Genomic DNA, 57,671 nt, shown 5'->3' with positions numbered 1-57,671 from the left:
TGCGGCAGCCAATCCCAAAAATAAGTATAATTGTTGCCCTGCATTGGCTCCCCAGCGTACTACGATTGTTTTCTTTCCGCTTTTTGCATCCTGATCGCGGTCACGGTAATTATTCACCATCAACAAGGTATCTATAATCAGTCCGCAAGCTAGAGAGGCGAGTGTCACATTCCAAGTCCAGTCACGGCACATCACATAGTAAGTGCAGCCTACCGGTACAAATCCGAAAAAGACAATGACAAGTATGTCTCCCCATCCGTGATAAGCTAGCGGATAAGGTCCTGCTGTATAAAGAAAAGCGAATAAAACACATAAAATTCCTACTGGAATCATTTCAATCCCTCCATAAGCTAATAGGCATAACCCTGCTAAACAAGCTGTTGCTGTGGTCAGGGCGATTCCCTTTCTCATGGCGTTCAGTGTGATCCATCCTTGCGCGCAGGCACGTTCAGGACCCAAACGGTCTTCACGGTCACTGCCTTTCAGATAATCAAAGTAATCATTAATGAAGTTGGCGTCTATCTGCATCAGAAAAGCGAAGGCAAAGCAAAGCAATGCTGGTGTCATTTGGAAGCCGCTGTCTGCATAGGCCAAGGCACATCCCAGTAAAACCGGAGTGGCGGCTCCTGCCAATGTTTTAGGGCGGGCGGCTAGAAGCCATGCTTTTATTGAGTTAACTTGAACAATTTCCATTTCTATTTATAATTAAGGTTGTGCAAAGATAAAACAATTAATTCTGTATCTTTGTCTCCAAATAGAAAGGATTATGAAGAAACAGTTTCTTTTTTTGCTTTTAGCGGTTATTCTTTTGTCTTCTTGCGCCACAGCTACTTTGTCCGAGTTTCCGGGGGTAGGGCGTGTGAAGCAATATGATTTTTATAGTTATGATATTCCACCCGCTTTTGACGGTTTTCGGATAGGGTTTGCTTCGGATTTTCATTATGAGAGTCGCTTTAAGAGGAGTGAATTGAACAGCGCGGTGCGGGCATTAAAGTCCATGCATGCCGATGTCTTGCTGTTGGGTGGAGATTATCGTGGCAAGAAAGGTGGAAATCTGGATACTTTGTTCACCGCCTTGAGCAGAGTTTATACGCCTTACGGAACATTCGCTGTGATGGGAAATCATGATTATGGCTATTGTTATTCCGAAGTGGTGGAGGCCATGCAAAAGAATCATGTGCGGTTGATGGAACATAAAAGCTATAAGCTGATGAAAGATGGTCAGTATATTATAGTGAGCGGTGTACGCAATCCGTTTGATTTAAAAAAGAATGGTGACTCTCCATCCCAGCATTTTCTGGCGGATGATTTTATTATATTGCTCACGCATACTCCCGATTATGCAGAAGATACCGATGTATCGAATGCCAATTTGGTGTTAGCGGGGCATACTCATGGTGGGCAGGTGAGCTTGTTTAAAAAATATTCTCCGGTAAAGCACTCTATTTATGGAAACCGTTTTCTGACTGGTTGGAAAGAGAATAGCAAAGGTACTCCGATTATTATAACCAATGGATTGGGTACTTCGCGCGTTGACGTCCGTTTATTTACTCCCAGCGAAGTTGTTCTGGTAGTCTTGCATCGTGTTGAAAAGCAGAAAGAATAGACTGTTTGTCCGTTAATAATGTACAGGGTGTCCATAATCGGACACCCTTTTTTATGTTTACTTGTTGATACTTAGTGGATTAATTCCATGGCATGTACTTTGCACTTTATAAAGTGAAGCGACTCAAGAAAAAAAACGGATCATGTTGCAACGTTTTGAGAGTCATTTGCGTCTTATAAATAAAGACACAAATAAACACGAATTATAAACATTAAAAATAAGACATTATGAAAACTACAATGCTCACTAAAGCCATGATGGCAGTTCTTTTTGCAATGACAAGTGTATTAACATTGAATGCGGCCAAGCCTGTGAAGATTACAAATGAAGAGGTGGAAAATGGTCGGGTGTCGGCTAAGGTCGTTTATGAACAGGAAGGTACTTTCCTGACTCCGGAGTATCGTTTTGAGTTCAGATACAACGATAAGGGACAAATCATAGAGAAGAAAAGTATGAAATGGAATGGCACGGATTGGATAAATTATTATTGTATGGAAGTTACGTACACAGACACAGAAGCGCATATTGATTATTCTTTGTGGAATAAAAATAAAAAAGCGTTTGTCCCTACGCAGAAATATGTATATACGTTAGATGAAGCTGGGAAGTTTTTGGCGTGGCACTCATATAAAAAGGATACGACAGGCTGGGAGTTGGACGGATTGATAAATAGTAAGGTACTGCTGGCAAAGCGTTAATGGAGTGCGTCCTTTGAATTTTAGATTAAATAATTGATGTGTTTTTCCCCGGGGAATTTGGATTGTATCCTCCCGGGGATTTTTATTTTTTCAGTCGTTCATATACTGCCGGATGCAGGAAATATCGTATATCTCGTCCTTCCGCCAGTGCCTGTCTGATAAAAGTAGAACTGACTTCCAATAACGGAGTATCGGCTAATTGCACGGAAGGAGGAAGGGTTGTTGGATCAATAGTGAAATTCGGACGGGGATAGATCATTACATGATGATTCTTTAAAATCTCCTCTGCTTTGTACCAACGGGGGAATAGAAGCCAGTTGTCCGCCCCAATGATAAGGGTGAATTCCCGGTTGGGATAGGCTTTGTGTAAAGCATCCAATGTGTGTATAGTATAGGAAGGACGAGGCAGGTGGAATTCGAAGTCGGAAGCCCGGAATTTGGGATAATCCGCAATGGCCAGTTTTACCAGTTCCAATCGCAGATTATCATCCCATAAATCCGTTTGTTGCTTTAATGGATTGTGAGGAGAGACGAGAAACCATATTTCATCCAGTCCATTATATTCACATAAATAATTGGCAAGTGCCAGATGGCCCATGTGGATAGGATTGAATGAGCCGCCGAAAATACCAGTCTTTATCTTACTCTTTTCCATTTATTGTAATTCCATACTTGTCCTACAGTGACAATACCCATTGCTATGGCAATAATGTATTGCTCCATTGCCATTGCAATGATGCCTACAGCCAAAGCTATAAAACCAATGAGGATACAAAGTATCGACATTCTTTGGGCCAGTTTTTTCGGATCTTTGATCATCGTCTTATTGTTCAATAAAGTTTCTAATAACTTTCAGTGCTTCCGCCTTTGCCTTCTCCAAATCGTCATTTACTATCACGGTATCGAATTTATCGGCGAACCCCAATTCGAATTCTGCTTTTGCGATTCGGCTTTCAATCACTTCGGGGGCATCAGTACCACGGCCTTGCAGGCGTTTACGGAGTTCTTCTACACTGGGTGGTTGAATGAAAACAGACAATGCGCGGCTGCCATAATATTTTTTGATATTACATCCGCCTACCACATCTACGTCAAAAATCACATTTTGTCCGGCTTCCAATTGTTTTTCCACTTGTGCTTTCAAGGTTCCGTAGAAACGGTTTTCGTATACTTCTTCGTATTCCAGAAACTCATTATTGGCAATGCGTTGTCTGAATTCCTCAGGAGATAGGAAGAAATATTCCACACCATGCCGTTCTTTTCCGCGAGGAGGGCGGCTGGTGGCAGAAATAGAGAAAGACAGGTTCAGGTTTTGTGTCAACAGATAGTTGATAATGGTTGATTTGCCTGAACCCGAGGGGGCTGAAAAAATGATAAGTTTTCCTGTTGCCATATCTTGATTCTTTGCTTATGAGAATGGTGTCCGGTATGTGAACCGGTTACATTACATTTAACACCTGTTCTTTGATTTGTTCCAGTTCGTCCTTCATCTGCACTACGATGTTTTGCATTTCGGCATGATTGGATTTGCTGCCAGTCGTATTGATTTCGCGTCCCATTTCCTGTGCTATGAAACCAAGTTTTTTTCCTTGTCCATGACCGCCTGCCATGGTTTCACGGAAATATCTCAAGTGATTGCTCAGTCGTTGTTTCTCTTCGTTAATATCTAATTTTTCAATGTAATAAATCAATTCTTGCTCCAGGCGGTTTTTATCATAATCCACACTGATGGTCTTTTCCAAAGCATCTGTAATGCGTTCACGTATCTTGGCTACACGCTCTGTTTCGTAGGGTTCGATGGACTTTAACAAACGCTCGATGTTGTCAATCTTTTCGTTGAATTTCTTTTCCAAGGCGGTTCCTTCCTGTTTGCGGAAATCTACCAAATGGTTGATGGCCTCTTCCACTACCCGGCGGACTACCTCCCATTCGTCTTCCGAAAGTTCTTGTACATCGGCTTTGGTCAGTACGTCAGGCATTCGTAGAAGGGTTGCAAACCAATCTTCGGGCATTGGTATATGGGTCATTTCGGAAATAGATTTTATCTGATTGTAGTAGTTTTCTACAAGGGCGGCGTTAATGGGAGTGGCTGTATCCGAAACGTCTTTCTCTATCCACAGGCTGAAATCAACTTTACCGCGTTCCAATGATTTGGAAATCATATTGCGGATTTCCATTTCTTTTTCACGGTATAAAGGAGCGATCCGTGTAGACAAGTCCATTGCTTTACTATTTAAAGACTTGATCTCTACGTTAATTTTTTTTTCTTCGAATATAGCGGTTGCTTTACCGTATCCGGTCATTGACTGTATCATAACTAATATGTTTTTTTGCAAAAGTAATCTTTTTATGGAAATGAAGTATAAATAAAAGTGTATATTTGCAGATTATATTATATAAGTAGAGCATTATGTCGTGTATTTTGCATATTGAAACTTCAACAGAGGCCTGCTCTGTTGCCGTCAGTGAGGATGGATTGGCGGTGTTCTCCAAAGAGGATTTGAAAGGACCTTCACACGCCGTGCAGCTGGGCGTATTTGTAGATGAGGCTTTATCTTTTGTCGACAGTCATGGTATGCCGTTGGATGCAGTGGCTGTGAGTTGCGGGCCCGGCTCGTACACAGGGCTGCGTATTGGTGTTTCTATGGCGAAGGGTATTTGCTATGGACGTAATTTGCCACTTATCGGTCTGCCGACATTGGAGGTGTTGTGTGTGCCGGTGTTGTTACATCATGATTTGCCTGAGGATGCCTTGCTCTGTCCTATGATAGACGCACGTCGCATGGAAGTCTATGCAGCTGTTTATGATCGCGCATTGGGCGTGAAAAGGGAAATAGCCGCCGATATTGTTGATGAGCATTCCTATTTGGAGTTCCTGAATGAACATCCGGTCTATTTTTTTGGTAACGGTGCAGCCAAATGCCGTGGGCAGATTACTCATCCCAATGCTCATTTTATTGATGACATCCGTCCGTTAGGTAAATGGATGTTCCCATTGGCAGAAAAGGAAATGGTAAGGCAGAACTTTAAGGATGTGGCTTATTTTGAGCCTTTCTATTTGAAAGAGTTTGTAGCTTCCAAACCCAAAAAGCTTTTGTAACAGCCGATGAACAAATCAGTGCATAAATCATAAATTTTAAATATATATGGAGTATAATACTCAACAACGAACTTTACCCCTTCCTGAATATGGCAGAAGTGTGCAGAACATGGTAGACCACGCCTTGACCATCGAGGACAGAGCTGAGCGCCAACGTTGTGCGAATACGATTATCAACATTATGGGCGGTATGTTTCCGCATTTGCGGGATGTGCCCGATTTCAAACATAAATTATGGGATCATTTGGCTATTATGGCCGATTTCAAGCTGGATATCGATTATCCGTATGAAATTGTGAAGAAAGAAAGCCTGGAGGTGAAACCCGATATGTTGCCTTATCCGCATAATGGAATCCGTTACCGTCATTATGGACGTATTTTGGAGAACATGATTAAAAAGGCAGTGGACTATCCGGAAGGTGAGGAGAAGAAGCAGCTGATCAGCCTGATTGCAAACCACATGAAGAAATGTTTCCTGAACTGGAACAAAGACGGGGTGGAGGATCAGAAAATCTTGGATGATCTTCGCGATTACTCTAAGGGAATGATTAATCTGACCCCTGAAGACCTGCATTTGAATGAACAACAACGTGTTTATGTTCCACGCAGGCCGCAACAGAACAACAATCAGCGCAGACCGCAACAAAACAACAACCAAAGAAAGAAATATTAATTCCTAAAAAATGATACCATGGCTTCGTTTGTAATTGAAGGAGGACATAAATTGCACGGCGAAATACACCCGCAAGGTGCTAAAAATGAAGTGTTACAGATTCTTTGTGCCACTCTGCTGACCTCGGAAGAAGTGACCGTAACTAATATTCCGGACATTCTGGATGTGAACAATCTGATTCAGTTGTTACGTGATATGGGTGTCAAGGTATCAAAAACAGGGATTGATTCGTATACATTTAAGGCTGACACTGTGGATTTGAACTACTTGGAGAGTGATGAATTCTTAAAGAAATGTTCCAGTCTGCGTGGATCAGTCATGTTGGTTGGTCCGTTGGTTGCCCGTTTTGGAAAGGCTTTGATTTCAAAACCGGGCGGTGACAAGATTGGCCGCCGGCGTTTGGACACTCACTTTATCGGTATTCAGAGACTGGGAGCCTGTTTTAATTATGATGAGGAACGAAGTGTTTTCAGTATTTGCGCAGAGCATTTGGAAGGTACTTATATGTTGCTGGATGAAGCTTCGGTTACCGGTACGGCTAATATTGTGATGGCTTCTGTCCTGGCGAAGGGCAAAACGACCATTTACAACGCAGCTTGTGAACCTTATCTGCAACAACTTTGTCGTATGTTGAACCGCATGGGGGCGAAGATTTCCGGTATTGCATCTAATTTGCTGACTATTGAAGGAGTGGAAAGTCTGCATGGCTGTACGCATCGGGTGTTGCCTGATATGATTGAAGTAGGTAGTTTTATCGGAATGGCAGCTATGACAGGAAGTGAGCTTACCATTAAGAATGTATCGCATGAAAATTTGGGCATTATTCCAGAAAGTTTCCGTCGTTTAGGTATCAGAGTGGAACAGCGGGGAGATGATCTGTTTATCCCCGAGCAGGAACATTATCAGATCGAATCGTTTATTGATGGCTCTATTATGACCATAGCAGATGCTCCCTGGCCGGGGCTGACTCCCGACTTGCTCAGTGTGGTACTGGTGGTGGCTACACAGGCGAAAGGCAGTGTACTGATTCATCAGAAGATGTTTGAAAGCCGCCTGTTCTTTGTGGACAAGCTCATAGATATGGGAGCACAGATTATATTATGTGACCCTCATCGTGCCGTTGTGATAGGGCATGACCGTAATTTCCAGCTTCGCGCCGGAAATATGATTTCACCCGATATCCGTGCCGGTATCGCTTTGCTGATAGCGGCAATGAGTGCCGACGGTATAAGCCGCATACACAATATAGAGCAGATAGACCGGGGATATCAGAATATAGACCAGCGTTTGAATGCGCTTGGCGCACGTATTACTAGAATTTAGAGAAATCAATCATGATTAAGAAAGATGAAGTTTTCAAGATTGGTATATTCAACAAACCGCATGGAGTAAAAGGAGAAATCTCATTCACTTTTACGGATGATATTTTTGACCGTGTGGAATGTGAGTATCTGGTCTGTTTGTTAGACGGTATATTCGTGCCTTTCTTTATTGAAGAGTATCGTTTTCGTTCAGATACCACTGCTTTAGTCAAACTGGAAGGGGTGGATACCTCGGAAAAGGCCCGTATGTTTACGAATGTAGAGGTCTATTTCCCGAAGAAATATGTCGGTGAGGAGGAAGATTCGGATGATATACCTACCTGGAACTATTTTATTGGCTTTAAGGTGGAAGATGTGAATCATGGTGAGTTGGGCGAGATTGTGGCGGTGGATGACAGTACGATGAATGTCCTTTTTGCCATTGAGAAGGATGGCGAGGAACTTTTGCTGCCTGCCCACGAGGAATTTATCATCAAATTGGATAAGAAAAAGCGTTTGCTGACGGTCGAAGTACCTGATGGCTTGATATAAATATAGAAGGTGCGCACAATGAAGAAAAAAGGAAGGAAAGCATTTTGGCATAATTTCAAGTTTAAGTATAAACTGACCATTACCAATGAAAATACGTTGGAGGAGATTGTGGGACTGCACGTTTCCAAACTCAATGGTGTGTCTGTATTGCTGTCTGCCGTAACGGTAATTTTCCTGATTTCGGCAACTATCATTGTTTTTACTCCTTTACGTAACTATTTGCCGGGATATATGAACAGTGAGGTACGTGCGCAGGTGGTGACCAATGCCTTGCGGGCCGATTCATTACAACAAGTGGTGACGAGGCAGAATATGTATATCATGAACATTCAGGATATATTTAGCGGGAAAGTAAAAGCTGATACAGTCCAATCTATCGACTCTCTGACCATTCTTCGTTCTGATTCTTTGATGGAACGTACCAGGCAGGAAGAAGAGTTTCGCAAGCAATATGAAGAATCGGAACGATATAATCTGACGGCTGTTGATGATAATAATGCCGCTTCCGGATTGATATTCTATCGTCCTACACGGGGCATGATGTCATCTAATTTTGACTTGGAGAACAGGCATTACGGTGTGGACATTGCCGCTAATCCAAATGAAAGTGTGTTGGCAACATTGGATGGGACAGTGATTTTGTCTACTTATACGGCAGAAACCGGTTATGTTATTCAGATACAGCATGGACAGGATTTTGTGTCGGTGTATAAACATTGTGGTTCGTTATTAAAGAAAGAAGGAGATCCGGTGAAAGGTGGTGAAGCTATTGCATTGGTAGGAAATACCGGTGAAAAAACTACCGGACCGCATCTGCATTTCGAATTATGGCATAAGGGACGTGCGATTGATCCCTCAAAATACATTGTATTTTAACAACATTATGAAAAAACAAATAGCGATATTAGGTTCTACCGGCTCTATCGGTACACAAGCTTTACAGGTAATAGAGGAACATCCAGATTTATATGAGGTCTATGCGTTGACAGCCAATAACAGGGTCGATTTATTGGTAGAACAAGCCCGTAAGTTCATGCCCGAGGCGGTAGTGATAGCCAATGAGGAAAAATACCTTCAATTGAAAGAGGCGCTGAGTGATCTGCCTGTCAAAGTATATGCAGGAGCGGATGCGCTTTCTCAAATTGTGGAATCACAACCTATTGACATTGTACTGGCTTCTATGGTAGGGTATGCCGGATTGCGTCCTACTATAAATGCGATAAAGGCAGGTAAAGCTATTGCTTTGGCTAATAAAGAAACACTGGTTGTAGCCGGGGAGTTGATTAATGCACTGGCAAATCAGTACCATATACCTGTACTTCCCGTGGATTCGGAGCATTCGGCTATCTTCCAGTGTCTGGAAATAAATAACCGGTTGGAGAAAGTGATCTTGACAGCTTCAGGAGGGCCGTTCCGCACTTATACCATGGAGCAGTTGCAAACAGTGACCAAAGCACAAGCTTTGAAGCATCCCAATTGGGAGATGGGAGCGAAGATAACCATTGATTCGGCTTCCATGATGAACAAAGGGTTTGAAGTGATTGAGGCTAAATGGTTATTCGGAATGCGTCCGGAGCAAATTGAAGTGGTAGTTCATCCACAATCTGTCATTCATTCTATGGTGCAGTTTGAGGATGGGGCCGTGAAAGCACAGTTGGGCATGCCCGATATGCGTTTGCCTATTCAATATGCTTTTTCGTATCCGGAGCGCGTGAAATCTTCTTTCGAGCGGTTGGATTTTGCCCGTATAACAGACCTGACTTTTGAACAGCCTGATACCAAACGTTTTCGTAATTTGGCATTGGCATACGAGGCTTTGTATCGGGCCGGAAATATGCCCTGTATAGTGAATGCAGCTAATGAAGTGGTGGTGGATGCTTTCCTGAAAGACAAAATATCTTTCCTGGGTATGAGTGATGTCATAGAACAGACTATGGGTAAAGTTGCTTATATCAAGGAACCGACTTATGAAGACTATGTGGATACTGATGCTGAGGCGCGTCGGGTAGCGTTGTCCCTTTTGTCATCTTAAATGGTAGTTGGCAGAGAATTATGTTAATTATAAATTATAAAATAGTAAATAGTTAGATGGAAACATTTTTGATTCGTGCTCTTCAATTGATAATGAGCCTTTCATTATTGGTCATTATTCATGAGGGAGGACATTTTCTTTTTTCACGTCTTTTTAAAGTAAGAGTAGAGAAGTTCTACATATTTTTTGATCCGTGGTTTTCTTTGTTCAAATTCAAACCGAAGAACAGTGATACGGAATATGGTATTGGCTGGGTGCCTTTGGGGGGATATGTGAAAATTTCGGGTATGATAGACGAGTCTATGGATACCGAGCAGATGAAACAGCCTGCTAAGCCATGGGAATTTCGTTCAAAACCGGCTTGGCAGCGTCTGCTTATCATGGTGGGTGGTGTCTTGATGAATTTCTTGCTGGCTATCTTCATCTATTCCATGATTTTATTCCATTGGGGAGATTCTTTTGTATCGCTGCAAGACATGACTCATGGTATGAAATTTAATGAGCGTGCCCGGGAAATAGGTTTCCGTGACGGTGATATTCTTCTTCGTGCAGATGAAAAACCATTGGAGCGTTTCGGGGTGGATATGCTTCGTGATATTGCTGAGGCACGTACAGTGACTGTATTGCGCGACGGAAAGGAAGCCGAAGTATATATGCCTGAGATCAGCTTGTTGGATATAGCAAAGGATGATCCGATGTTTGTTACGGCGTTAGTTCCTAATGTCGTTGACTCGGTGATACCGGGCGGTGGCTTGGATAAGGCCGGTATACAGAAGGGAGATAGTCTGGTCGCGGTCAATGGCGAGAGGTTGAACTCATGGAATGCATTGGTGGAAAAACTGGATAATATGCAGGCTGATGCGGAAGCTACAGGAGATAAAGATGCTTCTCTACAAATGGTATATTCGCGTAACGGACTGCGTGACACCGTGACGGTGCGTACAGACTCTTTGTTTAGAGTGGGTGCAACATTCTCTTCATTGGCTGATTATAAAGAAACAACCCGTGAATTTGGTTTCTTTGAATCTTTTCCTGCAGGGGTACAATTAGGAGTAAATACATTAAAAGGATATGTGAACGATATGAAATATGTGTTCACCAAAGAAGGAGCCAAGAGCGTAGGTGGTTTTGGAACGATAGGAAGTATTTTTCCGAAAGTATGGGATTGGCATCGCTTTTGGGAAATGACTGCTTTTCTGTCAATCATCTTGGCGTTTATGAATATTCTGCCTATTCCGGCATTGGATGGCGGACATGTATTATTCCTGCTTTATGAAATCATTGCCCGCCGTAAGCCGAGTGACAAGTTTATGGAATATGCGCAGATGGTAGGTATGTTTTTACTGTTTGCCTTGCTCATTTGGGCGAACTTTAATGATATCATGCGATTCTTGTTCTAGGTCTGCATGACAGAAAAGGACACGGCATTTTTATAACAATGCCGATAGGCACGGATTTCCGCAAAGATTGAATCAATCGTCTTTGCGGAAATCTGCGTTTTTTATATTGTTTCTCTCCCGTGGTGAAAAAAAGACATAAAAAAAGAGCGAAAGTTTTTATCAAACCCGCTCACATCCTGAAGAACCCCCCTCCATTATGGGGTTCTTTTCATCTTTCTCGTCTCAGTTGTGTTATCCTCTCTCTCTTGTACCTAAAAAAACAACTCTTTTAATACCTATAAAACTAATCTCCTGAAAACTTTCTTTTTCTAATTACCTTAAATCTTACTACTAATACCTTTCTAAATCAATCTTTCTTTACCTAAATCTAATACCTTAAATTAAAATCTTTACCTTAATACTTAATACCTAATTTTGTTCTTTTCTTTATTAACTTAATATTTGGTTTCACAACCACATTGCAAAGGTACGGCTTTTCTTGAAATTAGCAAGTAAATATATGCTGAAAAACATAAAAAAGGGTGAATTCATGATATATATCAAGAAAACACCCCTTTTTTATTTCTTTTAGCGTTATCGCACACGGATGATGCGTTGATTACTGCTGCCCCGAAATTCCAAGTAAGGAGAGTACAAATCCGGCTCAAATCGTCCGTCTACTATAACATCCACATAATCCAGTATCGGTTTTAACATTTCATCGTTTTGTATCTGTTCAAATGTATATCCAGTATAACACCAGATGTTTTGTCCGGTAGCTTCTTTGATCTGTTTGACCAGAGCCAGGAATTCTTGGGGATGATAAAGTGGATCTCCACCGGAAAAGGTGATTCCGTCCAATAATGGATTGGCATTTATTTCGCAGATCATTTTTTCTATTTTTTCCGGTGTGAGCGGAGTGCCTGCCGATGGATTCCAGGATTCGGGATTCTGGCAACCGCGACAATGGTGACGGCATCCGGCCAGATAGATGGAATAGCGGATGCCTTCACCGTCGACTATTGTTTCAGGATAGGTAAATAACAAGTTCATGCTGATTATCCATGCTTTACCCGGTCACGTTCTTCAGCACGCTTGGCTGAATTCCAAGTGCTGAGGTCGCCTGTCAAATACCCGGTAATGCGACGCATTCGCATTATATTCTCGCTCTGGCAAACAGGGCACTTGTCGTAAATGACTCCTTTGTAACCGCAAGCCTGACAAGTATCAACAGGATGGTTGATGGAACCGTATCCAATGCCTTCGTCATGCATTACTTTTACAATCTTGGCTATGGCTTTTACATTTTTCTGAGCTTCTCCGTCCAGTTCCACGTAAGTGATATGCCCTCCGCGGGTAATGGCGTGGAAAGGAGCTTCCCGTTTTATCTTCTCGGTGATGGTGATGGGCTCTTTTACATCTACGTGGAAAGAGTTTACATAATAGTCATTGTCCGTCACGCCGGGAATGATGCCGTATTTGCGGCGGTCCATACGGGTGAAGCGTCCGGAAAGTCCTTCGGCAGGAGTGGCAAGTACGGAGAAATTCAACTGATATTTCTGTTTGTATTCGTCTGCCACTTTATTCATTTCCGTAACGGCTTCGAATAATGTATCCCATGCTTTCTGGCTATGTGCGTGACCTTCTCCATAAAGAGCCATCATGGCATTGTGTCCGCCGATAAAGCCTATCCCTAATGTGCCTTGACGCAATACATCCCCCACCTGGTCGTTGGGCGAAAGTTTTCCTCCGCCTTTCCACACATCATTCCCCATCATGAAAGGGAACTGGCGTGCCAAGGCTGTACGTTGATACTGGTAGCGTGCATACAATTGTTCGGCAATCAGTTCGGACAAAGCATGTACACTTTCCATGAATATTTCTTTTGCTTTTCTTTCTATGGCCTCTTTCTTGCCTGACTCTTCCAGACTTTCTGCCTTGATGCGTGCTTCGATGGCCAGCCGGGGCATATTCATGGTGGTGAATGACAGGTTGCCACGTCCTAATGAACTTTTTTCACCTGCTATATTTTCGTATACGCGGGTACGGCATCCCATAGTTGCCAGTTCATAGCGGTAACGTTTAGGGTCCTTGATATCCCATTTCTCATTTTTGTTATAAGGAGTATCCAAAAACATAAAATTAGGGAATAAGGCTTTTGCGGTGGTACGGCAGGCTTTCAGAAACAAGTCGAAATTGGGAGTCTGGAATTCCATTTTGCCTTCCAGTGCCGCTTCGAAGTTTTCCATGGCTTTCTTATAGTCCTCTTCGGAATAAGATACTCCGTCTTTAACCTTGAATATCTGTATGGGGAAGACCGGTACTTCGCCACGGGTACCCAGGCCTTCGATGGTAGCTTTCAGCAGTTCCTCTATGACCATGCGGCCTTCGGGAGAAGTGTCTGTTCCATAATTGATGGAACTGAACACGACTTGGTTTCCCCCTCGCGAATGCATGGTGTTCAGGTTGTGGATGAATCCTTCCATGGCCTGATGTGTATCTTTGCGCGTCATGGCGTATGCTTTCTCTTCAATTTTCTTGAGAGCCTCTGTTCCGGGTTCTTTTCCCTCTACTTCTATATAAAACTCGGTTAAAGTTTTCAGATGTTTGCGAAATGTCTTCCGGACCCCTTCCGCCATAAAGAAGTCGAAGGCGGGAATAGCTTGTCCGCCGTGTTGCTCGTTCTGGTTTGTCTGGAATATGATGGTGGCCAGAGTGGCATAACTTTGAATGGACTGTGGAGTACGGATACTTCCGTTTTTAGTGCGGAAGCCGCGTTCGAACAAGTCATCCAGGTCATATTGGATACAAGTGGTAGTCTTGGTGGGATAGTAATCCAAATCATGTATATGTATGTCGCCCAACTGATGTGCTTCGGCATATTTTTTAGGCAACAGGTATTTATAGGTATAATCTTTAGTAACTTCCGAGGCAAAAGTCATCATCTGTCCGGCGGGAGTATGGCTGGACATGTTGGCATTACTCAGGTTGACATCATTTTTGTCGATGGCTACAATGCCGTCCATGATGTGCTTCATTTGCGTTTTACGGTCGCGTTCCGTATTCCGCCATTCGCGATAAATAATATATTTCTTGGCCACTTCGGGACGTACTTTCATCAGTTCCTTTTCTACCAGATCCTGAATCTCTTCCACACTGATGGTTGGAGATACGAAATTGCTGATAACCCGCATGGTAATTTCAGCAATCAGTTTGTCTTCATTGTCAATTCCGGAGGCATGGAATGCCTTGCCGATTGCATTTTTAATTTTACTGATGGAAAAGTCTTCCCGCTTTCCATCACGCTTAATAATACAAATCTCAGCGTAATTCATTGTTTGAAAAATTAATTGTTAATTTAAAAAACTTGGCTGTCCTTCCAGGCAGGTTTTCTGACTTATCTCTCCCTTAAAACGCCTTCCCGCAAATGGTTTTGTAGTGGCATATTGTTTCAGCTCTACGAGAATTACAGCAGCGGGTACTGTTGCTGATTTTCACGGCATTCCCTCTTGGAAGTGGTTAACTTCACCTTGTCGGACAGCTGCAAAGGTATAACATTTTGGGAAACTTTCTATTTAAAAAATGGATAAAAGTTTTCCAAAACGGATAACTTATTGAAGATGGGAAGGTTATAAAATGTACCACAATGCCATCATGTGGCAGACCGTTCCTCCTAATACGAACAGATGGAAAACAGAGTGCATATAGGGCAATTTGGGGAAGGAATAAAAGACAGCTCCGGTGATGTAAGACACTCCTTCACCGATTAACCAATAAATAAAAGCGGGAGGCACATGTTGGCAGAGCGGCTTGAAACCTACAAAAATGCTGCATCCCATGGCTATATAGCAAATTGTTTCCAGGTTGCTATGTTCTTTCAGGTTACAAAAACATAGAATGATCCCGGCGAGGGCGCATAGCCATACGAAACTAAGAATTCCCCATCCCCAATAATCTGCTTCCCGCAAGGCTATCAGCATGATGGGGGAATAGCTGCCTGCGATATGCAGATAAATCGAAGCATGATCGAATTTGCGCAACACTTCGCGGTGAGGAGATGGTTTGCTGGCATGATACCAAGTGGAGCTGATATAGGAAGACAGCATACCGAATAGGTAGAGCCACATGCCGCCTGTTGCCCACGGATTGCCACTTTTCATGGCAGTAAGCAACAGATAACCGCCGCCGGCGATACCTATCAGGATACCAACGCCATGTGACAGGGTATTGGCCCACTCTTCTCCTTTGGTATAGTGTATGGTCAATTTCTTATAAGTTTTTTGGAGTTAATCCCATGCTTTTTGCTTTCTTCAACATGTGTTCTAAAGCAGCATCATGCTCATTAGGGATGATTCCATCCAGTATGGCATCCTTGATAGAACTTTTCAGACTGCCTATTTCACGGCAGGGCTGCAGGTCGAATATCCGCATAATTTCTTCTCCGTCTACCGGAGGTTGGAAATTGCGTATCCGGTCTTTTTCTTCCAGGTCTTTCAGCTTCTGGCGTACCAGTTTGAAGTTATCCAGGAATTTTTGTTTTCGTGCTTCATTTTTTGAAGTGATGTCCGCTTCGCACAGCATCATCAAGTCGTCAATATCATCTCCGGCTTCAAAAAGCAGACGTCGCACGGCGGAATCGGTTACTACATCATCTGCGATAACAATGGGGCGCATGTGCAGGCTGACCAACTTTTGGACATATTTCATCTTCTCATTCATGGGCAGTTTCATCTTGCGGAAGAGATCCGGAACCATTTTCTCACCGATAAAGTTATGATTATGGAAAGTCCATCCTATACGTGGCTCCCAGCGTTTGGTACGTGGCTTGCCTATATCATGCAACAGCGTAGCCCAACGCAGCCATAGGTTGTCGGTATGTTTGGAAATATTGTCCACAACTTCCAGGGTATGATAGAAGTTGTCTTTATGGGCACGCCCGTTCCGGGTTTCCACTCCTTGCAGCGCCACCAGTTCGGGGAAAATCAAAGGCAGCAGTCCGCAGCGGTCCAGTTCTATAAAGCCTTTGGACGGTATGGGGGCGAGCAGGATCTTGTTCAACTCGTCGGCGATGCGCTCTTTGGAGATAATATGAATGCGTTCCTTGTTGCGTGACAGTGCTTCGAAAGTGGTGTCGTCAATATAGAAGTTCAGTTGTGTGGCAAACCGGACACAACGCATCATGCGGAGCGGATCGTCACTGAAAGTGATGTCCGGGTCCAGCGGTGTACGGATAGTTCTCTCTTTCAAATCGTCCAGCCCGTTAAAAGGATCTACCAGTTCACCGAAACGTGCTTTGTTCAGGCACACTGCCATGGCATTGATCGTGAAATCGCGCCGGTTTTGGTCATCCTCCAAGGTGCCGTCCTCTACTACAGGCTTGCGGCTGTCATGGCTGTACGACTCTTTACGGGCACCGACAAATTCCACTTCCGTGTCATGGTATTTAACTTGTGCCGTACCGAAGTTTTTAAAAACAGAAACGTGTGCCCCACGTCCCAGCTTCCTGCCGAAGGCCTGTGCCATTTCAATTCCGCTCCCTACTACGACTACATCTATATCCTTCGAGGGACGCTTCAGGAATATATCTCGTACATAACCTCCTACAACGTAACATTCCAATCCCAGTTCGTCTGCCGTTTCGGAGATTAACTTGAATATCTTATTATTAAAGTGTTCTTTTAGTTCCATATTCATCTTAAAGAGGGGCAAATTTACGATTTTTTGCGCAGGATAAGGAGAAATCACGCAATTAAATTGTATTTTTGCCTGCATATAAAACGATCAAGTACATGAAAAAGATAGGATTAGTAGCATTATTTGCCTTGTTGCTGGCCGGTTGTGATGATGGCGGCGAGAAGAAAGCGCAAGAAAATTTGCGTAAGGCCGAAGCGGCTTTAGAAAAAGAGAACTTTAATGAGGCCAAATTGCAGATAGACAGTATCCGCATCCTTTATCCGAAAGCGTTTGAAGCCAGAAAACAGGGAGTCAAGCTGATGCAGCAGGTGGATTTGAAAGAACAGCGGAAAAGTCTGATTTACCTGGATAGCATGATGGTGGTGAAACAAGCTCAGCTGGATTCCGTCAAGGGTAATTTTGTTCTTGAGAAAGATACTGCATATCAGGAGGTGGGTAACTATTTTTATCCCACCCAGACGGTAGAAAAGAATATAGGCCGTTCATTCTTGCGCGGACAGGTGAACGAGCAGGGGGAAATGTCCCTTACCTCTATTTATTGTGCTGGCGGTACGTTGCATCATACGGCGGTGAAAGTGAGTGTGGGGGATACCTTTGCCGAAACTCCCGCCTCGAAAGACAGCTATGAAACCACTGACTTGGGCCGTGCAATCGAGAAGGCCGATTACAAGATGGGGGAAGACGGCGGCGTTATCGCTTTTATTGTAGCGAACAAAGATAAGAATATCCAACTTCAGTTTATCGGAGACCGTACTTATAAAACGGCTATGCAACCCAATGACCGTAAGGCGATTGCAGAATTGACGGAGTTGGCGCGCATCCTGTCCGGCATGGAACAAATCCGTAAAGATAAGAAAGAAGCGAACTTGAAAATAGAGTTTGTAACCCGCAAAATGCAGGAACAGGAGGAAGAGAAGTAATGTGGATGGGAACACAAACAATGCGGATCCTGAAGAGAATCTCCCCAAAGTCCGCATTGTCCGTGTTCCTTGTTTCATGTACAGCCCTTACAATCGCTTCAAGGCCAGCTTGATCACTTTCTCTACCGGGGCGGCAGGCTCCTCTTTCAGTATGGCAGCCACTACCTTTTGTGATGCGGCTTGTGCGAATCCCAGCATGGTGAGTGCGGCGACAGCCTCGTCATGAATTTCCGTATTGCCCGGATTGGCAAACATTTCACTGTTCACCGTCTCCACGCCCGAAGTGGCGATCTTGTCCTTTAAGTCCACTATGATGCGTTGGGCAGTTTTCAGGCCGATGCCTTTTACCGTTTTCAATAACTTGTCATTACCGGAACTGATTACTCCGCACAGCTCGGAAGGGGATAAGGCCGACAGAATCATACGTGCCGTGTTGCCGCCGATGCCCGATACGGAAATCAGTAACAAAAACAACTCCCGTTCCTGTTTGGTCGAGAATCCGTAGAGTACGTAGGCATCTTCCCGGATCGCTTCATAAATATATAATTTCGTATTGCTCTGATTCTGAATGGCCGAATACGTATTCAATGAGATATTGATGCCATACCCCATCCCGTTACAATCTAAAACCACCGTTGCCGGAGTAATCTCCGCAATGTCTCCTTTAATATATTCTATCATGGTTGTTTCATTTGAAAATTTACAGTTCTTTGCAAAAATAGGACATCTATCTTTTAAATTATAAGTTCGGCAAGAATATTTTTAAATTATTAGGTCGTAGTGAACAAAAAAACGAGGCAAAATGTTTATTTTTGCAGCGAATTAACAGATAATAGTAAACTAAACCCAATAAAAGATGAAAAAAATAAGAGCGGCCGTGGTTGGATACGGTAACATTGGTCAGTATGTAGTGGAGGCTTTGGAAGCTGCTCCCGATTTTGAGATTGCAGGTATCGTCCGTCGTAGCGGTGCGGAAAACAAGCCTGCCGAGTTGGAAGCATACGCTGTGGTGAAAGATATAAAGGAATTGAAAGATGTGGATGTGGCTGTGCTGGCTACTCCGACCCGTAGCGTGGAAGAATATGCGAAAGAGATTCTGGCAATGGGTATCAATACGGTAGATAGTTTCGACATTCATACACAAATCACTTCTCTCCGCCGTTCATTGGATGAGTCGGCAAAGGCCGGTAAGGCTGTCGCTATTATTTCTGCCGGATGGGATCCGGGAAGCGATTCTGTAGTCCGTACACTGCTGGAAGCCATCGCTCCGAAGGGCATTACTTATACCAATTTCGGTCCGGGACGCAGCATGGGGCATTCCGTAGCAGTCCGTGCCATTGATGGAGTGAAGGATGCTTTGTCCATGACTATTCCTGTGGGAACCGGTATCCATCGCCGTATGGTGTATGTGGAACTGGAAGAAGGTGCGGACTTCAAGACTGTGGAAGCCGCCATCAAGTCGGATCCTTATTTTGTAAATGACGAGACACATGTAAAACAAGTTCCATGTGTGGACGATTTGAACGACGTGGGTCATGGCGTTAACCTGGTTCGCAAAGGGGTATCGGGCAAGACTCACAATCAGTTGTTCGAGTTTGACATGAAGATTAATAATCCGGCTCTTACCGCGCAGGTGCTGGTTTGCGTGGCACGCGCCTCCATGAAACAGCAGCCCGGATGTTATACCATGATCGAAGTTCCTGTAATTGATCTGCTGTGCGGCGACCGTGAGGAACTGATTGCCCATTTGGTATAAAGAGGTTTCCTCAAAAAGAACGATATTCTGAAAATCTCTTCTCTGTTTTATTCCGGAGAAGAGATTTTTTTATTTCCTTTGTGTTCATAAACAAAGAAATAGAACAATGATAGCAAGTATTGTATGGGATGTGGATCCTATCTTATTTAAAGTAGGTAGTTGGGAAGTGCGTTGGTATGGGCTGATGTGGGGCCTTGGTTTCATATTGGCTTATGAAATGGTAAGCCGTTTATTCAAAAAAGAGAAGTATCCGGAAGAGTGGGTGGACAAGCTTTTTGTCTATTGCATAGTCAGTACGGTCATTGGCGCCCGTCTGGGGCACTGTTTGTTTTATGAATGGGACTATTATGGCGCCCATCCTGTTGAAATATTCAAGATTTGGAAAGGCGGGCTGGCAAGTCACGGAGGGGTGTTCGCCATCATTCTGGCTCTGATGTGGTACTCGAAAAAAGTAACCCGGAAAAGTGTGTGGTGGTTGTTTGACCGCATGATACCTGCTGTGGCGATTGTCTGCTTCTGTATCCGTTTTGGTAATTTAATGAATTCCGAGATATTCGGATATCCCACCACGTTGCCTTGGGGATTTGAATTTGTCCGTTCCCGGGAGTGGCATCAGCTGTATGAAGGTTTGCCTTGCCATCCTACTCAGATTTATGAAATGCTGTATTGCCTGGTTGCCGGTGTAACTGCCTGGGTGATGTACCATACATACCATTTACAAAAGAGGGTGGGATTAATAACCGGAGTAAGCTTGCTTATATTCTTTGGCACTCGCTTTGCTCTGGAGTTTATGAAGAATCCGCAGGTTGCCGAAGAGGCGGATATGACTTTTAACATAGGGCAGTGGCTCAGTGTGCCGCTGATTCTGCTGGGGGCGTATCTCATAGCCACCAGCCGCACCCGGAAAGAATAAAGGTTCCGGGAGAGGGGGGAAGCAGGTGAAAGGATACCTTTTCAGCCTTCCGGCATCGCCCTGTATATCACGTGCGGGGCGCGTCCGTTTCTTTCTATTTTCTTTTCGCTGCTCCATTGGCGTAGTTCGCTGCCGGCTTTTGTTTTCAGCAACCCTGTCAAGGCACAATATTCCTTGCAAGTGATAATGGAGTGCTCTTTCAGATAATTTGTCAGCCGTACAAAGCGTTCTTCTGCTGAATATCGGGTGGAGGAGGTCCGGAAACCATATTCCGCCCGTTCCAGCTTCCCTTTGCTTCGTACTTCCTTACGGAATTTCCGGGTGGGTTTGAACTTTATGTTGTCAAAATGTACCGATGCGGCGCGTATCTCGCTTTTGTCCGTTACCTTGCGGCAAGTCAGTGTGGCCGAGAATGTGCCCAGTTCTCCCAGTTTTACGTTATAACCGTCTGCCAGGTAATTGGCGATAATGCTTTCCAGGTCACATAACAGACCGACGACGGTCCCTTCGTGGACGGTGGAACGCCGGGCGATGTCTTTAGCCAGGTCTTTCAGGTTTTTTGTGCCCGATACTACAATTTGCGGATACAGGGTGGGCTGTTCCTTCTCTCCCTGTATGTCGGGGGAGGTTTTGAAATCATACTTTGCTGCCATGTTTAATGCTTTTTAATAGGGAGATTAAGTCGTTTCTTGCCGAACGCTAAGGGGATTCTTTCTATTAACTTCTATAGACGCAGGCAATGGACCGTACGGTTTACTGTAGTGGACTGTACGGTCTGCTATAGTGGATTGTACAGTCTGCCATCGGAGTCTGTCTTAGTATTCAGGACAAAAGTACTTAATCATACTGGAAAAACCTATTAATTCATAGGAGAAAAGAGCTTATACGGGCAAATTAGATGTTTCCCTTGAAGGTTTGAGGGATTTTCCTTTCATTGTGGTGTCTTTCTTTTCAGTTGGTGTGCTGTAAAGGTAAGTGTTTTATGCTGATTACCGGCATACTTCGGATAGAAAAAGAGGAGGCGGGCTGACAGTAGGCTGAAGGATTATCCTTCAGGTGTTTTCTTCGATGGAATGGGGAAAAACAGCCCAAACTGAAGGCTGAAGGAAAATTGGCATGAATTTGTTTTTAGAGGTGAAAAGGCGTATGGTTCACGAGAAATGTTACATAATCCGTCACTTTTGTTGCAATGAAACAAAAATGCCGGCAGCTGTAACAAATGTTTTATAGAGGTTGCCGGCTGTCCCCTACCTTTGCCTCAGAAAAACTTCTAAAAACATTTAATGCTATGAACAAAAATCAGCAAAAGAACCGGATGGGAGCGGTCATTATTTTACTTGCCGCCGCTTGCTTGAATGGTTATGCACAACAAGATTCTACCAAAGTGTCCTCTGATTCGAAAGAGGAAGGCAATCGCAATGTCATGTTGAATGCGGCTAGTGCCAATGGTCCTCGTGAAATCTCTATCGGTCTGCCCGGTGGTGATGTGAATGTACTCGAAAATGGTCTGCCTGTGGTATATAATTCGAATCCTCATAATGTAAACACGCATTGGCGCGGAGACAGCAGCTTGGGACATACCGGATTGCTGAAGATTTCCGAAACAGCGATTACTACCGGTAATATAGGTTATGCTGTCAATTCGTTTACGGAACTCGGCTTGGATAAAGAGAAGAAAATGAATGGTGTGCTGAACTACGGCACCAATCATTTCGGTAAACAGCAATTTGACTTCAATCTGAATGGAAGCATCGGAAAAGATTGGTTTTACAGCGGCAGCATCTATCAGAATTTTGATCCGGGTTCGTTCAAACTGCGTTTTGCGCAATATCAGGACCGGACTCAGATCTATAAGTTTGCCTTGACCAAGTTCTACAATGAAGGACGTGGACAGCTCTCTGCCATCTACCATTACAGCAACAGCCATTGGTTGTCCAATGCTACCACCGGTGCACCATTTATTTATGTAGGCGATGGGAGTGTGAAGGAAATTCCCGGTTTCGGACTGGGCACTTCTTCTTATCTGCCCAATGTATCGGATATGGTTTATATGGACATGCGTACCGGCGAGATGAAAAAGATCAGTCTGTATGATGCTACGGCCAGTAAAGGAAATCAGTTGACGGTTCTGAACCGTTACCGGTGGGATAACGGGTTGGAGTGGAAAATCAATATGAAGTATGACCATGCTTTGGGTTCCTATCTGTACCAGACTCCGATGTCTATGGAGCAGAAAGTAGGAGCCGACGGCTATAGCACCAAAGGACTGGATGGAACATTGAATCCTTATGAGGGATATGTACAGAGCCGCATGTCCTGTTTCAACCGGGGGAATATAGATGAGTTCTTCTTTACCACCGAGTTGTCGCGGAAGTATGATGATATGACTTGGCGTGTGGGGGTGAACGAATGGTATTATGATGTGGACTATGCTTCGAACACTACCATGTATGACCATACGGTGGAAGAATATCCCCAAATGTTGTACAGCGCCGATACGAAGGATATTCATCATTACGGAAACACTCCTTATTATAATCTGAACCAGAATGCTTCCGAATATTACAAAGGACATGAAAACAAACTGGCTCTTTATGCTACTCACGACTGGGACATCACCGATAAATGGAATGTGTATTATGGCGCACGCTTCGAGTACCAGCGTCTGGCAGGAAAGAACCTGGCGGTATATAATGCCGAAGGCAATCCGGTAGGCCGCTTTGCCGGTTATCATATCGGGGCAGTTGCAGCCGATGGTACGAAGATAGCTCCCCGTTATTTCAGTTACAACTGGCTGAACATGGCTTTCACGGCTGCCGCCACTTATAAAATGACAAAGCAGTTTGGCTTTACCGCCGATTTCACCTACAATACCCAGCGGCCGAATATGTCGAACTTTGCTCCTGCCGAGATGCCGAATGTAGATAAGATTACGATTCCGTTGGGGCGTGCGGGTATTTATTTCAATAATGACTGGATTAGTCTGACCTCACTGTTCAGTTACATTGCCAAGACTAACAACAACTCTACCTTGAATCTGATTAATCCGAATAATGATAAGGATATTAAGGCGGCTGCATTGAGTTATGATATTGAAACAATAGGGTGGACGACGGATGCGGTGGTGAAACCTTTCAAAGGATTTGATTTCCACTTCCTGTTCACTTACCAAAGCCCGAAGTATAAGAAGTATGAAACGGGAGTGACCTTTAGTGACGGGACAACATCGGGTATCAATGCCACCGGCAATATCGTTACCGAAATTCCGAAGGTGCTGATTGAGCTGGACCCTAGTTACAACATTACCAAAGACTTGAAGGTATGGGCCAGTTTCCGTTACTTCAGCAAGACGTATGCAAATATTAAAAATGCTTATTATTTCAACGGCCGTTGGGAAACATTCGGTGGAATAAACTGGAATGTGAACAAACATCTGTCCTTAAGCGGAACTGTGATAAACTTCTTGAACCAGACCGGGGCGAAAGGAAGTATTTCGGGAGCCGAGCTGGTAGATAAGGAGAATGCGGCGGCATATAACGGCGCATGGATGGCAGGCAGCTATATCCGTCCGTTCACCGTAGAATTTGCGGCGAAAATAACATTCTGATTCAAGAGGGATTTAATTCTTCTTTATGGTGGAAAAGTAACATTTATACATAAGAATGAAACAAATGTTTCAGCCGGTAAGGCAGGTTTCCGTTAACTTTGCCGATAACGAAAAACAATCAAACAAAACTTTTAATATCCTATACTTCATGAAAACAAATCTTGTTAACCTTGCATTAGGTTTAGCCTTTACAGGAGGCGCTGTTTCTTGTCAGTCACAAAAAAATGACCTGGTTTTCGAACATCAGGGAGATACGGTGACAATCGTACATATTGCCCGTCCCGCTAAATATTTGTTGCTTCCGATTCAGGAGAGCAGCAAGGAAGGACTGGTAAGGCTGGATACTGGGAGCCCCGCAGATACCGATATGGATGTGCGTCTGGCTACAGACAGCGTTGAATATTATGTTCCGTTTGCCTTGCCTCAGGGAAGTGAGGAAGCTACTGTCATTATAAAGAAGGTGGCGGCAGATGCGCTGTGTTGGGACAGCATCCGGGTTTCGGATACATTTGATACGGCAAACAGGGATAAGTTCCGTCCGGTTTATCATCACACTCCGCTTTATGGCTGGATGAATGATGCCAACGGACTGGTTTATAAAGACGGTGAATATCACCTTTATTTTCAATATAATCCATACGGCTCCGTATGGGGAAATATGCACTGGGGACATTCCGTGAGCAAGGATTTGGTTCATTGGGAGCATCTTGACCCGGCGATTGCCCGTGATACATTGGGGCATATCTTTTCGGGAAGTGCCATTGTGGATAAACATAACAGCGCAGGCTACGGTGAAAATACAATTGTCGCTTTTTATACTTCGCACCGTAATATACCCGGTGGGCAGAGCCAGGTGCAAAGTATGGCATACAGTACGGACAACGGGCGTACTTATACGAAGTATGAACAGAATCCGGTTCTTACTCCGTTTGACGGACTACAGAATTTCCGTGACCCGAAGGTCTTTTGGTATGAACCCGAACAGAAATGGATTATGATTGTTAGTGCGGACAAGAATATGCGTTTTTATTCATCTGCCAACTTGAAGCAATGGGAATACATGAGTGAGTTTGGAGAAGGATTTGGTCCTCAGCCCAATCAGTTCGAATGTCCGGATTTCATCCAACTGCCTGTAGATGGTGACCGGACCAGGATGAAATGGGTGATGATTGTCAATATCAATCCGGGATTTGTCTATGGAGGCAGCGGTACGATGTATTTTACAGGCGACTTTGACGGGCATCAGTTTGTATGTGATACGAAACCCGAGGTGGTGAAATGGCTCGACTGGGGAAAAGACCATTATGCCACTGTTTGTTTCTCGAATACCGGCGACCGTGTCATTGCCGTACCTTGGATGAGCAACTGGCAGTATGCTAACTATACTCCTATACAACAGTTCCGCAGTGCCAATGCTTTGCCGCGTGAGCTGAGTCTGTATACGGGAGAAGACAAACAGCTTTATCTGAGTGCCGCACCGGTAAAGGAAACGGAGCACTTGCGGAAAGATTCTAAAAAGCTGGATGATTTTACAGTAAATGGCGAGAAGCGTTTAGAAACACTTTTTGAAAATAACGACGGCGCTTTTGAACTGGAATTGCAACTGGTGTCGGCTGGTAAAGAGGCTGGTTTTGAATTGCTGAACAGTTTGGGTGAGAAGGTGAAGATTTATTTGGACGCTTCGGAGGGACGTGTGGTAATGGACCGTGCGGAAAGTGGTATTGTAGATTTTGGCAAGAAGGTAAAACCGCATGATTTGGATACCGAAGAAAGTTATGCTCGTTATAAAGAGGTTACGGTGAATTATAGAAATGATTTTGCTTTGGGGACTTGGGCTCCGATAAACACCGCGAAGGCACATAAAATTCAAGTTTTTGTGGATAATGGAAGTGTGGAGTTGTTTGTTGACGGTGGCCGCGTTGCCATGACTAATCTGGTATTCCCGAATGAACCTTATAACTCTTTGCGTTTTTATAGTAAAGGAGGAGAGATGAAGATTTCAAATTTCACAATATATAAGTTAGGTTTGTAAACTAAGTATAAAGCCATGAATAGCAATAAAAATCTGTATGCCAAATTAATTCCGGTGATGCTGTGTTTCTTCGCCATGGGATTTGTAGACCTGGTGGGGATTGCATCGAATTATGTAAAAGCGGATCTGGATCTGACAGACTCTCAAGCCAATATATTTCCTTCCTTGGTCTTCTTCTGGTTCCTGATTTTCTCCGTACCTACAGGTATTCTGATGAATAAGATAGGGCGTAAGAAGACAGTTCTTCTGAGTCTGATTGTCACTTTTGCCTCTTTGCTGCTCCCTATATTTGGTGACGGCTATACGCTTATGTTGATTTCTTTCTCTTTACTGGGTATCGGTAATGCGTTGATGCAAACCTCTTTGAATCCGTTGCTGAGTAATATTATTGCGGGGGAAAAGTTGGCAAGTACATTGACTTTCGGTCAGTTTGTAAAAGCTATTGCTTCCTTTCTTGCCCCTTACATTGCCATGTGGGGAGCGATGCAGGCTATTCCTACTTTCGGGCTTGGCTGGCGGGTATTATTTCCTGTTTATATGGTGATAGCCGTTTTTGCCATCGTGTTGTTGGGGCTGACCCCTATTGAGGAAGAGAAACCCGATAAAGCGTCCGGCTTCAAAGCGTGCTTTTCCTTGTTGGGAAAACCGTTTATTCTCTTGTCTTTCATTGGGATCATGTGCCATGTCGGTATTGATGTCGGTACGAATACAACGGCTCCTAAAATCTTGATGGAGCGTTTGGATATGACATTGGCTGAGGCCGGTTTTGCAACAAGTCTTTATTTTATTTTCCGTACGGTGGGGTGCTTCCTCGGAGCCTTTATCTTGCAAAAGGCTTCTGCAAAGTCTTTCTTTGCTCTCAGTGTCGTGTTCATGTTGCTGGCAATGGTGGGATTATTTATATTCCATTCGGAAACAATTATTTATATTTGCATTGCCATGATTGGTTTCGGTAACTCCAATGTGTTCTCTATTATATTCTCGCAGGCATTGTTTGCCATGCCCGAAAAGAAAAATGAAGTTTCCGGATTGATGATTATGGGGCTGTTCGGCGGTACGGTATTTCCGTTGGCCATGGGAGTTGCCAGTGATGCCATGGGGCAGAGTGGCGCTGTGGCGGTGATGACTGTCGGAGTTATCTATTTGTTGATGTATACCTTGAAAATAAAGAAATGATTTTAATTGTAAACAGTAAATAATATCATGAATCAAATCATCGTAGGAATGGGTGAGGCACTATGGGATGTGCTGCCCGAAGGAAAGAAAATTGGTGGTGCTCCGGCAAACTTCGCTTATCATGTGTCACAATTCGGTTTTGACAGCCGGGTGGTCAGTGCGATTGGCGATGACAAGCTGGGTAATGAGATACTTGAGAATTTTGATGGCAAGAACTTGAAGTATCAGATAGAGAAAGTGCCTTATCCCACAGGAACCGTACAGGTGGAACTGGACCCTAATGGGGTACCTATGTATGATATAAAAGAAGGGGTGGCTTGGGATAATATACCTTTTACACCTGCTTTGGAAGAGTTGGCAAAGAATACCCGTTCCGTATGCTTCGGCTCGTTGGCACAGCGTAGTGTGGTTTCAAGGGAAACAATCAACCGTTTTCTGGATGTGATGCCCGAAGGAGAAGGACAATGTAAAATTTTCGATGTGAATTTGCGCCAAGGTTTCTATACGAAGGAGATTCTTTGCAACTCGATGAAAAAATGTAATATTTTAAAGATTAATGACGAGGAGTTGGTCACAGTGAGCCGTATGTTCGGTTATCCCGGCATAGACTTGCAGGATAAATGCTGGATTCTGTTGGCGAAATATAATCTGAAGATGTTGATTTTAACGTGTGGTGTCAATGGCAGTTATGTCTTTACTCCGGGTGAGATTTCATTTGTAGAGACTCCGAAGGTGGAGGTGGCCGATACGGTAGGTGCGGGCGATTCGTTCACGGCGACTTTTGTAGCTGCTATTTTGAAGGGAAAGCCGGTTGCCGAGGCGCATAAACTGGCTGTTGAGGTTTCTGCATACGTATGTACGCAAAACGGGGCTATGCCTGAGTTGCCGGCTCGTTTAAAGAATGAGTTGATTTAAATTTTAATGGTTGCGGATACTCATTCAAATTGGATTGGAAATCATATTGTCTGAGGCTGTATCGCGAAGAACCTGTAAATACAAATAGATGTAATCAGGTTCTTCGCGATGTTCTTTTTTTACTTTCTCTTGCAGATGTTTGTTTTATTGGCGGTTACCTTTTATCTTTGTTATCTATAAATACCTTGAGGAACATGAAAAAACATCTTTTGTTTTTGATTTTATGCCTTATGGGAATTCTGACATCGTGCAGTCAGAAACATACGCGCTATTACATTGGTGTTTCACAATGTAGTGATGACGAATGGCGGCATAAAATGAATCATGAAATTGTACGTGAAGCCTTGTTTTATGATGGGGTGGAGGTGGAGATCCGTACCGCGAAAGATAATAGCCGGAATCAGATAGAAGATATCAACTATTTTATTGACAGGAAAGTTGATTTATTGATTGTCGCTCCGAATGAGGCGGCGGCTGTCACTCCTGTTGTGGAGAAGGCATACGGGCTGGGAATACCTGTTGTGGTAATTGACCGTAAGATTTTGTCGGACCGTTATACGGCTTTTGTGGGCGCTGATAATTGTGAGATTGGCAAAGATGTGGGACAATATATTGTGAACCGTTTGGGAGGAAAAGGGAAGATTTTGGAGATAACGGGACTGGAAGGTTCCACTCCGGCTATGGAGCGTCATAGAGGATTGGCGGATGCCTTGAAGGCAGAGCCTGGAATAGAAATTGCCGCCAGCGTGGACGGAGCCTGGCTGCAAAGTGTGGCTGGGGAGAAAATGGATTCCATACTTCAAGACAATAAGGGTATAAATCTGGTTTTTGCCCAAAATGACCGCATGGCTGTCGGGGCTTATTTGTCGGCCAGACAGCGACAGTTGGAAAAGGAAATGTTGTTTGTCGGTATTGATGCGTTGCCTGGCAAGGGGTATGGAGTGGAGCAGGTACTGGAAGGGGTGTTGGATGCCACTTTTATTTACCCTACCGGAGGAGATAAAGTGATGCAGGTGGCGATGGATATTTTGGAGAAGCGTCCGTATGAACGGGATACTAAGTTATCAACAGCCCTTGTTGATAAAACGAATGCCCGTGTCATGCAGTTGCAGACAGACCACATTGCCGAACAGGACGGAAAGATAGAACGGCTGAATAATCAGGTGGACGAATATTGGTCAAGATACTCTGCCCAGACCATGTTTCTGTATGCATGTCTGATTATCCTGTTACTGTTTGCTGCCTTATTGGCGATCATCGTCCGTGCGTATTGGACAAAGAACCGGATGAACATGGAGTTGTCCCGTCAAAAGAAACAATTGGAGGAACAACGCGACCAACTGATCAGCCTCTCCAAGCAGTTGGAAGAGGCGACTCATGCCAAACTGGTCTTCTTTACGAATGTTTCTCATGATTTCCGTACTCCGCTTACTTTGGTTGCCGATCCGGTGGAACAGCTTTTAGAGGATAAAGACTTGACCTCTAAGCAACGATCCTTATTGAAAGTGGTACATAAGAATGTGAATATTCTGTTGAGGCTGGTCAACCAGATTCTTGATTTCCGTAAGTATGAAAATGGTAAACTGGAGTTGGTGAGAACCAATATGGACCTGCGTGCGCAATTACAGGAATGGAGCCATGCATTTCAAACATTGGCTTTGAGAAAGCATATCCATTTTGTTCTGGACGTGAACGATGACCGGACAGACTGTCTGATGGCGTTGGATGCCGAAAAGATGGAACGTGTCTATTTTAATTTATTGTCCAATGCGTTTAAGTTTACCCCGGAGAATGGAACTATCACTGTCACACTTTCTACTTTAATAAAGGAGGAAAATAGAAGATATGTCCGTCTGGTAGTTGCTGATACCGGTTCGGGAATCTCTGTCCGGCACATCCGGCATATTTTCGACCGCTTTTATCAGATGGATGTGAACCATGCAGGCTCAGGTATTGGTCTTGCTTTGGCAAAGGCTTTTGTCGAGTTGCACGGCGGGGTGATAACGGTGGACAGTGTGGAAGGAAAAGGAACAGTGTTTACGGTGGATATTCCTATGGAGATAGTGGAGGGGCAGTCTGTAGATCGGATACAGGAACCGCACACTGCACAGCCGACGGTGGTGGAGGAATTGGAGGAGACGGAAACAGAAGAAAGGCTTCCGGATGAGAATAAGGAATGCATCTTGATAATTGACGATAATGCGGATGTACGTGGCTATGTGAAATCATTATTGAAAGAGGAATATACGGTGATAGAGGCTGCCGACGGACATGCCGGATTAAAGAAAGCTATGAAATATGTGCCTGATGCCATTATCTGTGATGTGATGATGCCGGTGATGGACGGATTGGAATGTTGCAGGAAGCTGAAAATGGAATTACAGACTTCTCATATTCCGGTGATGTTGCTTACTGCCTGTTCTTTGGATGAACAGCGGATACAGGGGTTTGAATGTGGAGCGGATTCTTATATTTCCAAACCTTTTAATTCCAAATTGTTATTGGTGCGTCTTCGGAATCTGATTGATAACCATAAGCGGTTGAAACAGTTTTTCGGAGATAAGATTACTTTGTCTAAAGAGTCTGTAAGCGAGGTGGATAAAGGATTTGTGGAGCGCTTCAGAGAGCTGATAGAAGCAAATTTGACAGATTCTGAGTTAAGTGTGGAAGAATTAGGCAGTAAGATGGGATTAAGCAGGGTGCAGCTTTATCGTAAGATTAAGGCACTTACCAATTATTCTCCCAATGAACTGGTGCGTATTGCCAGATTAAAGAAAGCTGCTTCTTTGTTGGCTTCTTCTGAGAAAACCATATCCGAGATAACGTATGAGGTAGGTTTTACATCTCCTTCTTATTTTACCAAGTGTTACAAGGAATATTTCGGAGAAAGTCCTACGGATTTCTTGAAACGCAGAGGATAATTGTGGGGGCGGACACGCAGCTCCGCCCCTACAAGGAATACTTTAAATCAGTGTTGATAAATCTTTTTCGGCTACAAAAGAGAGATTATTAAGAATAATCACTTCCCTTGCTCTGTCCGGATTGTCTGTCCGGAAAATCAAGATGCCTTTATTTCCTAACAGGAAGGAATACAGATAAGTAATGCCTATTTGGGCTTCACTGAAAATGGTGATGGCGTCTGCCGCCCGCCCCGGCTGATTGTCTAGTGTGATGGCGAACACATCGGAGAGTGCCACGGAGATTCCTGCCTCTTTCAGCGTCTCGTATGCGCGTTTGGGTTCCGAGCAGATGATACGGTAAATACCATACTCTACTGTATCGGCAATGGTAGAGGCAATCAGCTGTATGCCTGCTTCTTTCAATAAGTTCAATACTTTCTGTAGTGTCCCCGATTTGTTTTCGATGAAGACGGATAATTGTTGTATAGTCATAAACTTATTTTTTAAAAGGTTTTACGTAAGTCTTTCACACGGACTGCTTTACCTTCCGATTTAGGCAGTGCTCCTTTGGGTACCAGTTTCACACGTGGGGTAACCAATATCTCATCTTTCAGTTGGCGGGTAATTTCCCGGGTCAATGCTTGCAGGCGTCCATAGTCATCGGTGAACAGTTGGCTCAATTCCACTTCTACAGTCATTTCGTCATTAGATTCGGCGGTTTCGAGTGTGATCAGATAGTCACTGCCCAATTCTTTGAATTGCAATAAAATCGTTTCAATCTGAATGGGGAAGATATTGACCCCTTTCAGGATAATCATATCGTCGCTGCGCCCTTTCATTCTGTCCAGACGTTTGTGATGGCGGCCGCAGGGGCATTCCCCCGGCAGAATGCGGGTCAGATCACGGGTACGGTATCTCAATAACGGCATCGCCTCGCGGTTGATGGTGGTCAGTACCAGTTCGCCCACTTCACCCTCGGGCACAGGTTCCAATGTGTCGGGGTCGATGATTTCTACGATATAATAGTCTTCCCATATATGCAATCCGTTTTGTTCCTGGCATTCAAAAGCCACACCGGGACCGCACATTTCGGACATGCCGAAAGAGTTGTAGGCTTTTACACCCAGCATATCTTCGATGCGGCGGCGTTGTTCTTCGGAATGAGGTTCCGCTCCTATGATCAATGTTCTCAATTTGGTGTCACGACGCGGATCAATCCCCATTTCCTGCATTACCTCGTACATACGGGCTGCGTAACTGGGAATGGCGTGCAAGGCGGTGGTTCCGAAATCGGAGATGAATTTCAACTGGCGTTTGGTGTTTCCGGCAGCGGCAGGTACAGTCAGCATTCCCAGCCTTTCAGCACCATATTGAAAGCCCAGCCCGCCGGTGAACATTCCATAGCCGGAAGAGTTCTGGAAAATATCTCCCGGACGTAATCCTACCATATAAAGACAACGGGCCACTGCATTAGCCCATTCGTCAAGGTCTTTTTGGGTATGCAGAATGACAGTGGGATTTCCGGTTGTTCCACTGGATGAGTGAAGGCGGACTGTTTTTTCCAAAGGTACGGACGCCAGTCCGAAAGGATAAGTGTCACGTAGATCTTGTTTGGTGGTAAACGGGATTTTCTGTAAATCATCCAATGAACGGATATCTTCCGGACTCAGATGATTTTCGGCAAACCGTTGTTTATAGAAAGGGGAATTCATGCAATGGCGGACAGTCTTTTGCAGTCGTTCCAATTGTAGTTTCTCAATTTCGGGTCGTGTCAGGGTCTCTAACTCTTTGTGTAAATACATAGCATTTCTTGTTTAGTTGGTTATCAGTCCGACAAAAATAGAAAAAAATATAATGCGGTTGGGAATAAGCTGACAAAATATGTATCTTTGGAGGATTTTAATTTGAAAATGTGATGAAAAAGACATTGTTTGTAATAGGTATGCTGTTATGTGGGCTTTCATTGTACGCTCAGGATATGAAAACTCTTTTTATTGCCATGCCCGATTCGGTGGCTCCTTTATTGACAAAGGTAAATCGTGAGGATTGTGTGGATTTTCTGGCAAGCAATATGAAAGCGGAAGTGAAAAATCGTTTTGGCAAAGTATCTGAACTGAAAAGACTGACGGATGATTATTTGTTTCTGCAAACCACCGGAAGTAGTTCTATGGAAATGAAACTGTTACCCTTGAATGATTCTGTAAAGGTGATTTGTGTAGTGAATACTGTTTGCGGTCCGGCTTGTGATAGTGAAGTTCGTTTTTATAATACGGACTGGCAGCAACTGGCGAAGGAGGATTTTATTCAGCTTCCCTCCGTCGGGGCTTTTTATCTGCCGGTGGATACGCTGACCGATGAGGCTTATGCCGCGATTAGAGAGAAGGCGGATATGGAGTTGGTGAAAGCCACTTTATCAGAAGACAAACCTATTATTTCTTTTACTTATACTACTCCGGATTATCTGGCAAAGACGGAACGGGAAAAATTGGTTGTATACATCAGGAAAGAACCTGTAGTGTATGAATGGAAGGGGGGAAAGTATAATGATGTATCTTTGAAATAAAGGTGGATATGTATGATAAAATAAAAGGCTGCAAACTTATCGGGTTGCAGCCTTTTATTTTGGAACTTATGTATAAGTTACAAATTACTTTTTCATACGGTTGCCGTAGCGGCTCATGAACTTGTCTACACGACCAGCTGTATCTACTAACTTGGATTTACCAGTGTAGAACGGGTGTGATGTATTAGAAATTTCCAGTTTTACCAACGGATAAGTTTCACCTTCGAATTCGATGGTTTCTTTTGTGCTACAAGTTGAACGTGACAAAAATACATCACCGTTTGACATGTCTTTGAATACTACGGGACGATAGTTTTCAGGATGAATACCTTTTTTCATTTCTGTATATTATTTTATTGTTATTATTTTTTTTACTTGTCTGGTAAACAATATTGGGTGTAATGGTCCATTTTGGACCGCAAAGATACTGCTTTTCTTTGAAATAGAAAAAACTTCGGGCTGTTTTTTCTTCTAAAAGCCTTATTTTCTTCTTTTATAGTATTGTAAGGTAGACATTACAATATAATCAGTTTGTATGTTTTAGTGAAGAAAATAGTTAATAAAATCATTTTTTATGAGATATTTTTGGTGTGAACTTGCCATAGTTAGCGCATTTATGATTACTTTTGCAGTGGAATTTAATTCACTAACAATTATAAATATTAGAACAATGGTTAATTACAAAGATTTAGGTCTGGTAAACACTAGAGATATGTTTGCTAAGGCTATCAAAGGTGGATATGCAATTCCTGCATTCAACTTCAACAATATGGAACAGATGCAGGCTATCATCAAAGCTGCAGTAGAAACAAAATCTCCGGTTATTTTGCAGGTTTCAAAAGGTGCTCGTCAGTATGCTAACGCTACTTTGTTGCGTTACATGGCTCAGGGTGCTGTAGAATATGCAAAAGAATTAGGTTGTGCAAAACCTGAAATCGTTCTTCACCTTGACCACGGAGATACTTTCGAAACTTGCAAGAGCTGTATCGACTCAGGTTTCTCTTCTGTAATGATCGACGGTTCTCACCTGCCTTACGAAGAAAACGTAGCTTTGACTAAGAAGGTGGTTGACTACGCTCATCAGTTTGATGTAACTGTAGAAGGTGAATTGGGTGTATTGGCCGGTGTGGAAGATGAAGTTTCTTCTGATCATCATACTTATACTGACCCTGAAGAAGTAATTGATTTTGCTACTCGTACAGGTTGCGACTCATTGGCTATCTCTATCGGTACTTCTCACGGTGCATACAAATTTACTCCGGAACAGTGTCACATTGATCCTGCTACAGGTCGTATGGTTCCTCCTCCTTTGGCATTCGAAGTATTGGATGCTGTAATGGAAAAACTTCCGGGATTCCCCATCGTTCTTCATGGTTCTTCATCAGTTCCTCAGGAAGAAGTTGAAACAATCAACAAGTATGGTGGTGCATTGAAGGCTGCTATCGGTATCCCTGAAGAAGAATTGCGCAAGGCTGCCAAGTCTGCTGTTTGCAAAATCAACATTGACTCAGACTCTCGTTTGGCTATGACTGCTGCTATCCGTCAGACTTTTGCTGAAAAACCGGCAGAATTCGACCCGCGTAAGTACTTAGGTCCGGCTCGTGACAATATGGAAAAACTGTACAAGCACAAAATTATTAACGTGCTGGGTTCAGACAATAAATTGGCTGAATAATTGATTCATCCTATATAAACAGAAAAAAGCTGCTTTCTTTATTGAAGGCAGCTTTTTTTGTTTTAAGACCGGTTTCGGTATTGAAGAGGGGACTTGCCTGTATGTTTCTTGAAATAGCGGCCAAAAAAAGATTGGTCAGGGAAAGATAATCGGTTGGAGATCTCTTGAATACTTAGAGATGTGGATTGTAGTAATGCTTTAATCTCAAGAATTACATGTCGGTCAATAATGCTTTTGGCTGTGTTGCCGGATACGTTTTGTACGATTGTGGAAAGGTAACGGGGAGTGATGAATAGTTCGGCTGCATAGAAAGATACCTCACGTTGGGTGGTGCAATGTTTATGAATTAATTGGATGAAACGTTTGAATATCTCTTCCTGGCGATTTATTCCTTCGGTCTTTTTTTGCAGGAACAGGTGTTGGGTCTTGTCATAGAAGTCCAGAATGAAGTTTTGAATGAAATTTTTGAAGATCTGAATGCGGAAACTATTATCCCTGTCTTCATAAAGATCTTTCATGACCAAGCTGAGTCCGATGAATGGTTTTACACGTTCTTCAGGGATGACAATGCATGGATGCTCTTTTAGAAAGTGAAAGAAGGAGGGATCCAGACGTGAGGTGATCTCCCTGAAAAGGGTGTCGGAAAAAACAATATAGGAAACGGTAAAATCATGGCTGGCGCAGGTGCAATTGAAGATACTGCCGGGGAGAAGCAGAAGTTGGGTGTTCTCCGTCACTTCGTATGCCTGCAAATCAATTTCTATGTGGGCTTTTCCGCTACGGCAATGAAAAATAGATGCGTCTGCTAACTTCATGATCTGATTGGAGCATATATCTATACTTTCTTCTATTCCGGTGATAAACGGTTCATTCTCTGGTAAACTCAATATTTCCATATTTATTCTTGTTTTGATGCAAAATTAACTATTATTTTTGTTATAATAGGAAATCTATTCCGAATTTGAACAATGGTAGCTAATAATTGAATGTGTCGGCTTGAAAAATTCCATCTACCTTTGCGTCCGAATTTAAAAGATTGGAATATGATGACATTGAACAAAAAATGGATGCGACTAATGGTATTGGTTGGTTGTGCTGCTTTGACAGCGTCGTGTAAACAGGCGCCTGTTGCACAAATGGAGGCGGAATATGCGGTATTAAAGGTATCACCGTCGGACAAAGTTTTGTCTACTACTTATTCGGCTACGATCCGTGGCCGCCAGGATATTGATATTTATCCGCAAGTTTCCGGTTTCCTTACCCGGCTTTGTGTGGAGGAAGGACAGGCAGTGCGTAAAGGGCAAGTCTTATTTATTATTGACCAAGTGCCTTATAAGGCGGCATTGGAAACTGCTGTCGCCAATGTGGAATCGGCTAAAGCCGGTCTTGCCACAGCCGAACTGACTTATAACAGCAAGAAAGAATTGTTTGCCAAAAAGGTGGTTTCAGAGTTTGATCTGAAGACTGCGGAAAACTCTTACCTGACCGCTAAGGCTGGATTGGCTCAGGCTAAGGCGCAGGAAGTCAGTGCTCGCAATAACCTTTCATATACCGAGGTGAAAAGTCCTTCGGACGGGGTGATTGGTACATTGCCTTATCGGGTAGGTGCATTGGTTAGTGCCAGTTTGCCACAACCGTTGACTACGGTTTCTGATAATTCGGATATGTATGTCTACTTTTCGATGACTGAAAATCAATTGTTGGCTCTGACCCGTCAATATGGTTCCAAAGCAGAAGCGTTGAAAAATATGCCGGAAGTGGAACTGCAATTGAATGACAAGTCTATGTATGGCGAAAAGGGACGCATTGAAACCATCAGTGGGGTGGTAGACCGTAATACGGGTACCGCAAGTCTGCGTGCCGTATTCCCGAATAAGAATGGGTTGCTGTATAGCGGAACATCGGGAAATGTGATTCTTCCGGTTACGATGAAAGGAAGTTTGGTTATTCCTCAGGCTACCACTTTTGAAATTCAGGATATTACATACGTATATAAAGTCGTGGACGGCAAGGTACAATCAGCTCCTGTCAGTGTGACCCGTGTAAATGGAGGACAGGAATATATCGTGAACGATGGATTGAAAGAGGGGGATATCATTGTAGCGGAAGGCGTAGGTTTGCTGCGTGAAGGTACTCCCATTAAAGTAAAACAGAACTAAGAAAGACTATGAATTTAAGAACCTTTATAGAACGCCCCATCCTGTCGGCTGTTATTTCTATTTCGATAGTGGTAGTGGGTATCATCGGGCTGTTCACTTTGCCCGTCGAACAATATCCTGATATTGCTCCGCCTACCATTCAGGTAAGTACCTCTTATTTTGGTGCCAGTGCGGAAACTCTTCAGAAGAGTGTTATCGCTCCGTTGGAGGAAGCGATTAACGGTGTGGAAAATATGACTTATATGACTTCTACCGCTTCAAATGCCGGAGTTGTGGATATCACTGTGTATTTCAAACAAGGGACAGACCCCGATATGGCAGCGGTCAATGTGCAGAACCGTGTATCGAAGGCAACAGGACAGTTACCGGCAGAAGTAACGCAGGTGGGTGTGACTACCTCAAAGCGGCAGACCAGTATTTTGCAGATGTTCTCACTATATAGTCCGGATGATTCGTATGATGAGAAATTCTTGTCCAACTATATCAGTATTAACTTGAAACCTGCTATTCTTCGTATCCAGGGTGTGGGTGATATGATGATTATGGGGGGTGACTATAGTATGCGTATCTGGATGAAGCCTGACGTGATGGCCCAGTATAAATTGATTCCATCGGATGTGACCCAAGTGTTGGCTGAACAGAATATTGAATCGGCTACCGGTTCATTCGGAGAAAACTCTGATGAAACTTATCAATATACAATGAAGTATAAAGGGCGTCTGATTACTCCGGAAGAGTTTGGGGAAATTGTGATCCGGTCTTCGGATAATGGCGAAGTGTTGAAGCTGAAAGAAATTGCCGATATAGAGATGGGCGAGGAAAGCTATGCCTATCATGGGGCTATGAATGGTCATCCTGGTATTTCCTGTATGATTTTTCAGACGGCAGGATCGAATGCGACAGAAGTAAACAATAATATTGATACCTTTTTGGAAGAAGCAAGGAAGGATCTGCCCAAAGGGGTGGAGATGGTTCAGGTTATGAGCTCCAATGACTTTTTGTATGCATCTATCCATGAGGTGATAAAAACCTTGTTCGAGGCCATTTTTTTGGTAATCTTAATTGTATATGTATTTTTGCAGGATATCCGTTCTACTATTATTCCGTTGGTGGGGATCATCGTGTCCTTGATTGGTACATTTGCTTTTATGTCCATAGCAGGATTCAGTATCAACCTGATTACCCTGTTTGCTTTGGTGTTGGTGATCGGTACGGTGGTGGATGATGCCATTGTTGTCGTCGAGGCGGTGCAGGCGCGTTTTGATGTGGGATATCGTTCTTCTTATATGGCTAGTATTGATGCGATGAAGGGGATTAGCAATGCGGTCATCTCTTCTTCGTTGGTATTTATGGCTGTGTTTATTCCGGTTTCGTTTATGAGTGGAACTTCGGGTACTTTCTATACTCAGTTTGGTTTGACTATGGCGGTTGCCGTAGGTATCTCTGCCGTCAATGCACTGACTTTGAGTCCGGCGCTGTGTGCTTTGTTCTTGAAACCGTATATCAATGAGGATGGAACGGAAAAAAACAATTTTGCAGCACGTTTCCGTAAAGCGTTTAATGCTGCTTTCGATGCAATGATTGAACGATATAAGAAAGGGGTATTGTTCTTTATCAAACGCAAATGGATGGTATGGACACTTCTTGCGGCCTCGGTAGTACTATTGGCTTTCTTGATGAATACAACTAAAACCAGTTTGGTGCCTGATGAAGACCAGGGGGTTGTATTTGTGAATGTCAGCACGGCGGCAGGTAGTTCATTGAAAACGACTAATGACGTAATGATGCGTATTGAAAAGCGCATGATGGATATTCCTCAGGTGCTGCATGTGCAGCGTGTGGCAGGTTATGGTCTGCTAGCCGGACAGGGTAACTCTTTTGGTATGTTGATTCTGAAACTGAAACCTTGGGATGAGCGTGAAGGAAAGGAAAATGATGTTCAGGCAGTAATCGGACAGGTATATGGCCGTACGGCAGATATCAAGGATGCCAGTATATTTGCTATTTCTCCGGGTATGATTCCGGGGTATGGTATGGGTAATGCGTTGGAACTCCATATGCAGGATAAACAAGGTGGTGATGTGGGCACTTTCTTCAATACCACTCAACAATATCTGGGTGCTCTGAACCAACGTCCCGAGATTGCGATGGCATACTCTACTTTTGATATCCGTTATCCGCAATGGACGGTAGAAGTGGATGCGTCCAAATGTAAGCGTGCCGGTATCACTCCGGATGCTGTGCTAAGCACATTGTCCGGCTATTATGGTGGGCAGTATGTTTCAAATTTTAATCGTTTCTCTAAAGTATATAAGGTTATGATTCAGGCAGATCCGAAGTATCGTGTGGATGAAAGCTCGTTGAATAATATCTTTGTGCGTATGTCTAATGGCGAGATGGCTCCTCTCAGCCAGTTTGTGACATTGACCCGCAGTTATGGGGCAGAATCGCTGAGCCGTTTCAATATGTTCAATTCTATCGCTGTAAATGCAATGCCTGCCGAAGGGTATAGTACCGGTGATGCCATCCGTGCCGTTCAGGAAACTGCCGTACAGGCACTTCCCAAAGGTTTTGGGTACGACTTTGGTGGTATTACCCGTGAAGAGACCGACCAGGGAGGTACTACCATTATCATCTTTGCTATCTGTTTCTTGATGATTTATCTGATTTTAAGTGCACTTTATGAAAGTTTCCTCATTCCGTTTGCGGTGTTGTTGTCTGTTCCGTTTGGGCTGATGGGTAGCTTCCTGTTTGCGAAGATGATGGGACTGGAGAACAATATTTATTTGCAGACCGGTTTGATTATGTTGATAGGTTTGCTTGCTAAGACTGCCATTTTGCTGACCGAGTACGCTAACGAGCGTCGTAAGGCAGGTATGAGCCTGACTTCCGCTGCACTTTCTGCCGCCAAAGCCCGCTTGCGTCCTATCCTGATGACGGCACTGACTATGATTTTCGGTCTGTTCCCGTTGATGGTTGCCAGTGGAGTAGGTGCTAATGGAAACAGTTCGCTGGGAACAGGTACTGTGGGTGGAATGGTGATCGGTACGCTGGCGTTGCTGTTTATTGTACCTTCTTTGTTTATCGTATTCCAATATTTACAGGAAAAGGTACGTCCTATTCAGTTTCAGCCGGCGGCCGATTGGCAGATTCAAGAGGAATGTGTAGAAGCAAAAGAAGAGAGACAACACCACATCGAAAGCAAAAACGAAGAGAAAAAATGAAAAAACAGATCATCACTCTGACTGTCGCAGCGCTCACACTGAGTAGCTGCGGCATATATACCCAATATAAACCTGCAACCGAAGTGCCCGATAATTTGTATGGGGAAGAGGTGGCAGTTGCTGATACCGTGGATAATATCGGCAATCTGAGCTGGCAGGAGATTTTTACAGATCCGCGGCTTCAGGAATTGATAGAGCAAGGCTTGCGGAACAATACGGATTTGCAGTCAGCACAATGGCGTGTGAAAGAGGCGGAAGCTGCTATGCTGTCAGCCAAATTGGCTTATCTGCCTTCTTTCGCTCTGTCACCTCAGGGGACAGCAAGTAGTTTTGACAAAGGAAAAGCTGTACAAACTTATACTTTACCGGTGGCGGCAAGTTGGGAAATTGATATTTTCGGCCGCATCCGTAATGCGAAACGCCAGGCGAAAGCATTGCTGGAACAGAGCCGTGACTATAAACAGGCTGTCCGGACACAGCTGATAGCCGGTATAGCTAATACTTACTATACCTTGCTGATGCTGGACAATCAGCTGGCCATTTCTGTCCGGACTGAAAAGTCCTGGAAAGAAACCGTAGATGCAACCCGTGCTCTGATGGAAGCCGGATTGGCAAATGAAGCTGCCGTTTCACAAATGGAAGCTACATATTATACTATATGTACTTCAGTTCTTGATCTGAAAGAACAAATTAACCAGGTAGAAAACAGTTTGTCGTTGTTGTTGGCTGAATCTCCTCATGCTATTGAGAGAACGGGCACATGGGACAGTTCTTATATGATGAAGGAACATTTCCCGGTAGGCATCCCTGTGCAAATGCTTGCCAACCGTCCCGATGTACGCAGTGCGGAGCGTTCGTTGGAAGTAGCTTTCTATGCCACAAATCAGGCTCGTTCCGCCTTTTATCCTTCTATTGTTTTAAGTGGAAGTGCGGGATGGACTAATTCAGCAGGAAGTATGATTGTCAATCCGGGCAAGTTCATTGCAACGGCTGTAGCTTCGTTGACCCAGCCACTGTTTAATAAAGGTGCGAACATAGCACAGCTAAAGATAGCTAAAGCTCAGCAAGAAGAAGCCAAACTGAGTTTTCAACAGGCTTTGTTGAATGCAGGAAGTGAAGTGAACGAGGCTTTGGTGAAATATCAGACGGCCCGTGATAAATCAGTTTATTATGATAAACAAATAAATTCATTAAATAAAGCTTTGGAAAGTACCTCTTTGCTGATGCAACATGGGAATACGACTTATCTGGAAGTTTTGACGGCTCAGCAGACTTTGCTTAATGCGGAGTTAACTCAGGTTGCTAACCGTTTTACTGAAATGCAAGGCGTAATCAATCTCTATCAGGCATTGGGTGGAGGTCGTGACTAATTTAGCATACTGTTATCTTCAACGTGTTGAAGAAAGAGAACGCTGTTCTCCGTGAGGAAAGCAGCGTTCTTTTATGGTTGTCAAGGTTCCACTATAACACAAACCGGATTGGATTCTTCATTGATTTCCTGTAAAAAGCTTAGCTTTCCTTCTTGGACAATTCCCGGATTTTTATCCATCCATTCGTCTATTTTCCCTATCTCCAATAAAGCGGCATACTCTCCTTCTTCTGTACAAGTGATGGGATAGAAAGGCATGAAATGCGTCAGGTCATCTGTCAGCCCCACATTGGCATCATTCATATAAGTAATATGTTTTTCTTTGTCGTAAATACCGTAGAAGGGTTTTCTCTTGTCGTATAATCCCTGTAGAGATATAAAGAAGAGATGTTGGGGAGTTTCCAGAATACCGGTTATAACGATGTAGTTGTCTGTATCCTCTTTTTGTCCCATTTTTTCAGCCGGGAAATGCCATTGCCCGGTATGGAAAGTGGTATGGACAGTAGCTTCGTGTCCTTTAATGTCGTAGATTGTGTCATTGAACGCTTTTCTGAAACGTATGCTGCCGTTGTTCAGCCAAAGTGAAGGCTGGTCTATAGGAAGAACAGTCATTGTTCCATCCTGATAATTTATATATATTAACCCTCCTATGTTGGCGTTGCCGGGTAATTGCTTGAATACGTTGATGCTGGATATCTGGTCCATGCCCATAGGATCACCTGGATTGGCAAATTCCGGCAATGAGTCTTTTACTTCTCCCTGTTCGTTGAAGTAAAGTAACGCACTTGCTTGCGGTTGTCCTATTCCTTCTCCATAATGAGCAAGAATAAGGGAGTCGGAAAAAGTAAAGTAAAGGGATGGGGAAATCTTTTGTGGTAGGTGTACTTGCCCTAGATAGTTACCTTTTGTATCGTATTTTACCAACTTGTCGGGTTGGCGATAAAAGTAGAGATTGTTGGTATGGGGGTGAATAAAGCAGTTGGCATTGCTGTAGCCTTGTGGATCTTCTCCTTTGTGCCCGATGCTGCCAAGATATTTTCCGGTTTGCTTGTTGAATGACAGGCATCGTCCGTTGGTAGAGACAAAGATATGGTCTTTAGATAACTTGATGGAATAGGAGTTGCCAATCAGGGATGAGTCTGTTGTTTCCAAAGGGATATAACGGATTTGTTTTCCCAATTGGGAGGTCTTTAATTCTGTGAGGTGTTCCAGACTTACGGCAATGTCAATTGCATTCGGGTCATTCGCTTTGTTTTGGGGAGTACAGGAGCCTAATAATAGGAGTAGGCCGCCCAGCATGATTTGCTTCTTCATAGTAGTATTGTTATGGAAGAAAAGAAGTTGTTTGCATGGGCAACTTCTTTTCTTTGTGTTTAAATGATGTTGTGTTTATTATCTTGCAGCAAAAAACAAGGAGTTTCCTGTAGCTATTCTTGCGGTAGCAATACCTTGTGCATCAGGAGTGACAGTCATGGAGGTTCCGTTTTGCAGGCTCAAAACAGCCGTTCCGTCTTCGTTCATTTTCACAAGTTCGAAGCTCTGTCCGTCGGCTACGGCATTCCATGTATTGTTTTCTTTGTTATAGACCAAATCTACAGATTTGTCTTCTCCTTTTTTGGTAATGGTATAACCGTTTTCGTTGGTTTTTACCAAGTATTCGCCATTTTCTCCTTGCACTGTTTTTACTTCACCGATAGAAGCTGTAGGGTTGGAACCGCTCCAGAATTCGATGGAATTTAAAACCAATGCGTCTGCCAGATAAGCAATTTCATAAACAGGGACAATATGGAAAGCGAGAAAGATAAGTTCGTTGACAAACTTGTTGCTTACCCCCTGGTTCCAGTCTTTCAAACTATTCCATAATCCGAAAGAACCGATGCATGATGAAAATAAGACGCTGCCACTCAACATGGCGCAAACAAGAAATGTTTTGCTTTTTTTCATGATCAATAAAGTTAAGTTTATAAAAAGTAATTTTATGACGATTTCCTACAATAAAACGATTTAATCGTCACGCAAAGATAGAACTTTTTTATGGAAAGAGGCTTCTCTACCTAAAAAACTGTATCTTTGTAAGCTGAACATGAAAAACTATTAATCAAAAATCTTATAAAAGAATGAAAGAACAAATTCAAAAAAAGCTCAATGACTCCAAGGTTCTTCGGTGGAGTGTGTTGGCGTTGGTGGCTTTCACCATGCTATGCGGTTATTTTTTGACCGATGTAATGTCCCCCTTAAAACCGATGCTTGAAAAGGAGCTGCTGTGGGATAGTCTGGATTATGGTATTTTTACCAGTGCATACGGTTGGTTCAATGTCTTTGCCTTTATGCTTATTATCGGTGGTATCATTTTGGATAAGATGGGAGTGCGCTTTACTGGTATGGGAGCATGCCTTTTGATGGTGTTGGGCTGTGGGTTAAAATATTATGCTATTTCTACTACATTTGCTGAGGGAAGCACTTTGCTTGGAATGAAAACCCAGGTAGGACTGGCTGCGTTGGGATATGCTATATTTGGTGTCGGTGTAGAGATTGCAGGCATCACGGTCTCAAAAATTATTGTGAAGTGGTTTAAAGGAAAAGAAATGGCTCTGGCCATGGGTATGGAGATGGCGACAGCCCGTTTAGGCACTATGCTGGCTTTGGCTGTTACGGTTCCTATCGCTACTTTCTTTGGTATTACTGATGATGAGGGTGTGTTCCATCCTAATATCCCTGCTCCATTGTTGCTGTGCCTTACTATGCTTTGTATTGGTACGGTAGCATTTTTTATTTATACTTTCTATGATAAGAAACTGGATGCTTCTTTAGAAGAAGAAGGGGCGGAACCTGAAGAGCCTTTCCGTATGAAAGATATTTGGTTGATTGTAACCAATAAAGGATTTTGGCTGATTGCGTTGCTGTGTGTGTTGTTTTATTCTGCCGTATTCCCTTTCTTGAAATATGCTACAGACCTGATGGTGCAGAAATATAATGTAGATCCGGAATTGGCGGGTACTATTCCTAGCCTGTTACCATTGGGAACTTTGTTCCTTACTCCGCTTTTCGGTAATGTGTACGATCGGATAGGCAAGGGAGCTACGCTGATGATCATCGGTTCTGTGCTGTTGATTTTTGTTCATACAATGTTTGCGTTACCTGTCTTGAATGTATGGTGGTTTGCCACTATCATTATGATTATATTGGGGATTGGCTTTTCTTTGGTGCCATCGGCTATGTGGCCCTCTGTTCCTAAAATTATTCCGGAAAAGCAGTTGGGTACAGCTTACGCTTTGATCTTCTGGGTACAAAACTGGGGGTTGATGGGTGTACCTGCTTTGATTGGTTTTGTCTTGAATGAGTATTGCAAAGGACCGGTAGTAGATGGAATGCAGACTTATGATTATACACTTCCCATGTGGATATTTGCAGGCTTTGGTGTGGCTGCATTGTTCTTTGCTTTGTGGCTGAAAGGTGAGAATAAGAAAAAGGGGTATGGATTGGAGGAACCAAATATTAAAAAATAATTGATTGTCTTTTAGTGAAAATGAGGGTGTCCAGTGTATTATGGATACCCTCATTTTGCTATGTAGGGGTGAGATGGAGCTTTAGTCTTTATCAATCTTCACAATTCCTCCGGTATTAGGATTAAAGATCACTCGTGTATTTACTTTTTTATTAAAAAGGTTATCTATCAGACATTCCGTTGTCCCAAATTGTGTAACAGGTAGTTCTCCGTCAAAATAACGTTTGTTTGGAGTGAATACGGTAACCTGAGCTTTTCCCGGAATATTGTAAATAACACCATCCGTCTTCTTTTTTTCTTTGCCTTTCGGATCCATCGGTGGCAATGTTTCTTGGTTGACGATGGAAATATAATAAGGTTCACCGGATAAATTATCGGCATCCAGCATCCCTAGTTTCTTTGAGAAACGGAAAGCTACTTTTTCTTTCATGTCCGCTTCTGGTTTTATGCGGATGGTAAATGATTTTTCTATGCGGTCTGTTGTGCCGGCAAACATTTGCATCATGGCTTGTTCCTGTTCATCCAGATTGTCCAGCATGAGTTTTAAAGCGGCTCCGTCTTTGGGCATATAATCTGCTTGCCCGCGGGTCAGGCTGTTTTTGCTTTCTCGTATATTGTAGATTTCTTTCGCCACCAACTCAGCCATTTTAGCGGTAGAACCGGCTATCAGAATCTCTTCGGTCATAAAACTGCGTGGGTCAATACGTTTTTTGGCCGTATCGGCAACCTTTGTCACAGGTGCTTTCTCTATAGGAGAGGTGGTGTTGATAGCCTTTATGATTCCTTCAGGAGTCAATTCTACCTGTGAGGCCGCACTTTTGTCTTTCAGTTTTACAGCGTATGCATTGTCCGGGTCAGGAATGCCTATGGAATTTACTTTGATACTGTTTATTTCCCAATGTTCTTCCGGTTGGGATGATATGCCTGTAAGGCGCAGATAGCGGTCGGCGTATTGGCAGAATTCTCCGGGCGTGTAGACAACTTTGGTTGCGGTGACTTGCAATTCTATTTCGGTCTTAGGCAAATAATAAACCACTCCTTCTCCCATGGTTCCGGGAGTATATGTACTGACATCTTGTGCGGTGCCGCTTAATGAAACCAGTAACCCTGCTGCGATTAATCCTTTTTTCATATTTCTATATTCTATCATATATGTAAGCAAATATAGCTATTCTTTTGTAAATCTGCCTTTTGTTTCTGTTAATTTCTTCCATGCTGCGGGTAATGCGTCAATAAGATCACTTGAGGTGGTTCCTATTTCTCCTTTTTCTTCCGCTGCAATGTCTCCTGCCAGACCATGTACGTAGACGCCCAGGCGGCATGCATCTTCTTGAGTATATCCTTGTGCCAATAAGGCTGCCAGAATACCGGTCAGCACATCACCGCTGCCGGCGGTTGCCATACCTGGATTCCCGGTGGGATTGAAATAACAATTTCCTTCGGGGGTGACAACTGTGCTCCATGATCCCTTTATAATGATATAGCTTTGCAGATAGGCTGCCAGTTCTTTCGTCTTTGTCAGCCGTTCGTAAGTATCCATGCATTTACCTATCAGTCGTTCCAGTTCCTTTAGATGGGGGGTGAGAATACAGCGCTTCGGCATCCGGCTGAGCCAGTTGCGGTGAGTGCCGAAAATATTAATGGCATCCGCATCCAGCACTAAAGGTACCGGACAACCTTGTATTTGTTCCATCATGGCCAACGCTGTATCTTCTTCTTGTCCCAACCCCGGACCGATGGCTATGGCTTGATAACGGTCTGTATCCACGGGCTCGGCAAAATAATGGTCGTGTATGTCTGTCTGTACAATGGCTTCGGGGACAGTGGTCTGAAGTAAATCATGGTTGTGGATAGGTACATGGACAGTCAGTAATCCCACTCCCGAACGCAGGCAGGCACGGGCAGATAAAATGGATGCTCCTGCCATGCCATAAGATCCTGCGATGAGCAGTGCATGACCGAAAGCTCCCTTGTGGGCAAATCGTTTCCGCGGTTTGATGAGACTGCGAATTTCTTCTTCCTCTGTGATATAGTAGGGACTTTGTGCTGTATCAATAAAGTCTTTTTTCAGTTGGATGTCCAATAGTTGCCATTCGCCTACAATGTCTTCGTTTTCGGGGAAAAGAAAGGATAACTTAGGTAGCTGAATGCTGAGAGTGACATCCGCGCGTATCATGTTTTGACGGATATTATAAGTGTTGTCCTCACACATTAATCCTGAAGGTACATCAATGGCTACTACCTGTGCCTTGGATGCATTAATATATTTCACTACGGCAGCAAATCCACCGTTCAGTGGTTTGTTGAGTCCGGAACCGAATAATCCGTCTACTACCAGATGCCTTTCTGTCAGGACTGGAGGATCAAATTGTGTGCTTACTTCAGTAAAGTACACCGAGCCGCATTCTTTTAACCGTTCAAGATTGGTCTGACATTCTTCCGACAGTTTTCCTTTGGTGTTAAACAGAAAGACTTCTACGTGATAGTTTTGCTTAGACAACATACGGGCTACGGCAAGCGCATCGCCCCCGTTATTTCCCGGTCCGGCGAATACTACAATATGGAAAGAAGTATCCCATCGGTGGGTAATGGCACGAGTCAGTTCTTCGGCTGCCCGTTCCATCAAATCAATGGAGGCAACCGGTTCTTTGGCAATCGTGTACTTGTCCAGCTCTTTTAGTTGGGTGCTCGAAATAATTTTCATGACAATCTCTTTTGTTTGAACGTACAAAGATAACACTATTTACAAAAAGAGGTTATGTGAATACTTCGATACTTGGAATAAAAATGTTATTTTTGCAGCAATTTAATAAAATAGCGGTTATGGATACCATTCAAATCAAAGATAAACGTTTCACTCCTTTCATTCCTGAAGAACGGATCTTAAAAGAAGTGGCACGGGTAGCGAGTGAGATTAATCGGGATTTAGAAGGAACTAATCCCTTGTTTTTAAGTGTATTGAACGGCGCATTCATGTTTGCTGCCGACTTGATGCGTAACCTTACCATTCCCAGTGAAATTTCTTTCGTGAAACTGGCCTCTTATGCAGGAACTTCTTCTACAGGAAAGGTAAAAGAGTTGGTAGGTTTGAATGATGATATTGAGGGTCGTACAGTGGTGATTGTGGAAGATATTGTGGATACCGGGGTGACAATGAAGCACTTGTTGGAAACATTACAAGCTAGAAAACCGAAAGAGATCCGTATCGCTACCTTGCTGCTGAAACCTGATAAATTGAAGGTGGAATTGGATATACATTATGTGGCCATGCGTATTCCCAATGATTTTATTGTGGGGTATGGTCTGGATTATGATGGCTTGGGACGTAACTATCGGGATATTTACACCGTAATGGAATGAAATTTGTACAACTAAATATAAAAATAAAAGGTAAAACAAGATGTTGAACATTGTAATTTTTGGAGCTCCGGGTTCTGGTAAGGGTACTCAGAGTGAACGTATTGTAGAGAAATTCGGTATTAATCACATTTCAACAGGGGATGTGCTTCGTGCTGAGATTAAGAAGGGTACAGAATTGGGAAAGACAGCCAAAGGATATATCGATCAGGGCCAGTTGCTGCCTGATGAATTGATTATTGATATTCTGGCAAGTACGCTGGATAGCTTTAAGGAAAGCAAAGGGGTTATTTTTGATGGATTTCCCAGAACCATCGCCCAGGCAGAAGCGTTGAAGAAAATGCTGGCCGAACGTGGACAGGAAGTATCTGTTATGTTGGACTTGGATGTACCCGAAGAAGAATTGATGACTCGCCTGATTAAGCGTGGACAGGAATCGGGACGTGCGGATGATAACGAGGAAACAATAAAGAAACGTTTGGTTGTTTATCACTCGCAGACGGCTCCGCTGATTGACTGGTACAAGAACGAAGGTAAATATCAGCACATTCACGGTTTGGGTACGATGGATGCTATTTTTGCCGACATTGTTGCTGCTGTTGAAAAATTATAGTAATATGCTAATGTGCTGATGCAGCAGTCCGCCAATGTGTCAGTCTGCATAATGATACATGGAGTACAGTTTCGTTGGCACATTAGTAAATTGATAAATTAGTAAATTATTAATTATGGCTGAATCGAATTTTGTTGATTATGTGAAGATATATTGCCGCTCGGGTAAGGGCGGGCGAGGCTCTGCGCATATGCGTCGTGAGAAGTATGTACCCAATGGTGGCCCTGACGGTGGTGATGGCGGTAGAGGAGGTCATGTTATTTTGCGGGGAAACCGTAATTATTGGACATTGCTTCACCTGAAGTATGACCGCCACGTGTTTGCCACACACGGCGGCAATGGATCGAAGAACAAAAGCTTTGGTAAAGATGGTGAAGACAAAGTTATTGAAGTGCCTTGTGGTACAGTTGTTTATAATGCTGAAACAGGTGAATATATCTGTGATATCACCGAACACGGACAAGAAATAATTCTGTTGAAAGGAGGACGTGGGGGATTGGGAAACTGGCACTTCCGTACAGCAACCCGTCAGGCGCCACGTTTTGCACAACCGGGAGAACCCATGCAGGAGCTGATGGTTATTTTGGAATTAAAACTGTTGGCTGATGTAGGTTTGGTAGGTTTTCCAAATGCAGGGAAATCCACTTTATTGTCTACCGTATCGGCGGCACGTCCTAAAATAGCCAATTATCCGTTTACTACGCTGGAGCCGAATTTGGGTATCGTGTCCTATCGCGAAGGAAAATCTTTTGTCATGGCGGATATTCCCGGAATTATTGAAGGGGCCAGTGAGGGAAAAGGACTGGGACTTCGTTTCCTGCGCCATATAGAACGCAACTCTTTGTTGCTCTTTATGGTACCGGGTGATACAGATGATATCCGTAAGGAATATGAAATCCTGCTGAATGAGTTGGCTACCTTCAACCCGGAAATGTTGGATAAACAACGTGTGCTTGCCATTACCAAAAGTGACATGTTGGATGAAGAACTGATTGCCATGTTGGAGCCGACATTGCCGGATAATGTTCCGCATATCTTTATCTCGTCGGTAACTGGCTTGGGGATACAGCAGCTGAAGGATATTTTATGGACAGAATTGAATAAGGACAGCAATAAGTTGGAAGGTGTCCGTACGGAAACAATTGTTCATCGCGCCAAAGATGTTGCCAAACTGCAGGAAGAGTTGAAAGACATGGGTGAGGATGAGGACTTTGAATATGAATATGAAGAAGATGCCGATGATGACTTCGATTATGAATATGAAGATGAGAATTGGGACGAAGAAGAGGAAAAGAAATGAAACGGCTGACATCAGATAATAAAATGTTGGGATATGAGCTGATGAAGGCATATCCCAACATTTCTTGTTTTTCTACCACCCGTCACGGAGGTTGTAGTAAGGGAAACTACGCTTCGTTCAATTGTAACGGATATTGTGGGGACGAGGCAGAAGATGTGAATCGCAACCGGGAATTGCTGCGTAGCTTGTTACCCGGGGAATCGGTAGAACTCGTAATTCCGCATCAGACCCATAGTGACCATGTGAAAGTTGTGGATACTATTCAGGTAAATACTGAATTGGAAGGAGTGGATGCATTGGTAACAGACATTCCCGGTTATTGCTTGTGTGTATCTACGGCCGATTGTGTTCCTGTTTTATTATATGATACCCGAAAGAAGGTAGTGGCTGCCATTCATGCCGGATGGCGTGGTACGGTGGCCCGGATTGTGGAGAAGACAGTTTCAGTCATGGATAACCAATACGGCTCGCAAGGGAAAGATCTCATAGCTTGCATCGGTCCCAGTATTTCATTGGAGGCTTTTGAAGTAGGGGATGAAGTTTATCAAGCTTTTTGTGAGGCGGGGTTTGATATGAATCAGATTGCCCGTAAAGAAGCAAAATGGCATATTGATTTGTGGGAAGCCAACCGTCAGCAATTGTTGGCATACGGTGTGAAGCCTGAACATATTGAGATATCCGGCATTTGTACGTATCATAATAACGATGATTTCTTTTCGGCCCGCCGGCAAGGAATCCGGTCGGGAAGGATATTATCGGGCATTCTTTTAGGTGTCTGAGGAACACACTCATTGGAAGAACGCAGTATAAAAATAAATATGGAAATAAAAGTATCGGAAGAAATAAAGAAAGCCTGTCCGCAGTTTGCCGGTATAGCCATCCGTGCTACGGTAGAGAACACTGCTTATAGCGAATCTTTGTGGAAAAAGATAGACGAGTTCACTATATGCTATCGTGAAATGTACACTACGGATTCCATTAAGGATATGGTTACGATTCATGCCACTCGGGAGGCTTATAAGAAATGTGGGAAAGACCCTAGCCGTTATCGTCCTTCGGGGGAAGCGCTCTGCCGTAGAATCCTGCGTGGAATTTCCTTGTATCAGATAGATACTTTGGTAGATCTTATTAACTTGGTATCTATTCGTTACGGATATTCCATCGGTGGCTTTGATGCGGATAAAATACAAGGAGATACATTGGTGTTGGGTATCGGTAAATCCGGAGAGCCTTATGAAGGGATAGGACGTGGAGAGTTGAATATAGAAGGAATGCCTGTTTACAGAGATGCTATGGGCGGAATCGGTACGCCGACCAGTGATAACGAGCGTACTAAACTGGAGGCAGGAACTACGCATCTGCTGACTATTATTAATGGATATAGCGGCAAGGAAGGTTTGCAGGAAGCGGCAGATTATATGTTGGAGCTCTTGAAAGAGTTTGCAGCGTCCAAGGATGAAGAATTAATTTATTTTTAAAATGAGATAATGAAAAGCACACAATTACTATTTTTATTGTTCATAAGTGTGGCGGCATGGGCTGGGGGGCCGGCCAAGAGTAATTTTACCGCAATGGAAGTAAACCATATCAGAGTCAAGACTCCCGGGCTCTTTAACGGGCGCAAAAGTTTCTCCATTCATCTGGATAGTATAAAAGAGAATGAATATTGTTTTCCTCTTCCCGGTGGTAAAGTGATTTCTGCATACGGAGCCCGCCGGGGGCACAGTGGAACGGATATAAAGACTAAGGCCAATGATACTATCCGTTGTGCGTTTGATGGAATAGTACGTATGGCAAAAACATACGCTGCTTATGGAAATGTAGTTGTTGTGCGTCATGATAATGGATTGGAAAGTATTTATAGTCATAATTCCCGGAATTTGGTAAAATCCGGAGATATCGTGAAGGCCGGTGATGCAGTAGGATTGACAGGCAGAACCGGACGTGCCACTACTGAACACCTTCATCTGGAATTCCGGATAGATGGACAACATTTCAATCCGAATCTGATTTTTGATATGAAAGACCGTACTTTGCACAAAACGGAAATTGTTTGTACCAAAGCCGGCAATAGAGTGATAGTAAAACAGAATTTAACACCTAAAAAATAGACGATGGACATAGAAAAAGCAATCACCGAAGGAATTGTATTCAAAGGTGGTAAATCTCCTAGTGGTAAGCAAGAAGATAAAGTGAAGACCAAGGCTAAAAAGAAAAGCTATATAACAGGGTTGCATGGGTCGGGAGCTGCCAAGATGAAAGCTGAGTTTCGTAAAAAACGTGCTAACAGACATAAGAATAAATAGGAATGTAGATTGAATTTAATATTCAGTACTTTATTAATAATTAAACAATTATCCTCTCCTTTGTTTTGGAATTATTCGTTTTTATATAAAATATGTTGTAAAACATAGAATAAACTGTACCTTTGCAATGTAAAACACAAAGAAGGCAAACCTCTTCGGCGTGGATTAATAGGTAAAAAGTTTAATTTAAAAATGACAAAAGAGATGAAAAAGATTGTATTGTCTATTATTGTAGCATTGATTGCTATTACTGCAAATGCGCAGGTGTATGTAGGTGGAACATTTGGAGTAGGTTCTGATAAAGTGGAAACAGAAGGAACAGAAGTTAAGAATACTACTTTCAAGATTCTGCCGGAGGTCGGTTATGAACTAAATGAAGATTGGTCTGTCGGTACAGTAGTCGGTTATGAATATAATAAAAGCGGTGATGTGAAAACTAATACTTTCACTATTGCTCCTTATGCACGTTATTTCTTTTTGAATAGTGATGTAGTCCGGTTATTTGCCGATGGCGGATTTGGCTTTTCTACTTCAAAAACGAAGGGGAATGACGCTTTGAATTCGTGGAATATTGGTATTAAACCGGGTATTGCCATCAAATTGTCTGATCATTTTTGTCTGGTTGCCAAGTATGGTTTTCTTGGATATTCCAAAAAAGAGAATCATGGATATGAGAGTGAAAATGTTGGTATAGATTTTGATACGGATGAGTTAAACTTTGGCTTTCATTATATATTCTAATCATATATAAATGTATCTGATAATCAGGAATCATATAACTGTATAATAGTTTGGTGAGCGGAATTTTTCATTTTATGAAAGATTCCGCTTATTTTCTTTACACATTAGGACTGGTTTCCAAAATAAAGCTTATATTTGTGAATGTAATGACGGTATAAAGGAATTGGGAACTGAAATTTATTATTAACTAAAAACAAACAGTCATGAAAAAACTAGCCTTTTTATTTTATTGTCATTGGTTACACTAGGTGTTTCTGCACAATCAAATCTGAAATGGAATGTGAATGCGGGTATTGGTATGTCAAATTGGTATGGTGATGATACGGATGGTACAGATGCTAAATTTGCTTATAAGGTGGGTATAGGTTTGGAAGTACCTTTTGCTAATACTAATATATGGTCTTTCCAGACAGGTTTGAACTTTATTTCTAAAGGTGTGAAAGGTGATGGAGTAACTGATGCTTGGGACGTGGTTGATGTGACGATCAACCAGCTTTATCTGGAACTGCCTTTGATGGTTGGTGCTCGGATACATACGGCCAGCAATTTTGATCTTCTTTTCAAAGGTGGTCCGTATTTGGCTTATGGAGTTGGCGGAAAAACTAAAATAGATGGTGTATCCGAGAAGGCTGATACTTTCGGTGATGATGGTTTAAAAAGGTTCGATGCCGGTTTGGGGTTAGGAGTTGCTTTTGAATTTGGCAACATAGTTGTAGGTGTTGAAACTGGCACAAGTTTTACTAAAGTAGCTAGCGGTGTTAGTGCTCATAACCTTTCTGCATTGGCCACTATCGGTTATAAATTCTGACCACAGATATAATCTTACCTTTAAATATATAAAGAACGGCTGTTTCTCTTTTAGAAAGAAGCAGCCATTTTTTTAGATGAAGCGTGGTTTATGAAATAAAAGCTATATTTGCAGATTATGATTAAAGACACAATTTTTTAGGGATATGGCATTAATAGATAAGGTAAGAGTGATAAAACTACTTCTTTTTGCACTGTTTATGATGGTAAGCATGGTGACTCCGGCTCAGAGTCAGGTGGATTGGAGTATAAAGGCCGGTATAGGCATGGCAAATATTATAGGTGATAATATGGGATCTCCTAAAGTAAAGCTGGCGTATAAATTAGGCATTGGCTTGGAGTGCCCTTTTGATAAGATCTGGTCTTTACAAACAGGCGTTTCGTTTGTTTCCAAAGGCACTAATCATACGATTGTTGAAACAGATGGAATTTCGGCTCAGGCTAAAGTAAATGCATCCTATTTGGAGTTGCCTGTAATGGTGGCAGCCCGGTTTGCAATGGATCGGAATACTTATATACTTGTTGCGGCAGGTCCCTATGGCGCATGGGGGATTGGTGGCAAAACCAAGGCTTTAGGGTATAGCTGGTCATCATCGTCTACACCGGATTGGAATACTGGAAATGTGGTTGAAATAAATACTTTTGGCAAAGATGGACTTGATCTGCGTCGTTTCGATTATGGAGTGGCGATAGGTTTATCGGTGGAATACCGGCATTATGTGATAGGAGTGGAAGGACGATTAGGGCTGTGCAAACTTCAAAAAGAACTTCAAGGGAAGAATATTACCGGCTTTGTAACAGCGGGATATAAATTTTAAGACGATTTTTTATATGGATTGTAAACACGGATCTTACAGGCTAAGTATGGTTTGCTTTATATCTGTAAATCCGTGTTGCAATTTGCACTGAGAATAATTAATGATGGAATAAACGAACACCAGTGAATGCCATGGTGATGCCGTATTTGTCACAAGTGTCAATTACATGGTCATCACGTACAGAGCCTCCGGCTTGTGCTATGTATTCCACTCCGCTCTTATGCGCACGTTCTATATTGTCACCAAATGGGAAGAAAGCATCCGAACCCAATGATACCCCCTTCATGGTATCCAGCCATGCGCGCTTTTCTTCGCGAGTCAGCACTTCCGGTTTTTTTGTGAAGAATTGTTGCCAGATGCCGTCAGCCAGAACATCTTCATGATCGTCACTGATATAGACATCAATTGTATTATCACGATCTGCACGGCGGATTTTTTCTACCCACGGCAGATTCATTACTTTAGGATGTTGGCGCAAATACCATATATCCGCTTTATTACCGGCAAGACGTGTACAGTGGATGCGGCTTTGCTGGCCGGCACCGATGCCGATAGCCTGCCCGTCTTTTACATAACAAACAGAATTACTTTGTGTATATTTTAAGGTGATAAGGGCAATAATCAAATCGCGTTTTGCTTCGTCTGGAAAATGCTGGCTTTTAGTTGGAATATGAGTCAGCAGGCTTTCGTCCAGTCTGATTTCGTTGCGGCCCTGTTCAAAAGTAATGCCGAATACATCTTTGTGTTCAATAGGTGCAGGGCGGTAAGCTGGGTCTATTTTAATTACATTGTATGTTCCCTTGCGTTTGTTTTTCAGGATTTCCAGCGCTTCCGGTGTGTAATCGGGAGCTATGACGCCGTCTGAAACTTCACGGTTGATGAGGCGCGCGGTAGCTTCGTCGCAAGTATCGCTCAATGCGATAAAGTCTCCGTAAGAAGACATGCGGTCAGCGCCACGAGCACGGGCATATGCGGTAGCCAATGGGGTAAGTGGCAAGTCATTCACAAAATAAATTTTCTTCAAGGTGTCATTCAACTCGATTCCTACTGCGGCTCCTGCCGGACTGACATGCTTGAAGGAGGCTGCTGCGGGTAGTCCGGTAGCTTCTTTCAATTCTTTGACCAGTTGCCAGCTGTTGAAAGCGTCCAGAAAATTGATGTATCCGGGACGTCCGTTTAATACTTCGATAGGCAATTCCCCTTCTTGCATGAAGATGCGTGACGGTTTTTGGTTGGGATTGCAGCCGTACTTTAATTCTAATTCCTTTGCCATAGTTTTATAATATTTCGGTTTATAGATTTTCAATGTGTGGCAAAGGTACAAAATAAATGGGGAAGACAGGTTATAAGAACTGTTTTTGGTTGTAGGCAACATGCTCGGGTGTTATTGGGGGAAAGTTGGAGTGTGAGATAGGAATTGCTTTGCAATATGAAAATCTATTTAAATTTTCTTTAAAAAAACTTTCAAAAGAATACGGAACAACAGTTAAACAGGAACTAAGTTTCATTTCTTTATTCGGAATTTTGGGTTTGTCGGACTTTGGTGGGGAAGTATGATCCGAGCTTGATGCGACTGTTTTTCTATTTTTTCTCCTACAGTTTTTCCCCTGTGTTTGCGGAGTCAGCACTTTTGAGAGCTCTGTGGTTTGTGTTTCGTAACCTGTCCGGTTGTCCTTCGGACTTGCTTCTTTTCCGTCTTTCCTTGTTTTTCCGTCTGCTGTTTTCGTATGGGTTCCTTCCTTTTTCCGTCCTTATACGCGCGTGCGAATATTATAATGTGTCTGTCTTTTTCCTCCCGTGTCCTCCGTTATGAAAACATGCTTTGTAACACATCTGTTATTCAGAGTATTACAAAAAAGTTTCAGGAAATCCGGATAATTTTTCCTTCGTATGTTTGCTGGTAATCGTTAAAAGGTCTACCTTTGCATCCGCAATCGAGAGAGATGCGGCACTTCAGACAGTGTGTGACTGACTTGGTGA

53 protein-coding genes and 1 riboswitch (1 of these 54 running past the window's edge) are annotated in these 57,671 nt (G+C 43.2%); of the genes, 33 read left to right on the top strand and 20 right to left on the bottom strand.

What is annotated here, in order from left to right; all coding sequences use genetic code 11:
• Positions 1-693: the 5' portion of a 1,4-dihydroxy-2-naphthoate polyprenyltransferase gene (locus AB5062_RS13100; RefSeq protein ID WP_032952604.1), read on the bottom strand. It extends 198 nt beyond the left edge of the window; 693 of the gene's 891 nt are visible here — the first part of the coding sequence; its start codon is at positions 691-693; its stop codon lies off the left edge, out of view.
• A gap of 73 nt (positions 694-766) precedes the next feature.
• Between AB5062_RS13100 and AB5062_RS13095 the strand changes: the two genes are divergently transcribed.
• Positions 767-1,606, top strand: a complete 840-nt coding sequence (locus AB5062_RS13095; RefSeq protein ID WP_032945779.1) for a metallophosphoesterase — start codon at positions 767-769, stop codon at positions 1,604-1,606.
• A 227-nt stretch (positions 1,607-1,833) separates the two neighbouring features.
• A complete protein-coding gene (locus AB5062_RS13090; RefSeq protein ID WP_005839215.1) occupies positions 1,834-2,304 on the top strand; it encodes a DUF3836 domain-containing protein in 471 nt (156 codons plus the stop codon).
• An 82-nt stretch (positions 2,305-2,386) separates the two neighbouring features.
• Here the strand turns inward: AB5062_RS13090 and nadD are convergent, their stop codons facing one another.
• The 4 genes from nadD to AB5062_RS13070 are packed head-to-tail and all read right to left on the bottom strand — an operon-like array spanning position 2,387 to position 4,619.
• Entirely contained in the window at positions 2,387-2,959 is a 573-nt protein-coding gene (nadD, locus tag AB5062_RS13085) for a nicotinate (nicotinamide) nucleotide adenylyltransferase (RefSeq protein WP_005839217.1), read from the bottom strand.
• The gene (locus AB5062_RS13080; protein ID WP_005839218.1) at positions 2,941-3,123 is read right to left on the bottom strand and encodes a hypothetical protein; all 183 of its coding nucleotides are present in this window, start codon (positions 3,121-3,123) and stop codon (positions 2,941-2,943) included. Before AB5062_RS13080 ends, nadD begins: the two co-directional genes overlap by 19 nt.
• Positions 3,124-3,127: 4 nt before the next feature.
• Complete coding sequence (gmk, locus tag AB5062_RS13075; protein WP_005839220.1) at positions 3,128-3,697, bottom strand: guanylate kinase; 570 nt, start codon at positions 3,695-3,697, stop codon at positions 3,128-3,130.
• Positions 3,698-3,743: 46 nt separating this feature from the next.
• Positions 3,744-4,619 carry a YicC/YloC family endoribonuclease gene (locus AB5062_RS13070; protein ID WP_237470587.1) on the bottom strand — a complete coding sequence of 292 codons (876 nt, stop codon included), beginning with the start codon at positions 4,617-4,619 and terminating at the stop codon, positions 3,744-3,746.
• 95 nt (positions 4,620-4,714) lie between these two features.
• On the opposite strand from AB5062_RS13070, the gene tsaB reads away from it, so the two are divergent.
• From tsaB to rseP, 7 genes are read left to right on the top strand one after another with little or no spacing between them, the layout of a single operon-like run.
• On the top strand, positions 4,715-5,404 hold the full coding sequence (gene tsaB, locus AB5062_RS13065) for a tRNA (adenosine(37)-N6)-threonylcarbamoyltransferase complex dimerization subunit type 1 TsaB (RefSeq protein WP_005839224.1): 690 nt from the start codon (positions 4,715-4,717) through the stop codon (positions 5,402-5,404).
• Positions 5,405-5,450: 46 nt separating this feature from the next.
• Positions 5,451-6,077: a DUF4290 domain-containing protein gene (locus AB5062_RS13060; protein ID WP_005839226.1), complete on the top strand. Its 627-nt coding sequence runs from the start codon at positions 5,451-5,453 to the stop codon at positions 6,075-6,077.
• Between the two features lie 18 nt (positions 6,078-6,095).
• Positions 6,096-7,400 (top strand): UDP-N-acetylglucosamine 1-carboxyvinyltransferase, encoded by a 1,305-nt coding sequence (murA, locus tag AB5062_RS13055; protein WP_032945778.1) that lies wholly within the window; start codon positions 6,096-6,098, stop codon positions 7,398-7,400.
• 11 nt (positions 7,401-7,411) lie between these two features.
• On the top strand, positions 7,412-7,930 hold the full coding sequence (gene rimM / locus AB5062_RS13050; protein ID WP_005839232.1) for a ribosome maturation factor RimM: 519 nt from the start codon (positions 7,412-7,414) through the stop codon (positions 7,928-7,930).
• An 18-nt stretch (positions 7,931-7,948) separates the two neighbouring features.
• Positions 7,949-8,806: a M23 family metallopeptidase gene (locus tag AB5062_RS13045; protein ID WP_005839236.1), complete on the top strand. Its 858-nt coding sequence runs from the start codon at positions 7,949-7,951 to the stop codon at positions 8,804-8,806.
• Between the two features lie 7 nt (positions 8,807-8,813).
• Positions 8,814-9,962, top strand: coding sequence for a 1-deoxy-D-xylulose-5-phosphate reductoisomerase (locus tag AB5062_RS13040; RefSeq protein ID WP_032952603.1), 1,149 nt, complete (start codon positions 8,814-8,816; stop codon positions 9,960-9,962).
• A gap of 56 nt (positions 9,963-10,018) precedes the next feature.
• Positions 10,019-11,362, top strand: a complete 1,344-nt coding sequence (rseP, locus tag AB5062_RS13035) for an RIP metalloprotease RseP (RefSeq protein ID WP_005839240.1) — start codon at positions 10,019-10,021, stop codon at positions 11,360-11,362.
• Between the two features lie 573 nt (positions 11,363-11,935).
• Here rseP and nrdG read toward each other — a convergent pair.
• The 4 genes from nrdG to AB5062_RS13015 form a co-directional block, all read right to left on the bottom strand.
• Entirely contained in the window at positions 11,936-12,394 is a 459-nt protein-coding gene (gene nrdG / locus AB5062_RS13030) for an anaerobic ribonucleoside-triphosphate reductase activating protein (protein WP_005838696.1), read from the bottom strand.
• Between the two features lie 5 nt (positions 12,395-12,399).
• Positions 12,400-14,676, bottom strand: a complete 2,277-nt coding sequence (locus tag AB5062_RS13025; protein WP_005853610.1) for an anaerobic ribonucleoside triphosphate reductase — start codon at positions 14,674-14,676, stop codon at positions 12,400-12,402.
• Between the two features lie 29 nt (positions 14,677-14,705).
• A riboswitch (cobalamin riboswitch) is annotated at positions 14,706-14,889 on the bottom strand.
• Between the two features lie 81 nt (positions 14,890-14,970).
• Positions 14,971-15,606: a hemolysin III family protein gene (locus tag AB5062_RS13020; protein ID WP_005838692.1), complete on the bottom strand. Its 636-nt coding sequence runs from the start codon at positions 15,604-15,606 to the stop codon at positions 14,971-14,973.
• A gap of 4 nt (positions 15,607-15,610) precedes the next feature.
• Positions 15,611-17,113 (bottom strand): CCA tRNA nucleotidyltransferase, encoded by a 1,503-nt coding sequence (locus tag AB5062_RS13015; RefSeq protein ID WP_016271850.1) that lies wholly within the window; start codon positions 17,111-17,113, stop codon positions 15,611-15,613.
• Between the two features lie 17 nt (positions 17,114-17,130).
• On the opposite strand from AB5062_RS13015, the gene AB5062_RS13010 reads away from it, so the two are divergent.
• Complete coding sequence (locus AB5062_RS13010; protein WP_005838688.1) at positions 17,131-17,955, top strand: hypothetical protein; 825 nt, start codon at positions 17,131-17,133, stop codon at positions 17,953-17,955.
• Between the two features lie 87 nt (positions 17,956-18,042).
• On the opposite strand, the gene ruvA is transcribed toward AB5062_RS13010, so the two are convergent.
• Complete coding sequence (ruvA, locus tag AB5062_RS13005; RefSeq protein WP_005838686.1) at positions 18,043-18,636, bottom strand: Holliday junction branch migration protein RuvA; 594 nt, start codon at positions 18,634-18,636, stop codon at positions 18,043-18,045.
• Between the two features lie 175 nt (positions 18,637-18,811).
• Here ruvA and AB5062_RS13000 point away from each other — a divergent pair, with 175 nt between their 5' ends.
• Together AB5062_RS13000 and lgt are read left to right on the top strand one after the other, a co-directional pair.
• Complete coding sequence (locus AB5062_RS13000) at positions 18,812-19,711, top strand: diaminopimelate dehydrogenase (RefSeq protein WP_005838684.1); 900 nt, start codon at positions 18,812-18,814, stop codon at positions 19,709-19,711.
• A 106-nt stretch (positions 19,712-19,817) separates the two neighbouring features.
• Positions 19,818-20,624: a prolipoprotein diacylglyceryl transferase gene (gene lgt / locus AB5062_RS12995; RefSeq protein WP_005838681.1), complete on the top strand. Its 807-nt coding sequence runs from the start codon at positions 19,818-19,820 to the stop codon at positions 20,622-20,624.
• A gap of 41 nt (positions 20,625-20,665) precedes the next feature.
• Here lgt and AB5062_RS12990 read toward each other — a convergent pair whose 3' ends face one another.
• Positions 20,666-21,277: an HU family DNA-binding protein gene (locus AB5062_RS12990; protein ID WP_008667872.1), complete on the bottom strand. Its 612-nt coding sequence runs from the start codon at positions 21,275-21,277 to the stop codon at positions 20,666-20,668.
• A gap of 635 nt (positions 21,278-21,912) precedes the next feature.
• On the opposite strand from AB5062_RS12990, the gene AB5062_RS12985 reads away from it, so the two are divergent.
• From AB5062_RS12985 to AB5062_RS12965, 5 genes are all read left to right on the top strand, one after another.
• Positions 21,913-24,231 carry a TonB-dependent receptor gene (locus AB5062_RS12985; RefSeq protein WP_005838677.1) on the top strand — a complete coding sequence of 773 codons (2,319 nt, stop codon included), beginning with the start codon at positions 21,913-21,915 and terminating at the stop codon, positions 24,229-24,231.
• A gap of 148 nt (positions 24,232-24,379) precedes the next feature.
• Entirely contained in the window at positions 24,380-26,263 is a 1,884-nt protein-coding gene (locus tag AB5062_RS12980) for a DUF4980 domain-containing protein (RefSeq protein ID WP_032952610.1), read from the top strand.
• A 15-nt stretch (positions 26,264-26,278) separates the two neighbouring features.
• The gene (locus AB5062_RS12975) at positions 26,279-27,439 is read left to right on the top strand and encodes an MFS transporter (protein ID WP_008667877.1); all 1,161 of its coding nucleotides are present in this window, start codon (positions 26,279-26,281) and stop codon (positions 27,437-27,439) included.
• Between the two features lie 27 nt (positions 27,440-27,466).
• Positions 27,467-28,354, top strand: a complete 888-nt coding sequence (locus tag AB5062_RS12970; RefSeq protein WP_005838670.1) for a carbohydrate kinase — start codon at positions 27,467-27,469, stop codon at positions 28,352-28,354.
• A gap of 194 nt (positions 28,355-28,548) precedes the next feature.
• The gene (locus AB5062_RS12965) at positions 28,549-31,275 is read left to right on the top strand and encodes a substrate-binding domain-containing protein (RefSeq protein WP_032952602.1); all 2,727 of its coding nucleotides are present in this window, start codon (positions 28,549-28,551) and stop codon (positions 31,273-31,275) included.
• 42 nt (positions 31,276-31,317) lie between these two features.
• On the opposite strand, the gene AB5062_RS12960 is transcribed toward AB5062_RS12965, so the two are convergent.
• Positions 31,318-31,746: an amino acid-binding protein gene (locus AB5062_RS12960; RefSeq protein WP_005838664.1), complete on the bottom strand. Its 429-nt coding sequence runs from the start codon at positions 31,744-31,746 to the stop codon at positions 31,318-31,320.
• An 11-nt stretch (positions 31,747-31,757) separates the two neighbouring features.
• On the bottom strand, positions 31,758-33,056 hold the full coding sequence (locus AB5062_RS12955; protein ID WP_005838662.1) for a phenylacetate--CoA ligase family protein: 1,299 nt from the start codon (positions 33,054-33,056) through the stop codon (positions 31,758-31,760).
• A gap of 113 nt (positions 33,057-33,169) precedes the next feature.
• Here AB5062_RS12955 and AB5062_RS12950 point away from each other — a divergent pair, with 113 nt between their 5' ends.
• Positions 33,170-33,817: a DUF3256 family protein gene (locus tag AB5062_RS12950; RefSeq protein ID WP_005838660.1), complete on the top strand. Its 648-nt coding sequence runs from the start codon at positions 33,170-33,172 to the stop codon at positions 33,815-33,817.
• A gap of 84 nt (positions 33,818-33,901) precedes the next feature.
• On the opposite strand, the gene AB5062_RS12945 is transcribed toward AB5062_RS12950, so the two are convergent.
• On the bottom strand, positions 33,902-34,156 hold the full coding sequence (locus AB5062_RS12945; RefSeq protein WP_005838658.1) for a type B 50S ribosomal protein L31: 255 nt from the start codon (positions 34,154-34,156) through the stop codon (positions 33,902-33,904).
• A gap of 331 nt (positions 34,157-34,487) precedes the next feature.
• Here AB5062_RS12945 and AB5062_RS12940 point away from each other — a divergent pair, with 331 nt between their 5' ends.
• Positions 34,488-35,492 (top strand): class II fructose-bisphosphate aldolase, encoded by a 1,005-nt coding sequence (locus tag AB5062_RS12940; protein ID WP_005943012.1) that lies wholly within the window; start codon positions 34,488-34,490, stop codon positions 35,490-35,492.
• Between the two features lie 62 nt (positions 35,493-35,554).
• Here the strand turns inward: AB5062_RS12940 and AB5062_RS12935 are convergent, their stop codons facing one another.
• A complete protein-coding gene (locus AB5062_RS12935; RefSeq protein WP_100263120.1) occupies positions 35,555-36,388 on the bottom strand; it encodes a helix-turn-helix domain-containing protein in 834 nt (277 codons plus the stop codon).
• 147 nt (positions 36,389-36,535) lie between these two features.
• Between AB5062_RS12935 and AB5062_RS12930 the strand changes: the two genes are divergently transcribed.
• From AB5062_RS12930 to AB5062_RS12920, 3 genes are read left to right on the top strand one after another with little or no spacing between them, the layout of a single operon-like run.
• Positions 36,536-37,651, top strand: coding sequence for an efflux RND transporter periplasmic adaptor subunit (locus AB5062_RS12930; protein WP_080705331.1), 1,116 nt, complete (start codon positions 36,536-36,538; stop codon positions 37,649-37,651).
• Positions 37,652-37,659: 8 nt separating this feature from the next.
• On the top strand, positions 37,660-40,875 hold the full coding sequence (locus AB5062_RS12925) for an efflux RND transporter permease subunit (protein WP_032952600.1): 3,216 nt from the start codon (positions 37,660-37,662) through the stop codon (positions 40,873-40,875).
• Positions 40,872-42,245, top strand: a complete 1,374-nt coding sequence (locus tag AB5062_RS12920; protein WP_005838648.1) for a TolC family protein — start codon at positions 40,872-40,874, stop codon at positions 42,243-42,245. Before AB5062_RS12925 ends, AB5062_RS12920 begins: the two co-directional genes overlap by 4 nt.
• Positions 42,246-42,325: 80 nt before the next feature.
• Here AB5062_RS12920 and AB5062_RS12915 read toward each other — a convergent pair whose 3' ends face one another.
• Together AB5062_RS12915 and AB5062_RS12910 are read right to left on the bottom strand one after the other, a co-directional pair.
• Positions 42,326-43,558 (bottom strand): DUF4934 domain-containing protein, encoded by a 1,233-nt coding sequence (locus tag AB5062_RS12915; protein ID WP_032937591.1) that lies wholly within the window; start codon positions 43,556-43,558, stop codon positions 42,326-42,328.
• Positions 43,559-43,636: 78 nt separating this feature from the next.
• Positions 43,637-44,188 carry a DUF3332 domain-containing protein gene (locus AB5062_RS12910; protein WP_005853580.1) on the bottom strand — a complete coding sequence of 184 codons (552 nt, stop codon included), beginning with the start codon at positions 44,186-44,188 and terminating at the stop codon, positions 43,637-43,639.
• Between the two features lie 173 nt (positions 44,189-44,361).
• Between AB5062_RS12910 and AB5062_RS12905 the strand changes: the two genes are divergently transcribed.
• Entirely contained in the window at positions 44,362-45,750 is a 1,389-nt protein-coding gene (locus tag AB5062_RS12905; RefSeq protein ID WP_005838636.1) for an MFS transporter, read from the top strand.
• A gap of 81 nt (positions 45,751-45,831) precedes the next feature.
• Here AB5062_RS12905 and AB5062_RS12900 read toward each other — a convergent pair whose 3' ends face one another.
• Both AB5062_RS12900 and AB5062_RS12895 read right to left on the bottom strand, forming a co-directional pair.
• Positions 45,832-46,881, bottom strand: coding sequence for a DUF4831 family protein (locus tag AB5062_RS12900; RefSeq protein ID WP_005853578.1), 1,050 nt, complete (start codon positions 46,879-46,881; stop codon positions 45,832-45,834).
• 36 nt (positions 46,882-46,917) lie between these two features.
• A complete protein-coding gene (locus tag AB5062_RS12895) occupies positions 46,918-48,453 on the bottom strand; it encodes a bifunctional ADP-dependent NAD(P)H-hydrate dehydratase/NAD(P)H-hydrate epimerase (protein ID WP_005853577.1) in 1,536 nt (511 codons plus the stop codon).
• Between the two features lie 119 nt (positions 48,454-48,572).
• Here AB5062_RS12895 and hpt point away from each other — a divergent pair, with 119 nt between their 5' ends.
• From hpt to AB5062_RS12845, 10 genes are all read left to right on the top strand, one after another.
• A complete protein-coding gene (gene hpt, locus AB5062_RS12890) occupies positions 48,573-49,109 on the top strand; it encodes a hypoxanthine phosphoribosyltransferase (RefSeq protein ID WP_011965263.1) in 537 nt (178 codons plus the stop codon).
• Between the two features lie 40 nt (positions 49,110-49,149).
• Entirely contained in the window at positions 49,150-49,719 is a 570-nt protein-coding gene (locus AB5062_RS12885) for an adenylate kinase (RefSeq protein ID WP_005839600.1), read from the top strand.
• 115 nt (positions 49,720-49,834) lie between these two features.
• A complete protein-coding gene (gene obgE / locus AB5062_RS12880; protein WP_005839602.1) occupies positions 49,835-51,019 on the top strand; it encodes a GTPase ObgE in 1,185 nt (394 codons plus the stop codon).
• Entirely contained in the window at positions 51,016-51,798 is a 783-nt protein-coding gene (gene pgeF / locus AB5062_RS12875; protein WP_005839604.1) for a peptidoglycan editing factor PgeF, read from the top strand. The genes obgE and pgeF overlap by 4 nt, the downstream gene beginning before the upstream one ends.
• A 39-nt stretch (positions 51,799-51,837) precedes the next feature.
• A complete protein-coding gene (locus AB5062_RS12870) occupies positions 51,838-52,497 on the top strand; it encodes a B3/4 domain-containing protein (RefSeq protein ID WP_032952599.1) in 660 nt (219 codons plus the stop codon).
• Between the two features lie 9 nt (positions 52,498-52,506).
• Positions 52,507-53,130: a M23 family metallopeptidase gene (locus tag AB5062_RS12865; RefSeq protein ID WP_005853570.1), complete on the top strand. Its 624-nt coding sequence runs from the start codon at positions 52,507-52,509 to the stop codon at positions 53,128-53,130.
• Between the two features lie 3 nt (positions 53,131-53,133).
• Positions 53,134-53,325, top strand: a complete 192-nt coding sequence (locus AB5062_RS12860; RefSeq protein WP_005839609.1) for a hypothetical protein — start codon at positions 53,134-53,136, stop codon at positions 53,323-53,325.
• Between the two features lie 204 nt (positions 53,326-53,529).
• On the top strand, positions 53,530-54,066 hold the full coding sequence (locus AB5062_RS12855; protein WP_032952607.1) for an outer membrane beta-barrel protein: 537 nt from the start codon (positions 53,530-53,532) through the stop codon (positions 54,064-54,066).
• 223 nt (positions 54,067-54,289) lie between these two features.
• A complete protein-coding gene (locus AB5062_RS12850; RefSeq protein ID WP_151849327.1) occupies positions 54,290-54,874 on the top strand; it encodes a porin family protein in 585 nt (194 codons plus the stop codon).
• Between the two features lie 145 nt (positions 54,875-55,019).
• Positions 55,020-55,691 carry a porin family protein gene (locus AB5062_RS12845; RefSeq protein WP_005853566.1) on the top strand — a complete coding sequence of 224 codons (672 nt, stop codon included), beginning with the start codon at positions 55,020-55,022 and terminating at the stop codon, positions 55,689-55,691.
• 97 nt (positions 55,692-55,788) lie between these two features.
• Here AB5062_RS12845 and AB5062_RS12840 read toward each other — a convergent pair whose 3' ends face one another.
• Entirely contained in the window at positions 55,789-57,066 is a 1,278-nt protein-coding gene (locus AB5062_RS12840) for a phosphoribosylaminoimidazolecarboxamide formyltransferase (protein ID WP_016271882.1), read from the bottom strand.
• Between the last annotated feature and the right edge of the window lie 605 nt (positions 57,067-57,671).

The sequence above is a fragment of the Phocaeicola sp. RTP21359st1_B8_RTP21360_211022 genome, assembly GCF_040911965.1.
GTDB lineage: Bacteria > Bacteroidota > Bacteroidia > Bacteroidales > Bacteroidaceae > Phocaeicola > Phocaeicola vulgatus.
Note: the sequence above shows the minus strand (reverse complement) of the source record. Positions and strands in the feature narration are given on the sequence as shown.

Bases quoted from the DNA above. Each gene is read 5' to 3' on its own strand.
- AB5062_RS13095 (WP_032945779.1), top strand. From the start codon at position 767: ATGAAGAAACAGTTTCTTTTTTTGCTTTTAGCGGTTATTCTTTTGTCT.
- AB5062_RS13090 (WP_005839215.1), top strand. From the start codon at position 1,834: ATGAAAACTACAATGCTCACTAAAGCCATGATGGCAGTTCTTTTTGCA.
- nadD (WP_005839217.1), bottom strand. From the start codon at position 2,959: ATGGAAAAGAGTAAGATAAAGACTGGTATTTTCGGCGGCTCATTCAAT.
- AB5062_RS13080 (WP_005839218.1), bottom strand. From the start codon at position 3,123: ATGATCAAAGATCCGAAAAAACTGGCCCAAAGAATGTCGATACTTTGT.
- gmk (WP_005839220.1), bottom strand. From the start codon at position 3,697: ATGGCAACAGGAAAACTTATCATTTTTTCAGCCCCCTCGGGTTCAGGC.
- AB5062_RS13070 (WP_237470587.1), bottom strand. From the start codon at position 4,619: ATGATACAGTCAATGACCGGATACGGTAAAGCAACCGCTATATTCGAA.
- tsaB (WP_005839224.1), top strand. From the start codon at position 4,715: ATGTCGTGTATTTTGCATATTGAAACTTCAACAGAGGCCTGCTCTGTT.
- AB5062_RS13060 (WP_005839226.1), top strand. From the start codon at position 5,451: ATGGAGTATAATACTCAACAACGAACTTTACCCCTTCCTGAATATGGC.
- murA (WP_032945778.1), top strand. From the start codon at position 6,096: ATGGCTTCGTTTGTAATTGAAGGAGGACATAAATTGCACGGCGAAATA.
- rimM (WP_005839232.1), top strand. From the start codon at position 7,412: ATGATTAAGAAAGATGAAGTTTTCAAGATTGGTATATTCAACAAACCG.
- AB5062_RS13045 (WP_005839236.1), top strand. From the start codon at position 7,949: ATGAAGAAAAAAGGAAGGAAAGCATTTTGGCATAATTTCAAGTTTAAG.
- AB5062_RS13040 (WP_032952603.1), top strand. From the start codon at position 8,814: ATGAAAAAACAAATAGCGATATTAGGTTCTACCGGCTCTATCGGTACA.
- rseP (WP_005839240.1), top strand. From the start codon at position 10,019: ATGGAAACATTTTTGATTCGTGCTCTTCAATTGATAATGAGCCTTTCA.
- nrdG (WP_005838696.1), bottom strand. From the start codon at position 12,394: ATGAACTTGTTATTTACCTATCCTGAAACAATAGTCGACGGTGAAGGC.
- AB5062_RS13025 (WP_005853610.1), bottom strand. From the start codon at position 14,676: ATGAATTACGCTGAGATTTGTATTATTAAGCGTGATGGAAAGCGGGAA.
- AB5062_RS13015 (WP_016271850.1), bottom strand. From the start codon at position 17,113: ATGCAGGCAAAAATACAATTTAATTGCGTGATTTCTCCTTATCCTGCG.
- AB5062_RS13010 (WP_005838688.1), top strand. From the start codon at position 17,131: ATGAAAAAGATAGGATTAGTAGCATTATTTGCCTTGTTGCTGGCCGGT.
- ruvA (WP_005838686.1), bottom strand. From the start codon at position 18,636: ATGATAGAATATATTAAAGGAGACATTGCGGAGATTACTCCGGCAACG.
- AB5062_RS13000 (WP_005838684.1), top strand. From the start codon at position 18,812: ATGAAAAAAATAAGAGCGGCCGTGGTTGGATACGGTAACATTGGTCAG.
- lgt (WP_005838681.1), top strand. From the start codon at position 19,818: ATGATAGCAAGTATTGTATGGGATGTGGATCCTATCTTATTTAAAGTA.
- AB5062_RS12990 (WP_008667872.1), bottom strand. From the start codon at position 21,277: ATGGCAGCAAAGTATGATTTCAAAACCTCCCCCGACATACAGGGAGAG.
- AB5062_RS12985 (WP_005838677.1), top strand. From the start codon at position 21,913: ATGAACAAAAATCAGCAAAAGAACCGGATGGGAGCGGTCATTATTTTA.
- AB5062_RS12980 (WP_032952610.1), top strand. From the start codon at position 24,380: ATGAAAACAAATCTTGTTAACCTTGCATTAGGTTTAGCCTTTACAGGA.
- AB5062_RS12975 (WP_008667877.1), top strand. From the start codon at position 26,279: ATGAATAGCAATAAAAATCTGTATGCCAAATTAATTCCGGTGATGCTG.
- AB5062_RS12970 (WP_005838670.1), top strand. From the start codon at position 27,467: ATGAATCAAATCATCGTAGGAATGGGTGAGGCACTATGGGATGTGCTG.
- AB5062_RS12965 (WP_032952602.1), top strand. From the start codon at position 28,549: ATGAAAAAACATCTTTTGTTTTTGATTTTATGCCTTATGGGAATTCTG.
- AB5062_RS12960 (WP_005838664.1), bottom strand. From the start codon at position 31,746: ATGACTATACAACAATTATCCGTCTTCATCGAAAACAAATCGGGGACA.
- AB5062_RS12955 (WP_005838662.1), bottom strand. From the start codon at position 33,056: ATGTATTTACACAAAGAGTTAGAGACCCTGACACGACCCGAAATTGAG.
- AB5062_RS12950 (WP_005838660.1), top strand. From the start codon at position 33,170: ATGAAAAAGACATTGTTTGTAATAGGTATGCTGTTATGTGGGCTTTCA.
- AB5062_RS12945 (WP_005838658.1), bottom strand. From the start codon at position 34,156: ATGAAAAAAGGTATTCATCCTGAAAACTATCGTCCCGTAGTATTCAAA.
- AB5062_RS12940 (WP_005943012.1), top strand. From the start codon at position 34,488: ATGGTTAATTACAAAGATTTAGGTCTGGTAAACACTAGAGATATGTTT.
- AB5062_RS12935 (WP_100263120.1), bottom strand. From the start codon at position 36,388: ATGGAAATATTGAGTTTACCAGAGAATGAACCGTTTATCACCGGAATA.
- AB5062_RS12930 (WP_080705331.1), top strand. From the start codon at position 36,536: ATGATGACATTGAACAAAAAATGGATGCGACTAATGGTATTGGTTGGT.
- AB5062_RS12925 (WP_032952600.1), top strand. From the start codon at position 37,660: ATGAATTTAAGAACCTTTATAGAACGCCCCATCCTGTCGGCTGTTATT.
- AB5062_RS12920 (WP_005838648.1), top strand. From the start codon at position 40,872: ATGAAAAAACAGATCATCACTCTGACTGTCGCAGCGCTCACACTGAGT.
- AB5062_RS12915 (WP_032937591.1), bottom strand. From the start codon at position 43,558: ATGAAGAAGCAAATCATGCTGGGCGGCCTACTCCTATTATTAGGCTCC.
- AB5062_RS12910 (WP_005853580.1), bottom strand. From the start codon at position 44,188: ATGAAAAAAAGCAAAACATTTCTTGTTTGCGCCATGTTGAGTGGCAGC.
- AB5062_RS12905 (WP_005838636.1), top strand. From the start codon at position 44,362: ATGAAAGAACAAATTCAAAAAAAGCTCAATGACTCCAAGGTTCTTCGG.
- AB5062_RS12900 (WP_005853578.1), bottom strand. From the start codon at position 46,881: ATGAAAAAAGGATTAATCGCAGCAGGGTTACTGGTTTCATTAAGCGGC.
- AB5062_RS12895 (WP_005853577.1), bottom strand. From the start codon at position 48,453: ATGAAAATTATTTCGAGCACCCAACTAAAAGAGCTGGACAAGTACACG.
- hpt (WP_011965263.1), top strand. From the start codon at position 48,573: ATGGATACCATTCAAATCAAAGATAAACGTTTCACTCCTTTCATTCCT.
- AB5062_RS12885 (WP_005839600.1), top strand. From the start codon at position 49,150: ATGTTGAACATTGTAATTTTTGGAGCTCCGGGTTCTGGTAAGGGTACT.
- obgE (WP_005839602.1), top strand. From the start codon at position 49,835: ATGGCTGAATCGAATTTTGTTGATTATGTGAAGATATATTGCCGCTCG.
- pgeF (WP_005839604.1), top strand. From the start codon at position 51,016: ATGAAACGGCTGACATCAGATAATAAAATGTTGGGATATGAGCTGATG.
- AB5062_RS12870 (WP_032952599.1), top strand. From the start codon at position 51,838: ATGGAAATAAAAGTATCGGAAGAAATAAAGAAAGCCTGTCCGCAGTTT.
- AB5062_RS12865 (WP_005853570.1), top strand. From the start codon at position 52,507: ATGAAAAGCACACAATTACTATTTTTATTGTTCATAAGTGTGGCGGCA.
- AB5062_RS12860 (WP_005839609.1), top strand. From the start codon at position 53,134: ATGGACATAGAAAAAGCAATCACCGAAGGAATTGTATTCAAAGGTGGT.
- AB5062_RS12855 (WP_032952607.1), top strand. From the start codon at position 53,530: ATGAAAAAGATTGTATTGTCTATTATTGTAGCATTGATTGCTATTACT.
- AB5062_RS12845 (WP_005853566.1), top strand. From the start codon at position 55,020: ATGGCATTAATAGATAAGGTAAGAGTGATAAAACTACTTCTTTTTGCA.
- AB5062_RS12840 (WP_016271882.1), bottom strand. From the start codon at position 57,066: ATGTTGCCTACAACCAAAAACAGTTCTTATAACCTGTCTTCCCCATTT.